Consider the following 41,997-nt stretch of genomic DNA (forward strand, 5'->3'; position numbering starts at 1 on the left):
ATGAAGTTATTGAAAAATCAAAGCAGGAATTCAAGGAACTATTGAGATCAGTTGGTATTAGTTATGACTGGAGTTTAGAATACCACACAATCAGCAAAGAAACTGTGACACTTTCTCAAATGTCGTTCATTGATCTATATAATAAGGGATATGCATATAGAAAGATGCAGCCTATTCTTTGGGATCCAGTTGATAAGACAGCAATTGCGCAAGCAGAAATAGAAGATAAAGTCTGTGAGTCATCTTTAAACACAATAACTTTTTCTACTGAAGAAAATGAGCAGATCGATATTGCAACTACGCGACCTGAGTTATTTCTGGCATGTGTTGCAGTTTTTTGCCATCCAGAGGACGCACGTTACGCTCATCTAATCGGAAAAACATCTGTAGTACCAATAATAGGAGTCAAAGTTCCAATAATAGCTGATGGTAGAGTTAAAATAGATAAAGGCACTGGGCTTGTTATGTGCTGTACATTCGGTGATGAGCTCGACATATATTGGCAACAAAAGCATAATTTGCCAATGAAAATTATCATCGATCAGGATGGGAAGATAAATCTAGATTCAATGTACGATAATAATAGATCTCAGTATCAAGGCATTGGGATGACAGGGGAAAGAAGTACTGGGGTGATAAAGGAAGGTGCCATTTCGCCACACTACGATGTTATTCCAGTGCGTAACACTAGAATCTACGATGAAATCAATGGACTAAAGGTTAAAGAAGCAAGAAAGAAAATAATTAAAATTCTAACTGAAAGAGGACTTTTGACAGGAAGCACTAACATTTCTCATTCTGTCAAGTGTGCAGAGAGGTCTGGTGTATCACTTGAAATATTACCTACTTATCAATGGTTTATTAAGACTTTAGATCAAAAAGCTCAGGTATTAGATAAAGTAAAAGAATGCAACTGGTATCCAAGTACCATGCGTAAGCGTATGGAAGTGTGGATAGAAGGGCTAAATTGGGACTGGTGTATCTCAAGGCAACGTTATTTTGGTGTACCGTTTCCAGTGTGGTATTCAAGACGTAAAGGCGAAGAAGGCAAAGTCATCCTAGCTGAAGTAGAGGATCTGCCTGTAGATCCATTGAAAGACTTGCCGAAAGGGTATAGTAAGGAAGAGGTGGTCCCAGATCAAGATGTAATGGATACTTGGGCGACAAGTGCGATCACTCCTCAACTGAGTGCGTTGGCAGTAAACAGTGAGTTTAGCTTGCCAGATCACCGTTATAATACGATATTTCCTGCAGACCTACGCAGCCAAAGTCATGAGATAATAAGAACTTGGGCTTTTTATACGATTTTGAAAGCATACTACCATGCAAATTCTTTACCCTGGAAAAATATCATGGTCAGTGGCTGGTGCCTGGCTGATGATAAGAAAAAGATGAGTAAATCAAAAGGTAATATAATAACTCCAAAATCGATACTTGATACATATGGTGCAGATGTAGTGCGTTATTGGACAGCAAACTCAAGGCTTGGAGTTGATACAGTCTACTCTGAAAACATACTCAAAATTGGCAAGCGCCTCGTTACAAAACTTTGGAATGCCAGCAAGTTTGTTTCTATATTCATGGAAAGATATCAAGCTGTAAGCATAAATTCTGTCAGTGAGACAATGGATCAGTGGATATTGTCTAAACTATATAAAGTTATAGAAAAAGCAACGAATAACTTATTACAATTCGAATACTGTGAAGCTTTGGGTGCAGTAGAAGGATTTTTTTGGAAAGACTTTTGTGACAATTACTTGGAATTAGCAAAAAAACGTGCATATGGAGATAAAGTAAGCAGCAAGGCAAACTTAAGTGCGAAACAAAGTTTGACATATGTATTAAATACTATTTTGCGGTTACTTGCACCTTTTCTGCCATATATTACTGAACAAATATATCACCAACTATATAGCGATAATTCTGTGCACAATCGAGGTAATTGGCCGAATAAGGAGGAGCTTATCTATGATAAGCATTCTGAAGAAATGGGGGATAAATTCATGCAGATATTAAACCTCGTGAGAAAAATAAAAGCGGACAATAATGTATCAGTTAAGCATTTGATAAAAAAGTTAATGATAAAAGCAAATGTAAAAGAGGATAAGTTGAATCAGTCTGCGCAGAATGATTTACAGACAGTCTGTAATGCTGAAATGATAGAATGGAGTGAAAACGCACAAGCAGGACTTATAACTGAAAATGGGAAGTTTATTGTAAGTATAGATTTATACTAATTATTATATAAATCTAACTTGATCCCCTTTAGCATTCATACTACTTTAGCAGTCGTTTTACTATGAAAGGACGATAGTGGGAGATTCATATAAAAAAACAATGTACCATATCTTATAGCTGGTGCTTTTGCTACTTTATCATTGATTGCATCCAGGATACTTGCTGTGGCCTTTTTCGTTGGATTCTTGTCTTTCAGTTACAGCCTTTTAACATATCTCTGCATATTGCCTTGATTTTACTTATATTTTCTGTTTTGGTGCTCGCACTTTCACGCAAAATGATTAGTAGTAATAAGAAATTAGAGGTTGAGAAAAATAAATTTGCTGAAAAAGAGCAAGAGTTAGAAAATAAAATAACTCTAGAAAAAAGAGCTAGATAAGCTACAGATAAAAAAGTGGAGTAATTAAATAATTAATTAAATAAATTAACTCGAAAGAAGTAAGATTTAAAAAGCAAAATTGAAGGGTTAAGTAGGGAAGTGAGTCAATTGATGGAACAAGAAGCTAATGCACAGCAAGAATCAGATGATACTCTAAAAAAATTAAGTGATAAGGATAGTGAAATCCAGGATCAAAAAGTCAAATAGATATTATTAATAGCGAGAAAAAGGAGTTATGCTGTAAAAATACAGAGTTGAGTATGCAAGTAGGTCAGTTAGAATGCGAAAAGAATAATTTTTTTCATTATACCGAAGAGCTATGTGATGAAAATAAGAAACTAAAAGAGGAAAAAGGTAATTTACAAGGCCAGTTACGTAAGATGTAACTATACAATTTAAGACATGAGTATGATAATTCACCCTGTAAATTACAAGAGAAGGTTTCTTCTCTGAATGATCAAGTAACTATGTTAGAAGAAGAAAAGAGACAATTAGAAATAGGTTAAAAACGAGAACATAAGAAGTAGAGTGGCTAGAGATACGGTTAAAATCAAAAGAAGAACTACATGATGCATTAGAAAAGCAAATAGCTGGCAGTAATGGTAAGAATAGGAAATTGGAGAAATTTTTAGTCAAGAAAAAAATAAAAATAAGGAATTAGAAAAAAAGTTAGAGGATCTAGAGACAAGCTACGATAATTTAAGAGATAAAAACCGCAATTTATTAAAAGAGAACGAAAAGTTGAATAAGAAATTACCGTTTTTAAAAGTAGAAAATGCAGATCTTCTTAACATATCAGAAATAGTGTAAAGTAGTCACAATAAAGGTCTGAACAAATTTGAAGAGCAAAGGAGAGAATGTACAAGGATAAGCAGTATTTACTGCACTCAGTGTAATAGTAACAGTGATAAAACGAGAAGCCACTAACTCGGTAGAATCACACACATACATGAATACTATGTGCAAGAAATAGTTAATTAGTTTACGTAGCCTATATGTAAAAAATGAAATATAGATGGTCTACAAAAACATGACCGTTATACTGCAGAGCACTTAAAACAGTCATAAAATCTTTTAAAGACTGATAGCCTCTTCCACAAAAATGAAAGATGAGTTAATTAATTTTACTTTAGGGATACAAAAAGCAGTGAACATTTATCAGAACTTGAAGTAATAGGTGAAGGTAAGTGTGCTAATGAACAACTCCAGAAACTAGACATATCCACTCCAAAAAAATTGCTATACAAAAAGCCAAATGAGGCTGCATGTACAGAAGAAGATCTTGGATATACCAGTAGATATTCTACTCCGATTAAACACACTGATGTTACTACGCATTGCACATTAGACTGGATACACGGAACTTAAATGAGCCTACTTAGTGCCTTATAGATCAAGAATTGCCGCGATCTTTTTGTAATAAAAGAAATTGCAAAATGCAATAGTTATTTTTATAGTCTACAAAAAGACGTAGAGGTATACAATGAATCCAATAATATGCGCACTAGACACGCAAGACTTAAATGAGGCCATATCCTTGGCTAATACTTTGCGTGACAAGGTTGGCATGATAAAGCTGGGGTTAGAATTTTTCGCCGCTCATGGTCCTTCTGGAGTGAGAGAAGTTGCAAAGTGCAATGTACCAACTTTTTTGGATCTGAAATTGCACGACATTCCAAACACTGTAGCTAAAACAGTTGAAGCGATAAAAGTTCTGAATATTGAAATATTAACATTACATATCAGCGGTGGAACAAAAATGCTTGAAGAGGCTCTAAGTATAGTGAAAGACACAAAAACGAAACTAATTGGAGTAACAGTATTAACCAGTATGAGCAATGAGGATTTGAGCGAACTTGGAATAGCAAGAGAGGTAAAATCACAGGTAATTCTGTTTGCAAAGCTTGCAAAGAAGGTTGGACTACACGGAATAGTCTGCTCGGCATTAGAAGCTCAAGAAGTGTATCAAGAATGTGGTAAAGACTTTAAAATTATTACTTCAGGAATTCGTGTAGGTTTTGGTCATGATGACCAAAAAAGGACAGCGACACCAAAAGAAGCAATAAATTCAGGAGCTGATTATATTGTAATTGGTAGACCTATTACAAAAAGTAATAGTCCTGCAAACAGTGCAGAATTAATATTGAAATCACTTAGTTAACGAAGGCTACGAAAAAAATTAAAAAAGTGCTTGACATGAAAAAGTAAACATTACATAGTAAAGTTATCTTTCATATTTTTCCTCACTTAACTTAGTTAAGTGTAATTATTTAATAACTTGCGGCACTATTTAAGTAGTGCCGTATTGTTTTCTTGTTTATATCTTTAACAGGTAAATAAGTGGTGTTGTCCTAACGGATAGTACTGGAACCTAAAGACTTGTTTAGTCTACGGAGACTAGATTTCGATACTTGGATAACACTAAAGATATAACCTGTATACCCCTAATGCAGTAGGAGCAAGCTAAAACCATATTTTCACCTCAAAGGAGGCTATTTTGTCACTTACTAATATTACTGATCGTGTTAGTGAATTAGCTTCATCATGGGAGCAATTTAAATTAACAAATGATCACAGACTAAAAGAAATCAAAAGCAAAGGATGCACTGACTCTGCAACAGTTGAGTAGTTATGCAAAATAAATAGTGATATCGATAATTGCAAAGAACGCTTTAATTTAATCAAAACTGCAGCATAGCGTCCAGAAGTAGGTGCAGACTTTAGTACAGGCAACAAACATTTTTCTGATTATGTCCTCAAGGGAATAGAAAGCTGTTTATCACACAAAACTCTCAGTGGTGATGATGATAATATTAGAAGATATCTAGTTATTCCGCATATTGTAAAAAGTACAAACAAGCATGTAATTGATTCGTCTCCAATGCGACAAATACGTTCCAGCCAAAGAATCTCTACTGAAATATTGGATTATATTATAGAAGATCACGACCATGCTGGTGCAGGTTGGAGTGGTAAAACAGTAGAGAGTGAGAATAGGAAAGAAAAACCCAAGATAATTTTACAGAAAATGCAGCTATACCTAAAACCCAAAAGATTTCCATCACAACTTACAAGTTATATGCCTAACCACAGATATCATACCGCGATTCATTTGCAGTATCTTATCCACTAACAAGCAGTAGAATGACGATTATTGGTATCACTTTAGCTATAAAATTTAAGAAAATATCTAAGAAATTTATTAAATAATCAAGAGAAAGGCAAAAGGAACACTTGATCATTATCTGTTTTCAGTATCGGCGTTTTTTCAGTCTTAAAAGTTGCAATTTAGCTGCTTTTTAAAGCAAATAACCTTAGCTTTAATGTTTAAGGAACTTACCAGGCAAAAAAAACTGGAGTAGCTAGTTACTAACTCTTTATTTTAAAAATTTGACGTTGGGTGACATCTTAAACGTTTTATAAGCGCACTTCAGCTTATATAGGTAAGAACCTAGATTTTAAAGGTATAAGGTGCAAATAGTGCGAAAAATTAAAACAGCAGCATACCAAATATAAGGTTTTCTTGCCATTTTAATCTGCACAGATCGAGAAGCTATAAATAGCTCCACTACTATGATGAAAAAGCTAGCAAAGTGTGTTAAGTAATTTTTTGCATTTTTGTAAGCTATTTGAGTGATACCGTAGGTTACTAAACGATAGAGAATTTTACAAAAATTCATTTCTAACTTACACTACAACTTTAAACCTACAACTTATGTGCAACAGGCTTATAATCAAATCCTTGTCAGTGTTATGCATCTTCTTGCTTGCCTTATACGTAATACTGCCAAACTTCTTTAATAATAAGTTTTTTATCTCAAAAAAGAGAATAAGCTTAGGGCTTGACTTAAAAGGTGGATCATCTTTACTTCTTAATGTAGATTTGGATTTCTATTTCAAAGAAAAGTTGGGTATGTTAGCCGATGAGATAAAAGAAAGCCTGCTGATAAAAAACATTGAATCCAGCGTACAAAGCGGTAAACAAGTAGTTGTGATTTTAAATAATATTGATGACTATAAAAAAGTTTCAGCATTAGTTTACAAAATAAACCCAAATTTAGAGCTGAATAGAAAAAGTACCTCGATTCTCATTTCATACAAGCCTTATTATAAGAATTCTCTAATCAATGAAGTAATTTCAGAGTCGATAAGTAATGTCCAAAGACGTTTAGATAAGCTTGGTACTAAGGAAGTAAGTGTGCAAAAACAAGGACAGAATAAGATATTAGTTCAAGTACCTGGAGTAGAAGACACGGAACAAATAAAATCTCTGCTTGGCAAAACTGCCAAGCTAGCTTTCCATTTAGTAAACACTAACGTAGCCAAAATGCAGGATGTAGACCATAAAACGATTGTCATACTCAAGGATTCTCTAGGCAATTCTTACCCAATATTCCGCAAGACTGAAATAGGCGGTGATTCTCTGGTTAACGCATCAGTTAGATCTGGTTCACTTGGTAAACCAACAGTACATTTTAAATTTGACAGCATAGCGAGTAAAAGATTCGCGAAAATCACTAAAGAAAACGTGGGAAAACCCTTTGCAATTGTTTTAGATAACACAGTTTTAACTGTGCCAACAATACGTGAACCAATTCTAAACGGAGAGGGAGAAATTAGTGGCAATTTCACTGAAAAACAAGCAAGTGAGCTTGCAATACTTTTAAAATCTGGCGCATTGCCAGCACCACTTAAAATAATAGAAGAAAAAAACATTGGTCCAAGTCTTGGAGAAGAGTCAATAAAAGCAGGAGAAATAGCAGTGATAATCTCTATCGTAGCCGTTGCTTTATTTATCATTATGATTTACGGCAAGTTAGGTTTATTGGCCTCTGTTGCACTGCTTTTTAATGTAATCTCTATACTATTAATTCTCACCTTACTTGAAGCAACTCTTACTCTACCTGGAATTGCCGGCATTGCGCTAACTGTTGGTATGTCGGTAGACGCAAATGTTTTGATATTTGAACGCATTCGTGAAGAAATAAGATCCGGAAAAAGAATAGTTCGCGCCATTGAAGAAGGATTTAAGAATGCAATAAAGACAATCCTTGATTCAAATATCACTACGTTAATTGCTGCTGGGATAATGTTCGTTATTGGCAGCGGAACAATCAGAGGCTTTTCTATTACCTTATCAATAGGAATCTTATGTTCGATGTTTTCTGCAATTACAGTCACAAAACTTCTAGTAGAATTATGTGTTGATCCAAAGAAATTGGTGCTTTAAGTCACTAAGTCCTTGTCTTTACCTTCAACGCTTTAAGGATCAGTTGATCCAAGAGTACTATTAGGTTGTAGTCCATCTTTATCAGATTCCCCTATAGGGTAAGTGTTCTTTTCCTGCGAGGTAAAATATTCCTTTATTTTTTTAACCGCAGGCATGATGATATATTCTGTTACAAGGAAACTTGCAATCAATGAACAACTTCTATTGATCCATCAAGTTCAGCAGCTAATTCTATATTTAATATTACACTAGGAGTAGCATTTACAGCTGCGCTAAGGCCAACTTCCATTACCATGCTAAAAATATACTCTACACTAAGAAAACTGCACCCTGATTGTTTTTTATCTGGCGGTTGATCAAACATTTAAAAAAAATCACATAGTAAACATATTAAATAGTACAAAAACGTTGTAGAAACAACAGCAGCAATATTACAATACAGCAAATGGTGATAAAGACATCAACCCTGGTATACAACCTAAAAACGCACCTATTACAATACCTAGACTACCTACTATAACTGCTGTATATGTTATATCCAATATTACGTCTATTTTATTCCTTGCCGTACTATTCACATCTTCAACACCTAATTAATAACAAAATGCTACTTAATTTTTTCTGATTTATCAAGTTATTCTACCCATCAATCTAATTCCAAAGCAGCGAAATTGTTGTATAATTTCACTTTCAAGTTTTGTTTCCAATGCATAAGTTCGCAATACTCTTTTCTATACTACTTGCAATAGTTGCTTACCATCTAAACAATGAAGTTGCATTTGAAGTAGCAAGGCTATTTAGTGGTATATTTATCAGTCTGTTAAAATTAATAAGCTTACCCTTGGTTTTTCTATCTATAGTATCCACAATTTCTGGGCTTAAAGATTCAATCGAAATTAAAACCTTAGTTAAGAAAACACTATTTTATACGCTGCTTACAACTATTATAGCTGCATTTGTTGCTTTATCATTTTATCTGCTAATAGATCCAGTAAGAAAAAACTTCATAAGTAACACGATAGAAAGTGCGAGCAATAGCAATTATAATTACTTTTCATATTTGAAATTACTCATTCCTTCAAATTTTATGCAAGTTTTTCTCAAAAATAACACTATTGGTAGCATATTGATCGCTTTTTTGATGGGTAGAGCCATTATTTCACTTCCAAAAGGAAAACAAGATATATTACACCAGGTATTCTCTGCACTGTTTGACACGCTACTTAAAATTGCTCAATGGTTATTAAAGTTTATCCCACTTGCTGTATGGTCTTTTATCACATGTTTTTTGCATGAATTAAAAGGTGGCAGCGAATTTTATAGTCTTTTGTGGTATTTTGCTTGCATAATGTCTGCAAATTCCGTGCAAGCGTTTCTGATTTTACCGCTACTTATGTGGTGTAAGGGCATATCACCAATTCAAACACTAAGGGGAGTCATGCCAGCATTGACGCTTGCGTTTTTCTCTAAATCATCCAGTGCAACACTGCCTACAACCATAGACTGCGTGCAAAATAAGCTAAAAGTGCCAAAAAAATTGTCGTCTTTTATTTTACCAATATGCACAACAATCAATATGAATGCATGTGCCACGTTTATTTTGATTACAGTAATGTTTGTTGCAGAGATGAATGGGTGCACATTTTCCTTGAGCGAAATATTCATATGGATTTTTTTAGCTACAGGCGCTGCAATTGGCAACGCTGGAGTACCGATGGGATGCTATTTTATGGCAACTAGTTATCTCGTATCGATGAACGTTCCTCTGTACATTATGGGACTAATTTTGCCTATTTACACGATCATCGATATGTTTGAAACTGCTATAAATGTCTGGTCTGATGTTTGTGTAACCCAGATAATTAATAAAGAATATAAGGGTGAAATCTAAAAATGATGTTAGACAAAGAGAACCCAATAATAAAAGAATTTGAGGAAGCCGGAGCAATTTTGCATGGGCATTTTGTGCTGTCATCAGGGCTGCACAGTGATACATACACACAATGCGCTAAGATTTTTGAGAATCCAAGTAGAGCAATGAAAGTCTGTGAGCTACTGGCAAATAAAATAAAAAAAGAGCTAAACAGCTCCATAGATTTAATACTCTCTCCTGCAATTGGTGGGATAATTGTTGGCTATGAAATTGGCAGGCAACTTAGAATGAAAACAATGTTTTGCGAGCGCGTTAATGGCAAGTTTGAACTGCGCCGTGGATTTGAGATTAAACGAGGTGAGAAAATATTACTAGTTGAAGATGTAATAACTACAGGCAAATCTTCACTTGAAGCTGTGAAATGTGCAGAAGATATGGGAGGTAAAGTCGTTGCTGAAGCTTCCCTAATAAAGAGAAATAGTGAAACAAAATTACCTTTTTCTATCATATCTTTACTTGAGCTCAGCATTAAAAATTACAGTGAAGCAGAGCTTCCTGAAGAATTGAAAAAACTGCCTATAATCAAACCAGGGAGCAGAGAATATTTAAGTAATTGTTCAAAGTAATCTTATTTTCAATATCATCTAAGTAACTCATAGAAATGCAAAAATTTGCTTGACAGGTTTAATAGTCTTCTTATCATAGTATTAAAGCTATTTATTTATCTTCATAATCTGTGCAGGTCAATGACAAAAAATTTAGGGTATTAGGTGTATTATATTTAATTTTTTGTACTATATGTACCTTATGTCTTTGTAAATCTGGGTTTTTATCTATATAAGCATGAAATATGCTTATATAGCGTTTAAGATAGTAGAAAATGTCAAATTGATAAGGGAATACTTGAATACTAGCTATCTTAGGGTTTTTTGCCTTTTTTCCTGCTTAGATAAGTTTCTTAACATTAGGTTAGATAAAAATAGCCGAATCACAGCGTTTAGAATAGAAAACGCCAATATTTGAGGTACATATGGATAACTAGCCAACCACAGGGGTTTCTTTTACCTTCTTTTCTATTTGTTAAATTTCTTAGTATTTGTAGCTGAAGCAATTTAGGAACAAACGAAAATAGTGTCACGCACTAGTATGACAAGAAGAGGGTACTGGAATGACAGGAGAAGGAAGCACTGAGGTAACAAATAAAGAGATATTAGAATTACACTCTTCCCCTTTAGACGGTTAAATCACGACATTTATGTAGTCATGTGTCAGCTATTTTCATGACAGGAAGAAAGTGCTGAATTACGTATCCATTCAGCGGAGTAGCAAAATAAGATAGACAAGGTAGTATAAAAGATAACGATAGAGCAAAAGTGAGGTAATATGGTAAATCTTTTAGAACTTTACAGAAGTCTGGAGCAGAAAATAGCAAAGTTAGAAACAAAAATAGAAAGATTGGAAAGAGAGAATGAAAGTCTAAAGGCAGAGAACAAGACTTTGAAGATAGAAAATGCTGAGTTAAAGGAAAAGCTCGGTTTAAATTCAAAAAATTCATTATGTGATAAACCATACATCCACCAAGTTGATCTTCCGAAGATCGAGTCTTATGTAATGGAATATCAACTTACCGGAAGGTGTTATACCAGACACATTTAGGCCAAGGGTTAAGTTGATAATTGCAGCATTCAGCAAGTTTTATAAAAATTCGAAATATGGAATAGCGAATATTATAATGACATTTTCAATGTGAACATAAGTGTTGGTAGCATATCAAACAGTGAACATAGAATAGCTTCAAAATGTGAAGAAATGTATTAGCAGATTAAACAAGAAGTAAGTACAAGCAAAGTTCTTTATATTGACGAAACCAGCCATTACAATAAAGGTAAGCTTAGTTAGTGCTGGATGTTTACAAGTAATACGGCAAGTTTTGTAAAGTTGACAGAGTTAAGAGGAATGAAAGTTTAAAAAAATAGTAAATTCTGCAATTGTCATAGCTTAGTAATAACTAACAGGTATGCAGCATACGGTTATTTTACTGATAAAAAGAGACAGATTTGTTGGACTCATTTATCAAGAGATTTTGAAAGATTAGCCTATAGTTGTAACAGAGAAGTCAAAGTTCTCGCCTGTTATTTAAGAAACGTTGCTGCTGAGTTATTTGCACTAAAAGAGCCTTACTAAAGAATGAGATAGATATTTTAAGATTTGTCAGGCGTACCAGAAAATTGTGAAAGTGCACAAGGTATTACTTGAAGGAGATATCCCAGTTACCTAAAACAATTGGAGCCTCTCGAGTTGCAAAAAATATTTTGAAGTTGAAAGGACGATGTGGAAATTTTTGGATGAACCAGGAAACATTCTGCTAACGAACAACCATACTGAACGGCAAACACTGCATTATATCGTTTATACAAAAATCCATATTTTACATAATCGGGACAAAGAAATGCATTTTTTGAATGGGTAATTTCATTATACTTAACATGGAAACAAAAGGAGCTAAATCCTTTCCATAATCTCCTATCTATCGTCTCTCACACCGCTTAGCTGAATGGATATAGAAAATAAATTTATTAATAATATACGTAAATATTTAACAAACCGTGGACTCAATGAAAAACTTGAACTAGAAGACTACCTTGATAAAGGTGATATTACCAAAAGTTTGATCGGAATAGAACTGAGGTCCACCAATGAAGAGTATATACAAGTTTAAGTTGATAGAGAAAGAAAAATTATTCTTGCTATACCGTAAGTACGTTCCAAGATTACACTAAAGTTTTTACTGCACTGAAAATCTTCGTTTTTTCTAACCTCTAAAATTATCAATGCATCGTCACTTAACCATCCTGAATTAGCCAATCCGTCTAAAGTTGAGTTAACTAGATTACTATAATAAGGCGGATCTATAAAAACTATGTCACATTTTGAAACAGGTTTTGGCAATGCGTTAGCACTGCAACAAATTAGTGTAATACTGTCTGTAATACCAAGATCTTTTGCTGTTTTTTCAGGTAATTGCAAATTGTAATAGTCTAAATCTACTATGAATGCATGTTTGGCACCGCGAGAAAGCGCTTCAAATGAAAAAGAACCACTTCCACAGAATAAATCAAGTATATTCAAGTTGTAAATAATTTTTTTCGAGGAGAGTATGTTAAATACTGCTTCTCGGACAATGCTCATAGTTGGTCGCGCAGCTAAATGCTTGCCTGTGGCTATTCTTCTTCCACGATACTTTCCTGCAATAATACGCAGCATACTAAATGAGCTCCAAAGTAACTAATTATTTAACAATACATAATTAATGTCAATACGACTTTAGCAGATTAATAAGAAGATACCACCAGAATTGCTTACATCAAACACAAGATCAATCAATCACTTTTTTTTGATTTATCAACTATATCGATTGCATGACCAATCTCATCCTGTAAGTCATCATGGTCATCCCTTTCATCATGGGTTAATCCTTCAATTCTGCTTTCTAACTCCAACTTAATCATAGTATTAATTTTGTCTATGTTATTGAGAAAGCTTTTACATTCTTCATCGCTATATTTCTCACCAGATGCCCTTTTTTCGATAAATAGACTTTTAAATTCTGCTAAATTAGAATTCTGATCATTATTGAGTACAACATTTCTCTCGATGAAGCTAAGATCTGACAGCAGTAAACTAACCTCTAATAGATCTTCGCTTTTAATGTCTACAAGATCATCAAGATTGTTTAAAACATCAAGCACCTTAAGCTCTTCCTGCACAATTTCTCGATCTTCCTGATCAAATTCAGACAACAATCCTCTATCATTTATGAGTTTCTCACTAAGGGCTTTATCTAGCTTTGAAAGATTAATGTCATTTTGTTTAGTGTTATCCAGCAATAAGTCCACTCTTGCTCTGCGCGCATTCAAAACGTCATTATAGTCATTTAACTTTATGTTACCATAATCGTCTTGTTGCAGTTTATAATAATCAAAGCCCTTGAAATTTTTTTTACTAGCTTTCATTGTTATCCTATTCACTATTTCTATCTTTTGTTAGCTTATTCGATACACCTCTTTTTATTAATTCATTCGATAGATTCCTGTCTTGTTTTAAACCTGGTGTATTAGGTTGACTGTTATCATCTTTATCTTTATACCTCTCCGGTTTCCTCTTGCGCCCTATGGTGTCATCATGAAGTTTTTCTAAGAACGCTTTCCTGTATTCTTTTATCCTATAAAGTAGATTATGGTTATAGCCATGCTTTCCTATAGAATCAAGACCATGTCTCCAAGTAAACTTCATGGCATCTTCTATTGTGTAGCCCAAATGTGATCCTACATATCTTTTGTAATAATCTAAATATCTACCAATCCTCCTGTGTGTGATATCTTCTTTATCAACTCCAAATGCTCTGTAAATTCTTTCTTCAAGCTTATCAACGTCATTTTCAGGTGATATTGTAAATTTTGTTGCCTCAACCGTAGTACCTACAAGCCTACGTGGTATATCAATAGCATGTTTCAATACACCTCCCACCTTTGGTATTCTGCCTAATAAATTAGCTGTACCTCCAGCCAATTGGTTAGGGAGCCCAGTAGCAAATTTACTGAGAGTATCTAACCTTCCACCAACTGCATCTTGCCACAAATGCTTAGGCATAGAAATAGCATGCATTAAGCTAATGTCTTGTCCACCTACTTTAAATGGCAAATTAATTTGGGGTAATATACCACCTCCTTCATACATTTTAGATATATTGTAAACGCTGTATCCACCACCAGTTATACTTGAGCCTATTTGTTGTACAAACTCGCGTAAGTAGAACATTAAAAATGAAAGTAAGAATAATATAAAGATCTCTCCTGCATTGATTAAATAACCTCTCTGTATGTCTTGTACCCTTTGGTAATCGCTATTTTCTTGATAGCCTTTGCAATCTTTGCATCTCTGACAGCATTCACTGTTGGAATCATGGATTTTCAGTATTCTACAACCTTGATTTTCTACCACACTCTGCACTAAAGACCTTATTTCACTTTTTAAATTTGGTCGAATGATGCCCTTTCTGTGGTCGCCTATTATTTCCTCATAATTTTTGCATTTTTCTTCATATTGTTGAGATTGACAATAACGCCTTTTTATCTCACCACCTATCTTTTTATCTATACTGTCAATCAACAATAGAATATCAGCCTTTTCTACTGCATGTAGCAAACTATTTGTTAAACGTACTAGGTCTTTTGCACTGCAACTATCATCAACTATAATGTCATTTTCTGCTATATAATGGTCCGCTGGATTATCTTTAGTGCCAGGAATTATTGGATTGAAGAAAGGATAATCTATATAACGAAAACCTTTTATATATTCACCGCTTTCATTTTTAGGGTAATCCGGTGGGAGAGGGATATATCCAGCACCTCCAGTAAATTTTATTGTACCACCTTCTCTGCTTAATTTTTCTACACCCTCTATGCTTTTGTCTACATTCAGTGGGGAAGCCTCTCCAATAGAGTAGGGCACAAAAATTTGCCCAGGAGTCCAACCAAAGTATTGCTTATCAATGATACAAAAACCACCAAATACCCATTTTGGAGCACATAACCTCACTTCAAACCACTTATTGTAGCATACAGTGAAACCTAACTGTCTGTAAAAGGTATTCATTATGATTGCAGCCAGCAATGACAGCAGGGTAAATATTATAATTGATTGCAAACAGAAACTAATACAAAATTTTATCCAACCTTCAAATAAGCTTTTTAGCGGTGAAAATAAAATAGAGATTAGAAACAGTGGCATTATAGCTATAAGAAAAGCTATACCTACAAAGCCCGAAAGAAATATTATGTAAGCATACAAACACAACAGAAAATATAAGACGATCCCTATGAAAATTGCTGGCACCATAAGAATGCTTGACCACATTTGGTAATGCAAAAACGCCGCAAACTTTTTCCAAACGGAGTAAGCAAAAAACTTGTTAAACATATCTTCCATAGAGCTAAACAACTTAACACGAGCTTCATCTCCTTGAGCAATGCTTGAATCACTTCCGGTGTTCATGTTGGGAGCAAAATTAGTAATTATACTTATCAATTGTTCAAGGCCTTTAACGAATAAAATAAGAAAATGATCATAGAAAAACTTGAAGCTTCCAGGAGATATAAGCACTATTACTAGAGTGATTTTCATCATCCTGATGAGCATATCATGCTTAGTTTCTCGTATCATACCAAAAAGATAAAGAAGCGATGAGACTACTATGAATAGAACAAGCAAAGAAAGAACAAAATTGTGAAAGCTCGTGCTTTTTTCCGCTATGTTTTGAAATATAGCTTGTGCAGCTGCAGGATCTTTACTGTCAAAATGCTTTTCACAATTTTCGTTAATCAATAATGCACATTTTAAATAGTTATAAACGTAATCAAAAAATCCAAAGGTACTTGGCTTCTGCACTCCACTCAAAAATTCAAAGGAGTAGCCACCTACATTATCTAAGTAATATCTGTCTAATATTTTTACATATATTTTCCATCCCTTTTTTAATTTCACTGTATCACAATTTTGGTCCTTTAATTTAGTGCTATTTCTTTCTAGAGTAAACAGTCCACTTCCGTCTTCTGCTGTAGAGTTGTAACCTAAATGTACAGTGGGAAATGAAGGATTACGCATTGATTGCAGACTTTCATTAGGGTTGCCATCACCTGATTTAAATAGAAGATAAGCGCCATAACCTTTGGTAAACCAACATGGAGCCCCACGTGACACTGTACTCTTGCTATCATCTTTATTAATGCAGTTACAACTCACAGTGCAACTTGCGTTAAGATTACTTGAAACGTTCTGTGGTGTACTAGGTTTATAATCATTACAAACCAAGTGAAAGTTAGGCAAATTATCATCACCTTGTTCGCCTTCAAATCTGGTTGCATATTTTAGCTGCTCTAAACTTTGCAAACTGTAACTACCTTGAGATTCTCTTTTGTTATTATTACTCCAAGATGTCCATGCACCATTAACTCGCACTATTAAATCATCTCCATTGGTTTCTAGTCCAGTATCTTTCCATTTCACCACTTGGTTATGGTGAAAACCATAATTAATTTCGCCAGTATCAGGGTCAATAATCTCTCCATCATCTGGAAAAAACGCATTATGACCGATTGGAAAATGAGCACCAACCGTAATAGGTTCAGGACCAAAATAGTCAGCAGATATACATCTTGGAAAAGGCATATCATGCTTATCACAACCTGTTATCAGCACATAAGCTGTAAGAAGTAGTAACCTAAACCAAAATTTGCTTAAGCATAACTGCATATCTAAACTTTTTCCAAATATAGAAATAAATTTCTAAAACTTTATTTAAAACATCTTTTTAATTAGTTACTACATGATAATCATATCCTCTCCTTCTAATTCTTTTTCTCATCCTCCTTAGATTGGTGATCATCACTAGAAGTGCTTGTTGCTTCACCAGAATCTTCTTGATTACTGCGTTTTTTTTTGCTCGGTGCTTTTAGTTGTTCCTCAGTTTGTTTTTGCTTTTTCTTTGCATCTTTCCCATCATCAGGTTTTTCTTTGTTTGATACGTCTGATAATTTCTCAGCTTGGCTTTCCTTGGGCGTTGGAAGCTGAGCTTTAATTTCTGCTGGATCTTTATGTATAGCTCCTCTAATCCGTTTAATATTTCCTTGAGTATCACGATCAAGGCCAACAGTTGACAATATAGATTGTGATGCACTACTGGCAACATTACTCACACCATTTATAATTCCATAACCGGCGCCAAATATCGCTTGCGCTACAGCTTCTGATGCACCAACAAAAACTTCCATTGTGCCAGCAATAATTAGGTATATAAATGCCTGGATTAGATCTATAGGCAATGCTGCAAAGTGTCCACCAGTTCTTTCTCCGGTGTTGAGTGCAACATCAACGCTAGTACCAGGATTGTATCCAAGAGGCAGTATTGATTTCATAATACAAAGATCGTACGATAAGAAATTTACGCTAATTAAGCATTGGTAGCATGCAGAAAAATTCGTGAGGTTATACAAGGCTGAATACATCAATTGGTTTAAAATAGATAAAGATGAAAATAAGACTACTGGTTGCACTACAACATGAGCCAGAGTTTTTATCCAGTTGTCAAACAGAGATTTAGTCTGTTGAAATAAAATAAATATAATAAATAAAGGTGTTAATGACAGCAAAAACGCTACTAGAATAGTAGATATTACATATTTAAATGTAGCACTAATAATACATTGTAAGAATGTAAAACTAGCATGGAGTATTATCAGGAAAGTTACGAAACCAAAAGGACCAGCGAGCATTAATGATAGAAACTTTAACCAAGTCTCCCCTGTGAATAATACTCCCGCTGTTAAGTCTAAGAATGCAAATCTTTCACTTCCCTCTCCTATGTAGCCAGAGAAACTATCAACTAGATAAGTGCTACCATCCATAAAAAGTTTAGATAAAGTCATGCCAAAGAGTTCCCAACTTCTGTCACTAAGGGCAAAAGCTATAAATGCTATCTTCATCATCCTTATAATAAAGTCAAATTTACTTAGCTGTATTGTTCCAAGCATATAGCCAACAACAGTAAATATAACGTATAGAGTAAGCAAAGCTCTTACTCCTTGAAGGAGACTTTTTGTATATCCTTCATACGAAACTTTAACGCTGTCGCCAATTACTTCTTTTTTTATAAAATTAAATATTTTGTTTATATTTGATGAAATAAAATCGTTAATCTTTCTTTTTATAAATAAGGTTACAATATACTTATTGTTTTCATAATATCTGCCATTTTTGTCTGTAATATCATCTTTCTCTGCACTTCTTACATCAATACCAAAATATATCTTTTTAGATTCTCCGTCCCGAAAATGCTCTCCACTTATTACATCTAATATAATGTATTCATCTTTTCCCTTTCTTACTCCTACTATTTGGAAATCACTGGTTCCTATACCGCGCAAATCTTTAGGTGGCTCATCACCTAAGTACATATATAGTTTTTGGCCATTAATATACTCACATGACCTAGTTACTTCAACATGGTAACCACCCCTATTATAGTAGTAATGACCATAATCTGCAATAGCAAGCATTACACTACTATTAGGTTTTACACCTTCCATATCTATTGCATAATCATGGTTTAATCTTAAAGAAAAATGCCTAAAATTATCGTTTAACTCTGAGCACACCAAGTTCTCATGTGCTCCTTTTCTTTTCGGAAGACATTGGGTACCTTTAGCAGTATCCTTCATATCATAACGTTCGCTTCCAGGAATGCTTGCACCACCTGGATCGCTTATCTTTGCAACAAGAGCCTCAGCTCTGGAAATATCCTTATCCTCTTCGTCATCTTCATCTCCGCTATCTTTATTATTTTTATTAACTTGCTCAGTATCTTGCTTATTTTGTTCAGTACTTTTCAGTCTCTTTTGAATTTCTTCAAGATAAGAATACATATCACACTTATTCCCTTTATCATATTTATTATACCTTATAGAAGAAACACAGTTCCGTTCTTTGTTTTCATGTGAACTATAATTCCATATACCCCTCTCAGTATAGCACACGTTTTGATAGTAACAATTAAGCTCATAAGAGCTGTACTTCTTTATTTCGTCAGAATCGCATTTTCCTCTTTTGCATAATTGATCTAACTCTATTTTAGTAGAGCTCTGCTTTTGTATCTTGTTGAAGTCGCAGTCTTTTCCGTCACATAATTCATTTAACCCTATTTTAGTGCGACGTAAATCGAGCAACGAACCGTGCATCCATGGGCTTTCATCTTGAATATAGCCTCTATTAAAATGCACTTTATTATCATATGGAGTGTAGCCATTTCCAACCAGCACTTCTCTTCTTTCCATATTTTCTTTGCTGAGCTGTGGAAATTTTTCTGCAATTCTTTTACCATTGTTCTCACAATAAAACGTTCCTCCATTGAGCATGTCTTTTATTGTAGCTTTATCATCTCCTTTTTCAGTTCTATAACAATTATCATCAAAACTGATGCCTTTCCCTCCTGGATTGCCATGATCAATTGTTATCTCTCTAGGAACTAGTCTGAATCTTAGCCTATCACCAAAATTTACTTTGATTCCAGTATCAACATAACGTCTCTTGCTGTAGGATTGGCTGTTTCCGAATCCTACGTTTTTACACACTTCTTGTTCGTTAAGGCCAGAATTATTAATTAATTCATCACTGTAACTTGGTATCGAACCATCAGCACAAAATACAGCAGGGACAAGTACTTTCCTTGGATTTTTGTCTTCTTTAAGAGGACAAAAATTGATTGATCCATCGAGAGTAAATTTGATTTCCTCACCTTTACTGATTACTTGACCGGAATCAACCCAATGAATTTCAGTACCTTCATCAGCTTTATGAACTGGAACATCCACATTAACACTAGTATTTCTGCTCTGCAACCCAGGTTCAACGCAATCTATGTTGCAACCAGTAATTGTGAAATATAGTATCAATAATAGCAATCTTTTGTTTATCATGACGGACCGCTGCCTCCTCCTGTAGGTATTCTAGGTACTGGAGCCCTTTGCGGTATTTGGGCTTTTTGGCTTGGTGCACCTGATTGTTGAGGAGCACCCCCTTCTTCGCTTCTTTCTCTTCTTTGAACGCTTTCCTCGTCTAACCCTACTGTTCTCATAAAACTCTGTTGATATTGTTTTCCAGGTTCACTCATTACATAAACACTAAATAATGAGTCGGATATTTTCGAAGAAGCTTCAACTAAGGCTTTCATAGCGTGACCCAGGATAACAAAAGCCATCATAGCAGTGATGTTAGGTGTATACTTGGAAGCATACCCGTAGAAAATACAAGATTCAAAAATTTTTAGGTTGATACTAAGTATACATGTAGAACAGACTTCAAAATCAAACACTGAATATATGATGTAATCCATAACTTGAGTTATTAATGATATAGAAATTAAAAGCACTACTGGATGAATCGCAAATCTTGCCAAGTGTTTGACCCAGTTGCGAAACATCTGCCTAGTGTACGCAAATAGAAGGCAAATAATAAAGAAAGGTGCTAAAGATAGTAATAGCACAACTATTGCTATGGATGTAATAAAAGAAAATAGGGCATTAAAAATAGATGAGCTCACTGTTATTAAACCCCAAATCACCAAACAGAAAGATACAATGCCCAAAGGGCCAGAAAATATAAGAGATACTATTAACAACACTGAATGTGATGATAAAAATCTATTTAATGGTAAATCAAGAAACTCAAAAACATTTGATGTTGTACCCCTGAAGTTTGCTATTTCTATTAAATGTTTTGGAATGTTAATAAAAATAGAAAATGCATTATTATAGAAAAAATTCCAACTATCATCCCGCAACAACTGGGTAATAATTCCTATCTTTACGCATATAATTAAAAATTCATATATAGAAATATGAGATAACCCAAAGAAGTAATAAAGGGTATATAAGATTATATACAATACTAACAGCGATACTATTGTAGATCTAATGGTTTTTGTCTTGCCCAATGATATGAAACTCTGGTAAAGAGCCTTGCCAAGGCTAGTATCAGAATGAATTGCGTCAGGGTCTTTGTAGTTAGAGCCAAAAAACGTAGTCTTTACTTTCTCATCAAAAAAATTATATATTGCACTGAAGGTTTTTATAGGTGGCTCTTTGATTGTCAAGTTGATGCTAAATTGACCTTCATTTTTCTTATAATCGCAACCTTGATCTCTTATTCCGTAATATATGATGCCGCTTTTGCCTTTTAATTTTCCTTTTAAGTCTTCCATATACTGAGTATCATGAACTCCACTAACATCCACAGGTATATCCTCCTGATTTTCACCAGGATTATGCTCAGGAAGTTTGTCAGAAATGCGTATATATAAGTTATTTTTTAGGCTATGTTTTTTTGTTACTCTTATGTTGAAACCACCCTTGCCACTGCTATCACCTAACCTAAAAGTTAATTTTGGTACTGGATGATCATTATCTATTTTGTAATCACAATTAGTACATATGCCACCTGTTGGAACGGGTTCAAATTTTTCACCATCCATATTAATACTTAATAATGCAATATCAGTTTTTATCTGCTTTTCCTTTAGTATTTTACTAATAGCTTCAACATCAATAGATTTACCACTAGTACTATTAATGGACTGGAATATCTTACCTTCTATACTATTGTATTCAACATACACACAACCTTTGTTTTCGTTGCCAGAAGCAAATTTACATATACGTCCGCAGAGTAAATTTAAAATGCGCGCATCTATCCCACCTTTCTGATCATTTGAAAGACTACTGCAGTCTATGTTTTCTCCTTGCCTTATAGAGTTGATAATATTTTTAATTTCCTCCTCATCTTGATCTAACTTCGAAAAATTTGGATTCCAGTACTCTTTTCCGCTTAACCATTGTAGGTTGCCTACAATATATTTATTAGGACATATTGTATACTGATATTTTTCACCCTGCCATATTGCCTGACATTCATTTTGATTTAAAACATGTGCAAAATATTCTGTTTCTTGCTCTCTACACTTTTCATCGATTTTTATATACCTGATTGTATCATCTTTTTTGTCTTTACACACTTTACTTCCAATGACACTGAAGCTTATCGAATCACCTGCTTTAAGCGCAAATGGTAATGTACGTGGGACTATACCATTATCTATTTCAGGACTAATTGCAAAATCTTCATACTGGGGACAAAAATTAACCTTGCTAGGCACTATACTAATTTCCGTTACTTTTATTCTATCTGAAATGTAAACACCAGAGTCGACCCACTTCTGTTGCGTCGAAACTATATCTAATTTTTCGCGCAAGCTTGATAAGCTCTCTGGTTTGATACAGCGATCTTCACAACCAGATAACAAAAAGAGTACTAATATCAACAAAAACTTATGCATAGCTTACCAAGTTCTGGTTACTTAAATATTTAAGCATTTGTTACCCATCTTTAACTTTCAGTAGAGTTAGCAGCTTCACTGGCAGCACTCTGTGCAGCGTCAGCAGTACCTCTAATAGCTTCTCCAGTAGCATTAGCAGCTTCAGAACCGACAGTTGCAGGGGATCGTCCACTTTTATCATCAGCATTTCCAGATGCAAGAGCTCTAGAGTCATCCCTTGCCTTCTGAGCTTCTTTAGCAGCTCCAGCAGCATCTCCGGAATGAGCTTTACCAACAGCTCCAGCAATAGCCTTAGCTACAGAGAAAGCTTTGGACATCATTTTTCCAGGTGTAGCACCAGAACCGAGTGCCGCCCTGTGATTACCAGAAAGTTCTGCAGCCATATCAGGAAGGATGTTTAAGAAGTGATAAAACAGGAACAGTATTAGAGCTAATTTTAATAATTCTCCGATGAGAGAATTACCAAACTCCATGTATGTAAAATCAAATAGACCAAGTATGTTGCTCTTCTCCCATTTGTAATTTTGCATCATGCATGCAAGAGTATTTTCATTTTTATCACATTCACCACTTTTCAACTTAAACCACTGTTTTTCGTTGCCTAATATTTTTATCTTTTCTTCTTTTTCAAAATGTAAATTTTTAAAATAGATTTTATCACATGCTATGAACATAAAGGACAAAAACGCAAAAAGCATAACTGGGTATAGGCTATAGGTAATCAATTCTCTTAGCCACCCATCGAAATACCCTTTAGTGTGTTGGAATAAAACCATAGGGATAAACAAGGGTGATAAAATGATGATTATGCTTAAAGCAATGAGGGATAGGATAAACACATAGCACATCCATAAAATAACCATCATCATCATAATAGCCATGAATATAGCGACAAGGGCTACTAAAATTTGTCCACCAGCGCAAATAATACCGATTACTGAACCTGCAACTAACAAGGCAGGAGCAGCACCTAGTAAGATAGCCAATATTCCTACATCTCCAGTACCAATTTTGCCAGCAATTCCATCCAAAGGTGCACCTAGATAAAATAAAATTCTACAATCAAGCCTATCCCAGGGTGCGAGATAACTGTAATTTGTTGTATCATTTTTGTAATCCTTCGCTTCATAATTACATATACCTTTACTTTCAGATGACGCTTTTAATACTATCTCTGATAAACCATTTGAAAGCTTTGTTAATTCTCCATAATAATGAGACATGGTATTGCCTGTTGTGAAGTAAATCACTAAAGCAAATTTAATGATCAACATATACATTTCTTGAGGACTATGAACTCCACCAGACATAGCTTTTATAGAGAACAATATTAAAGCTAAAACCAAAACAGCAGTGATGGTGTTCTTCAGCCTTTCCTGTGCTACAGATATAAAGCTTTCACCATTTGGTGTACCTTTACCTGCAACTAAATTATCTAACGATTCCTTAATGCATTGCACTATCATAGAAGTTATAGGAATAGGAGCTAATGATTTACTTCCGGCCTGATTGTGGCAAGCTTCAGAGACATACGAGCTGAAACAGCCTTTATTGTCGTAACCTACAAAAATTTCCTTTTTTTCTTCCCTTTCCCTTATTAGAGTTTTGTAATCTTTACTCTCATTTCCTTTAAGAAGGTCCTTAATAGGGTTTGGGTCTGTGATAATTATGCCACCCTTATTTTTAAATTTCATCTTAGATTCATCACACATAGGGGCAAGTGGGTCAGGTGGCAACTCTGTACATCCCATATCAACTCCTTGCGGCCAGGGAGTCATTGAGATGCCAAGCGTACTAATACTGGCTAACTCTACACACAACCTGCCCATCTTTCTTAGTGCTTTAAATGTTGACCCATGTATGGTTTTACTCTGTCCAGCTTTGAGGACTTTACAGTCTAGGTCGCCGTCAACTTTTGGAGACCATGATCCATCTACATATCCAGTATCTTTTTCCCTGACATCAAAGTTTATATACTTATCTTCCCCTCTGCGATCGAAATCTTCCTTTTTAAAAAGATTACCAAATGTTAAGGGGTTTCGATGACATACTTCTATATATTCACTATACTGCACACTATTTTTTGGCCAGTAATAATTTCCTGTATTGTTCTGAACATTGGGGTTCAAAGCTTCTCTTTCTGCTCTTTTTCTATCGTAGTCTTCTTTGTTTGCGTTTTTCCGAGTTTTATTTTGCAAACAAGAAAAATACTCATCTTCTTTTTGATAATTCTTATTAGTACAATCCGCATACCCTCCATCTAATAGTGCAAAGTCCTTATATTCCCCATCATGATCGCGCGCAACTGGATGTCTAACAAAACTATGCTCACAAACAACAAGTCCTCCTATCGCTTTCCAGACCCCAACAATTGCAGCTATCATTCCAACGATAACAAGAGCAGTAAATAAGCCAGAGGAAGAGAAGATCAAAACAATGCCAGTCCATACTGCACCAACGGCAATTGCTATTCCTGCAATAGCTGCAGCTGTTTTAAAAGCCCCACAGTCAGGGTTAGAGGCGCGACTAAAGCTGCCAGCAGAACTAAATCTGCTAACAAATTCCGTCTTGTCAGTACCACTTACTCCGTCTGCAAATACTGGACATGAGAGTAAAAAATCTATATTTAGTAAAAATACTGCAATTAATAGCAATGACAGCTTAGTCTTAAACATTTTTTACCTTCTGATAAAATATAGGCAACCATACTTTTGGGTCATCCCCGACTTCTTTTAATATATCATGTAACAGTATGACACTCTCTGCACGTCCAGATAATACGTTAACTATATCATCTAAACCTTTTAAGTCTATTCTAGCTACCACAGCATTAATCCCTTGTTTTACCAAAAAAAATCTAGTACTTGGATCTGTGTGCTTGATTAGTATGTACTCGCGTTCAGTTAACATAAAAACATTCCGATAGATACTAGTAGCTTTTAGATTTGGCAAAAAAATCTGTGTTGCCGTTTGCTGTACAAGTGTATCACTAATAGCACTTTTACTTGCATCTTCAACGCTCTGAGTAGCAAAAACCACAAAAGCATTTAATTTTCTCAGCACTTTCAACCAGTCCTTTATCTTAGGTGCAAAAACTGGATTATCTATTAATGCCCACGCCTCATCAAGGACGATAATAGATGGAGTGCCATCAAGAGATATACTAATCCTGTGAAATAAATAAATCAAGACCGGCCCAAGAGCAATGGGATCTTTGAGCAAGCTAGCCATTTCAAAGCCAAATACTCTTGCTTTTGAAAAATCTAGCAAATCTTCTTTATTATCAAATATTGCAGCATGAGAGCCATTACCATGCCACATAGATATCGCTCCAGCTAGAGTATCAGAACCTGCAAGCCCTAAAAATGGTACTAGGTTTCTTAAGAATCTGTCTTCTTTTCTTAATTTAAAATTTCCCTCAATTGCATCATTAACTCGTGTAATATCTTCAGAAGTGAATTTATCATTATATACTGAAATTAAAGACTTTATCCACTCCATTAAGAAGGTTCTATTGTCAGGAGTATCGTCAAGTTGTAGGGGATTAAAATTCGTCTTAGTTCTTGGTTCTATCAGAGTATAAATACCACCAAGTGCTCTTAGGAAAATCTCCGCACCGCGGTCTTTGTCAAAAAAGAATATTCTTGGAGAAAATTTCATTGCTTGGGCACATAGGAAATTCATTAAAACAGTTTTACCAGCACCAGTTGGACCAATTATCATAGTATGTCCAACGTCCCTTATGTGAAAGTTGAAGAAAAATGGAGTGCCAGATGTTGTGTCAAAGACTGTTACAGCATCTCCCCAGTGGTTATTGAATTTATTACCGGTAGGATAATTATGTTGGGATACAAAGCCAGCCAAATTAAGACTGCTTATCGTACCTTTTCTCACTATATAGTCAAAATTACCAGGAACTTGTGCCCAAAATGCCGGTTCAAGGTTAACTTTTTCACGGATAGGGTAAACACCGCAATTAGAAAGCTCAGACTCTACAAATGATAAAGCATTATCCAATGATTTGGGGCTTTTTTCTATACATAAGATAGTTAAGTGATGTTCACCGAATACAATTCTACCACTCATTGCATCATCAAGTGCATGAGAAATTTCTGCGATTTGAGAAATAGCTTTATCTGCAGATTGTATCATCCGATTTTGCTGTATCTGCATTTTGGCAATTGCCATTTGTCTATTTGTAAACTGGAAAGACTGTGTAATAATAAATTCATAAGGAAGCTGCAAAAAGTGGTCAAGCATTCCTGCAGAAGTATTATTTCCATATTCTTTGATACTAACTATTCCAGCGTATTTACTTTCATTATGAGTTACAACCTGTATCATCTTACGGCCAAAAAATAACCTATGTACCGGTAAGTATCTTGATATTTCAGTTTTTAGCGGAAGGAGTGTGTTTGTAATGAAGCCACAATTTACGATCCTAGATAGGAATTCCATTATTTCACAGAACAGACCATTTGGGGTTTCTTTTACTCCAAGAATTTTGGGCGAATAACTTCTAAGGTTTGTCATTACGCGGTTCGTTGTTTCTTCTAAATCTTCATAGGTAGCACGCATATCGCTTTCCCAAGCATGTTTTGAAGTTACATGTCCAAATTTCTTTAGTAGATGCGATAAAAATTCTACTCCTTTTGTGTCTGCTCTACGAATAATTGTAATATATAGATCATTAATAAATGACTGCCTTGTTGCGTGTTTCTCTCTCCATTTTAAATTTACGTGGTTAGCAAAAAAGTTTGGAAAATTTTGACTTGCAAACTCATCAGAAAAAATATTTTTTTTACGTCTGATAGTATGAAAATATAGACCAAACGCTGGAGATGAAATGCTTCTCAGCATCTGATTTCTGATATTGTTTTGTATTACCAGATCTTCGTCATCGGCTGTTTCAAATGCAAAGCCGCTTAACTTGATGAACTTAACTAACCAATCTTGTTTCGTTATCAAGGTTGTACTATTCCAATAGCAAGAATAAGGAATAAATTCAGCAGCGTGAACTTCCCTGCTTAGAATAGACTTATTCTTTGATTGAATGGCTCTGAATTTCAACATTGCATAACATTAAGTAATGTCGTAAGAATTGGCTCCATAGTAAAAACGATTCAAACATTTAGAGCATTTTCCTAATTTTACCATAAATAATTCAATAAACAACGGTTCTTTTGCAGAAGCTATATAACCAAGTCCATGTATCCCTGGTAACATCAAAAGAATTATTCTAAGATCGTTTGAGTTGATAAAAATTAACATACAAATTAGAACGTTTAGTATTGCAAACATGTAACTCACACCAAAAAGCATTGCAGGTCGTGTAAGACCTTTAAATAACTGATCTGTTTGTATGCTGCCTGTGGACATATATACCCTTCTCACTAATAGCTCTAACACTAATACTACATCATTAATTAAAAATCCATTGAAATGAGCGGTATTTTAGGTAAGATGATTAATTTAATCTTAATGATAAGCTGGCCGTTTCAGGAAGTAGAAAAGGTATTGCAAGAATTTCCTGATAAAAAAGAGATAATATTTGAGACTGGCTACGGGCCTTCGGGTTTGCCGCATATTGGTACTTTTGGAGAAGTCTTCCGTACTACAGTTGTTGCAAATGCACTGAAAAAAATAGCTCCTGAAATAAAAACCAAAATTATTGCAGTTTCCGACGATATGGACGGTTTGCGGAAAATACCAGATAATATACCAAATCAGGAAATGCTAAGAGAACATTTAAACAAGCCGTTGACTATGATACCTGACCCATTTGGCACTCATGAAAGTTATGGCCATCATATGAATTCGCTGTTGTGTAAGTTTCTTGATCTATTCGAGTTCGAATACGAATTTAGAAGTGCTACAGAGTGTTACAAGTCTGGTATTTACGATGAAAAACTTTTGCTCCTGCTGAAAAATTACGATAAAGTGATGGATATAATGCTTCCATCATTCCGAGAAGAAAGACAGCAGACATATAGTCCATTTTTGCCTATATGTCTGGAAACTTCTCAAGTTTTACAAGTTTCAGTAATTGAAAGGAATACAGATAAAGGAACAATCACATACAAGGACCAAAATGGAGAAAAAATAGAAATCCCGGTGACAAAAGGCAGATGTAAATTGCAATGGAAACCGGATTGGGGAATGAGATGGGCCGCATTTGGAGTCAATTATGAAGCTCATGGCAAAGATTTGACTCCATCTGCTGTGCTTTCAAGTCAAATATGTAAAATACTTGGAGAAAAGCCACCGCTTTTGTTTTGCTATGAGTTTTTCCTTGATAAAGAAGGAAAGAAGATATCAAAATCAAAAGGAAATGGCATTTCAATTGAGAAGTGGTTAACTTATGCACCAACAGAGAGCTTAGCGTTATACATTTTTCAGAGCCCTAAAAAAGCTAAACGTCTATATTTTGATGTAATACCAAAATCAACTGATGAATATTTAGAGTTTGTTAAGCGTTACAATGAAGGCAAAGAGAAGGATATAAATAATCCTGCCTGGCATATCCACCAGAGTAAAGTTCCAAACGTGGAAACTTCAGGTATAAATTTCTCATTGCTCTTAAACCTAGCAGCAGCTTGTAACGCTAAAAACAAAGAGATTCTTTGGGGTTTTATATCCACTTATACACCGAACGTTACACCAGAAAGTAATAAGATGCTAGACAGGCTTTCAGATTTTGCAGTTAGATATTATCACGACTTTGTTAAGCCAACAAAAGCATATAAAGCTCCAAATGAAAAAGAGAAAGAAGCGTTACTAGATCTAAAGAACATCCTGCATTCCCTGCCTATTACAGCCACTGCTGAAGAAATTCAATCTCAGATCTTTTCCATTGGGAAAAAACACAATTACAACAATTTACGTGATTGGTTTCAGTTGCTGTATGAAACGCTACTTGGCCAAAAAACCGGCCCAAGAATGGGATCTTTTATTAAACTTTATGGAGTAAATAATACAATTTCTCTTATAGACAGTGCTATTGGACGTACACTTTAGAGTTCTTTATTTTATTCTAGTTTTTTATTGAATATAAAAGACCATTTTACAGGCCTTAAGAACCCTTATATGGGGATGTTTTAGACCTAAAATTTATCCTTAATCTTTATTTAAGTGACAAAAGCACATTATTAAACTAGGTGTGTTATGTTTAATTTTTCTTATATAGACACTCCATGTCTTTATAAATTTTTATCTACGTTAGCTGAATCTCGCTTATTAAGTAATGTAATAAGCGCCAAGTTTTTGAGAGAACAGTAAACAACTCACATTGCATTGTTCTTTTTGTCTTTATTTAAGAATTAGTTCAAAAATCAACTAATCTTCTTTTTTTATAAAGAAATTATTTGAAAAACTTCTGCATTACCCTTATCGTGACGTTATGGATATTTATAATTCCAAGGTTGACTACTTACCAAGCATATAAGACATTAATGTCAAGTTCCTACAAGAGATATCACTAGGGTTTCTTTTGCTTTTTTTCCTGCTTGGTGAGTTCCTTAATATTTGTGGCTGCCAACATCCCAGCGCGTGATACTAGCTTCTCATACTGGAAAACCATAGAATGATAGAAAATAGTAAATAAATTTACTAAGATTCTAGTGTCACGCACTGGAATGACATCGTTTACCATTAAACATCGATGTTACAATATCCACATACTTGACACTGGAATCTAGTATGATTTAATTAACCAAGAAATAGAGATATTCACATGAAAAAATTATGTAGTGAAGCTGAACGCCAGTGTCAGCTACTTTTATGACAGGGAGAGGCTACTTGAATAACAGGTAGCTATGCAAGAAGCCTGATAACCGATAAATGTGTTTATACATTTTTATTGATTATTAAAGCTTTAACCAAAGCGTTTATAATGCCCATTAAGCACGATAGAGGAAATCATTTATAATTGCCATAGCAACCAGTGTTGAAACCTGGCGTGCCTTGTGATTGGATAAATGGAGGTTTTTATCCGACTTTACAACAAGGGCTTCTGGATGACTCTGAAAGTAAATATTACCATGCTTATCTTCAATAGCCTCTATTACCCCATCATTGGAAAACGCTGCAATTTTATATCCAAGCAATTCTAATTTCCTTCTGTTTTCTGGCCTATTGTTCACTGTCCCTGAATGAGCATCTGGAAAACATGTTGAAAACCAGCCATTTTTATCGGGTAATAAAAATTTAGCTACTACCTTTGCTAAATGACTATTTGGAACAATCTTTATCTGCTGGAAAGTTACATCCTCTTGCTGTGGATTAGGTGCAGATTTCAAATGAGATCTTCGCTGTTCTTCATCGCTTACAAAGTTTTCCACGTGCACTACTTCAATTCCTTTTGCACTCATAATTCCTTGTAAACCTCCACATATGCTAAGCAAATGAATTGTAGGGTTATCATCGACTATTTTCACAATCGCTTCAGTAACAAGCTGGCAACAAGGAGTAGGCGGAAAGGGTTCTGAATGTAAATTGTAATAGTTCTCCGGAATAAATATTCTATTTATTTTGTGCCCCTTAATGAATTGCCCAATTTCAATTTTTATTCGGTCTAATATCAACTTTTTTGCCAGCATCTCGTCTTGTTTTAAAAGGCTGAGTAATTCTTCTTGGATTTTTTTAAGGTTGATTATTTTATTACAGTCGATGAATACGGTTCTAACTCCAAAACTATTGAACATCTCGTAGATACTTTGAAACAAGCCAAGCTCATGCGGATATGTTTCTTTTTCTGTTTTCAACAAACCAACCACTATGTCGCTGCCTATTTGATGCATACTTTCACTAGCGTCAGCATAAGTGACATTACTTAATAATAGAACTATAATTAATAGAATATTAAATATTCTATTATAATATTGATACATTATGATTTACTTCTTTAAGATTTATATTAACATAATAACATATTATAGAACATTTTACAACAAAATAGTAATTTTGACAAGAAAGGGAAAGTGGCCTGAGCAGGAGTCGAACCAGCGACACAAGGATTTTCAGTCCTTTGCTCTACCAACTGAGCTATCAGGCCAACTGTATGCTTTCATTTTTAGATAAAAAATGTTATTATGTCTATTAAAAGTTTTTAAAGCAATTTATATAAAAATAAAGGATGAACATTAATAACAGAATAGGTATTTACCCAGGCACATTTGATCCTATCACTTTTGGACATATTGACATAATAAAAAGAGCATGTAAACTAGTAGATAGATTAATCATCGGCGTTGCAGAAAATATTAATAAGCATACTACTTTCGATGCAAAGCTACGCACAAGCATGGCCGAAAACGAAATTAAAAGATTAGAAATTGACGTAGATGTTGTATCTTTTAACGGGCTATTAGTGAAGTTTGCCAAAGAGCAGAACGCTTCTGTTATCATTAGAGGATTAAGAGCAGTATCGGATTTTGATTATGAGTTCCAAATGAGTTGGGTAAATTACAAGCTTCTTCCTGAAATTGAAACCATCTTTCTTCCTGCCTCTGAGGATACTCAGTTTATCTCATCAAGTTTTGTAAAAGAAATAGCAAGATTAGGAGAAAGTGTTAGCAAATTTGTGTCAGTGGGTGTTCAGAAAGAGTTGATTAATTTGAATAGGATAGGAAGTGAATAATAGTATTTATTTTCTATTCTCAAACGTATATATTCAATATATAAAATATTATAAACTAAAGGAGCAACATGGCAGAAGTGAGGGTTAACAAAAGAAAAGTTTGTTGTCATGGTGATGGAAACAATGAGGGTTCTGGTCACCCATTAATATACTTAGATATGGGAGAAGAGGAGGAAATAGCCTGTCCTTATTGTGAAAAAACGTTTGTCCATGACTGTACTGTAGAAGCAGTTAAGGAGGGAATAATGGCTAAGGATGAGTTTTAATAGTACTTCATTTTTTAAGTCAGTTAACTTATATAGATAGCAATAAGAGGAGAAGTGAAAATGAAACTGTCCATGCGGTCAAGTATCCCTCCATGGCCGGGTATTATACTTCCACTATCTTTAACATTGTAAACTCTTTTGATGAGTGATTCAGTAAAATCACCAAGTTGTGCTAGAAGAGCAATTGTAAATCCAATGATTGGAGAATATAAAATTGAAAATAGGCCAAAAAGTATTGATCCAAAAATTGTGCACACTATTCCAGCCAAGATTGCGCCAAGAAATCCTGACCAAGTCTTGCCAGGGCTAATAATTGGGCAAACTCTGGCCCCACCAAAATTCTTGCCAAACAGATAGGCAGTAATATCGATGCTCCAAATGGTTAAGATGAGCCATACTAACGCGTACTTTCCTTGCGGTAGGTTGTATAAATATATTAATGAGGCATTTGGTAGTGCAATCAATAACAATGCGAAAACATACAAGATTCTGTTTCCCTGAGTTAGGTTATACCATTCAAAGGAAGACAAAACCGCTATCGAAAAAATCAATAGGTAAAATGATAAATCACTGAAGTATGTCGAAAAAGAAAATATGAACAATATTACTACTGAAGATAGTATTCTAATTATAAAATTGTTATCTACCATACCTTTTCTCCCTTTTCGTATAATCCTCTAGTGCTTTGCTCAAATCTTGACAAGAAAAATCAGGCCATAAAGTATCACAAAAATACAATTCAGCGTAAGCTGCTTGCCACAACAAAAAATTACTTAACCTTTTCTCACCACCAGTGCGAATTAATAAATCCAACTTTGGTAGATCTTTAGTATATAGAAATTTCTCAAACTCGTCTTCTGATACACAATCAATATTTTTTCTCGTGATATTTCTCACAGCGTGTATAATTTCTTGTTTTGCTCCATAGCTGACTGCTACAGTAAGCAATAGACCATCGTTCTTACGTGTCATTTCTTCTGATTCTTTAATCTGGTTAAGTATTTTTCCAGGCAATAAACTTAAATTACCAACAAAATTCAATTTAATGTTATAGTTGTGAAAGAAATTAACTTTATCTCTATCAGTTAGAATAGAGTAAAATAAGTCAAATAGACAGTCAGTTTCTTCTTTAGGTCTAAGCCAATTCTCCATGGAAAACGCGTACAAAGTTAAATAGGGTATGGCTAGGGCTATACAATGCTTAGCAATATCATATGCAACTTCACTACCTTTTCTATAACCATCAATTTTTACCCTTCCTTGACTGTTTGCCCACCTACTGTTACCATCCATAATGATTGCTAAATGTTTCGGTAGAGATTCGAGGTTCAACATTTAGAGCTTACCTAGTTCTGATTTAAATGAAATTTTCTCGACCTCAGTTGGTACCTAGAAGACGTCATTTTAGTGCCCAGACACTGGGATCCAGAAAATTTGATTTTAAACGAGTACATCAAATAGTTGTGTGGTAAAGACTGGACTCCACTGTCAAGCACTGGAATGATATCATTCACTACCTTCATATTCACTTAATAATTCAGTATATCCTTTTCTTTGATAGATAATTCACCATCAATTTTTTTAATATTATCGTCAGTAATATTTTGTATTTCCTTTTTAGCGTTATGAAAATCATCTTCTGAGATTTTTTTATTTTCCTGCATTCTCTCTATTTCTTCCATAATATCTCTGCGTATATTCCTAATGGCAACCCGTGCGTTCTCAGCAAACTGGTGCAATAACTTTACTAATCTCTCACGGGTCTCTTGCGTTAGGTCTGGAAGAACTATACGTATGGTATTACCCTCAACAACAGGATTTAAATTTAGATTAGCATTTAATATAGCATTTTTTACTTCACCTATAACGCCAATGTCCCAAACTTTAATTAACAGGGTTTTATTGTCTGTAACTGAAACACCTGCAACTTGATTTAGTTTTTGATGTCCACCATAGATATTTACAACTATTCCATCAAGTAATGACGCGCTAGCTCTACCAGTACGTATACCTTTAATATCATTATAAAAAGATTGAATAGTTTTCAGCATCCTTTCTTTTGTTTTAGTTTTTATTTCTTTTAACATAAATTACCTATCATTCACAATCTGAAACTATGGTGTAAGTACCGTGACCTTTAACGATATTGACTATTTTTTCTTCTTTCAAAGAAAAAACTATAATTGGAATAGAATTCTCACGCGCAAGTGAGATTGCTGATGCATCCACGACTTTTAAATCACGAGTCAATAAATCCATATAAGAAAGTCTATCATACATTACAGCATCCTCATTTTTTTTCGGATCAGCAGAGTATACACCATTTACTTGTGTACCTTTTAGGATAGCATCACAATTTGTTTCAACAGCACGTAAAGCTGCGGCTGTATCTGTAGTAAAAAATGGATTACCTGTGCCTGCTGCAAAGATCACTACTCTACCCTTTTCTAAATGATGAATAGCTTTCCTCCTTATATAAGGTTCACATATAGTGACCATAGGTATTGCAGAGAGTACCTTAGAATTTACTGAATTTTTCTCTAAAAAATTTTGTAAAATTAAAGCATTTATTATAGTTGCAAGCATTCCAATATAATCACTACTCGCTCTTTCACAACCACTCAAAGATGCGGATGCACCACGAAAGATATTACCGCCACCAACAACAATACATACCTGAACTCCAAGCTTGTAAATATCAGATATATCTTTGCACAATTGATCTATGAGCTCCATATCATGGCCAAAAGGCCGAGATCCCATCAGAGCCTCACCAGAGATTTTAAATAACACCCTGGAGTACTTTATTTTACTTCCTTTACCCGTTGAGGCATGCATTTTTAACTACTTAATTTTTACTACCCAAAACAAGCAACTTGTAATCAGACAATTCAACTGGAGAATTCACACTAGACTCACTTAACCTCATAAAATCAGAAATTTTCATTTTATCATCCTTTATAAACTTTTGTTCTAGTAAAATAACTTCTTCATAGTACTTAGCCATTCGGCCATCTACTATTTTTTTCGTCACTTCTTCAGATTTATTTAAGCCTTTTACTTGCTCTTCAATTATAGAACGCTCATTGTTCATCTTTGTTTGATCTAAGTTATCTATAGAAAGAGCTTCAGGTTTCATAGCAACTACATGCATTGCTATTTGTTTCCCAACCTCTTGCAACTTTGACTTATCGCCAGATGATCGCAATGCAACCAAAGCACCAGTCTTACCTAAGCCACGCACATCACCATGAACATAACCAGCAATAACTCCGTCTTTAGCTTCTAGGTAACAAAGTCTACTTAGTTCCAATTTTTCACCAAGAACCGATGTACCATTCATGATAGCTTCCTGCACTGTGCCAACACCTTCATACTTAGCATTTTTTAACTTATCAATGCTAGTACAGCGTTCTTGGTAAGCAATCGACGCTAAATTTGAAATTAATTCTATAAATTTCTCATTTCTTGCAACAAAATCAGTTTCACAATTCAATTCAATTAACACACCGCAGCTTTCAGCCAAATGCATAGCAATTAGTCCATCTGAAGCTACCCTATCAATCTTTTTATCAGCTTTAGCAAGTCCTATTGCACGTAATTTGCCAATAGCTTCCTTAATATCACCACTACACTCCTCTAAAGCTTTTTTACAATCACTCAAACCAAGCCCTGTCCTGTCACGTAGTTCTCTTATATTATCTGGATTCATCTTCATTCGTTACTACCTCCTTTTCATCTTCTTTATAAACTTTACTACGCCCCTTTTTAGTTCGTATAATACTATCTCCTTTTTCTTGAATAAACTCTTCATCTTTTATATCACCAACTTTAACTCCAGATCTTGCCAAACTAGATTCCATTCCAGCTAATATAGAGTCAGCAGCCAGTCTACAATAGAGTTCTATTGATTTTCTTGAGTCATCATTTCCCGGTATAGGATAAGTAATACCATCTGGATCAGAATTAGTATCAAGTATTGCAACTACCGGAATTTCTAATTTTTCAGCCTCTTTGACTGCAATGTGCTCTTTATTAGTATCAATTATAAATAAAACATCTGGAACTGCTCCCATCTCTCTGATACCACCCAGCGCCTTATCAAGTTTCTGCCTTTTTTTTTCAATATTTCCTAATTCTTTCTTCGTTAAAATGCTATTTTCAGCATTCAGTACCTTCTCATATTGAACTAGTGTCTTTATCGAAGAAGAAATAGTTCCCCAGTTAGTAAGCATACCACCGAGCCATCGATAATTTACGTAATATTGACCACAACGAATCGCTTCACTTGCAATAATATCCAGAGCTTGAAATTTTGTACCAACAAACAGAATACGACCACCCTGAAATGCAACATTATACAAAACTTTCATGGCTGCCTGTAGCAATGGTAATGTTTTCCGCAGATCAATTATATGTATACGATTTTCTTGATGCACTCCATATATATATGGAGCCATTTTTGCATTCCAGCGACTAATTTTATGACCAAAATGCACACCAGACCTAGCTAAATCACGTACAGTAACTTCAGGCAAATTTGCCATATTCATCCCCCAAATAGTTTACCCTCCATGGCACAACCTTTAATTAGGACTACTTGCATGAGCCATGTGTGAAATTAAATCATTTACATGGTAATATAAAAGACAACAAAATGCAAACAAAAAATATTGACAAAAGGCAGCACATTTATTAACTTTAAAGTTAATAATACTAAAAGGAAGCAGGGGGTGTAGCTCAGTTGGTTAGAGCGCATGCCTGTCACGCATGAGGTCGTGAGTTCAAGTCTCATCACTCCCGCATATCGTTTTAGTACAGTTTTAAACCAGCTATATTAATTTTTTTTACCCTAATTTAAGTACATAATAGCACAGTGGAATAGACTTCTTACATGACCTAGAAAAAACAAATAGTTATTATTTTAAATATTAGTGTTTTATAATGCCACTGCTCTTAAGTTACTTTAATATTTAAGAAATTTACCAAATAGAAAAAAGGGCAAAAGAAACTCTGGTTAATATCTATTTAGAAACATTGCATTTTTTTATATCTTAAATACTTAATAACCGCGACTCAGCTGTTTTTTATCGCAACTAAGCTCTAGCCATAAACGTTTTAGAAATTTACGTATCCATTCAGCGGAGTAGCAAAATAAGATAGACAAGGTAGTATAAAAGATAACGATAGAGCAAAAGTGAGGTAATATGGTAAATCTTTTAGAACTTTACAGAAGTCTGGAGCAGAAAATAGCAAAGTTAGAAACAAAAATAGAAAGATTGGAAAGAGAGAATGAAAGTCTAAAGGCAGAGAACAAGACTTTGAAGATAGAAAATGCTGAGTTAAAGGAAAAGCTCGGTTTAAATTCAAAAAATTCATTATGTGATAAACCATACATCCACCAAGTTGATCTTCCGAAGATCGAGTCTTATGTAATGGAATATCAACTTACCGGAAGGTGTTATACCAGACACATTTAGGCCAAGGGTTAAGTTGATAATTGCAGCATTCAGCAAGTTTTATAAAAATTCGAAATATGGAATAGCGAATATTATAATGACATTTTCAATGTGAACATAAGTGTTGGTAGCATATCAAACAGTGAACATAGAATAGCTTCAAAATGTGAAGAAATGTATTAGCAGATTAAACAAGAAGTAAGTACAAGCAAAGTTCTTTATATTGACGAAACCAGCCATTACAATAAAGGTAAGCTTAGTTAGTGCTGGATGTTTACAAGTAATACGGCAAGTTTTGTAAAGTTGACAGAGTTAAGAGGAATGAAAGTTTAAAAAAATAGTAAATTCTGCAATTGTCATAGCTTAGTAATAACTAACAGGTATGCAGCATACGGTTATTTTACTGATAAAAAGAGACAGATTTGTTGGACTCATTTATCAAGAGATTTTGAAAGATTAGCCTATAGTTGTAACAGAGAAGTCAAAGTTCTCGCCTGTTATTTAAGAAACGTTGCTGCTGAGTTATTTGCACTAAAAGAGCCTTACTAAAGAATGAGATAGATATTTTAAGATTTGTCAGGCGTACCAGAAAATTGTGAAAGTGCACAAGGTATTACTTGAAGGAGATATCCCAGTTACCTAAAACAATTGGAGCCTCTCGAGTTGCAAAAAATATTTTGAAGTTGAAAGGACGATGTGGAAATTTTTGGATGAACCAGGAAACATTCTGCTAACGAACAACCATACTGAACGGCAAACACTGCATTATATCGTTTATACAAAAATCCATATTTTACATAATCGGGACAAAGAAATGCATTTTTTGAATGGGTAATTTCATTATACTTAACATGGAAACAAAAGGAGCTAAATCCTTTCCATAATCTCCTATCTATCGTCTCTCACACCGCTTAGCTGAATGGATACAGTTAAAAATATCGACAACATCTTTATGAATCTTTCTCCACGTTCTGACCAAGTGAAAAAGCTGTTCTTACAATAGATTACATAGCGCCTCATTTACCGTTCTGCAAGGTTATTGGTTGTATCTATCACTTCAAGTTTTCGTAAAAACTTCCATATCCTCAGATCTTAACATCTTGGCAGCCATCCTCAAAGTTTGAGTACCATTTATAACCCTAGTCATTTTACACAAAAGATGTTCTACCCTTTTTCAAAATTTTTACATTAGTTGATAAAATCGTAAATCATCTACCAAATTTTATTTTTTTGCTTTTGTACCACAAATACTCTGTTATTGAGTGACTTGAGCGCCTGGCCAATTTTGCTCACTTCAATATTTTTACTATACGCAAATCTTTGAAAATCTCTTGTCAAATGTGTCCAACATATCTATCTATTTTCAAACTAAAATAATTGTACGCAGCGTATTGTTGCTTACAACTATGCCATTGTATTCTGGCAGTAAACTTTGCAACACCTTCTTGCCACGAGACTCGGTCATCTTTAGAAGTGTCAGAGCGCTTTGTTGTTATTACCCAACCCAGCCTCTTTCTCCTTGATTTCTGTGCTATGTTTCATCTATATGCAGGTTTCTTTCAATTCTTCCTTCATTTTCTCATATTCAGATGCGCATCTTTTGATACTCTGTGCTCAGTCTTTGATACTAAACTAAGACTTATATTGAGGTTAAATATACTGCTTAAAATTTGTTGTACTTTTCTTTTCGAGTTAATAAAAAAGCCACTTAGGCTGCTAATTGTTGTTTTAGCATTGAACCCTAGAGGACCTCTTGAAACCCCCATGGTTAAACTAGCTGAACCCTTCCTATCACAAGCTCTGTAATAGTTTCTTTGCAACCTGTACTCAGTTACGATTGGTTTGATTTCTGGTAATTCTACCTTTTAATGGACAATTTCATCTTCTAAAACAACCTTATTTCCACACACACAAACCTGATAAAATTGTATAGTCTACTACTATATTTGCTACCATCAAATCTCACTTATATACCTTATGCCCTGGCTGACCTCCTGGTTTTTTATCACTTTTCTTTTTTGTTTTTTTGCGATATATATCTTGCGATGGTGGTAGAGATGAACTTTTTGAGTTCAGACCCAGTTTATCTTCTAGCTCAATTATTTTTGCTTTTAAGCCATCATTTTCTATAATCAGAGCCTTTATTTCTTCTTTGAGATTAGCGTTTTTTGATTTGTACGCCACAATCTTTTCTGCAGCCCTGTTATCATACCCACTCTATACTTAGCTTCTCATGTCTTTACACTTTTACAATCACTTTGTAAATCCCTTATCTCCGTGAACGGTTATAAGAAATTTAATAAGTAGAAAAAAGGTAAAAAAAACCTAGTGATATCTCTTGTAGGAACTTGACATTAATGTCTTATATGCTTGGTAAGTAGTCAACCTTGGAATTATAAATATCCATAACGTCACGATAAGGGTAATGCAGAAGTTTTTCAAATAATTTCTTTATAAAAAAAGAAGATTAGTTGATTTTTGAACTAATTCTTAAATAAAGACAAAAAGAACAATGCAATGTGAGTTGTTTACTGTTCTCTCAAAAACTTGGCGCTTATTACATTACTTAATAAGCGAGATTCAGCTAACGTAGATAAAAATTTATAAAGACATGGAGTGTCTATATAAGAAAAATTAAACATAACACACCTAGTTTAATAATGTGCTTTTGTCACTTAAATAAAGATTAAGGATAAATTTTAGGTCTAAAACATCCCCATATAAGGGTTCTTAAGGCCTGTAAAATGGGCTTTCCCAGCTACCTAAATATAGCTAGGCAAAGCTATATGGCTTGCAGAAGGGTTCACCTTAAGATCCAAGCCAGAGCATATTACATCTAGAATCTACCCTAACATTATATCCCTTGCAGGAAATATTGATCTAGCTCTCGTAATCACTCAAGTCCAATATTACCTTGTTGATATAGCGCTCATTTGCGTCTTTTATGACAAACTTCACGCCACTTTTGTATTCAATGATTTCATCTACAGAAGGCACTCTACCAGCGATCGAAAGAATTAGGCCACCAAGTGTAGCATAATCTTCTTCAGGATCACGTAATTCTATTTTCAAATTTTCTTCTATATCCTTTACAGGAGCCCTTGCTGATACTTCATATTTATTTTGGGATAATTTAACAATGACATGTTCAAAAGGCTCGTTTTCACTACTAATATTTGGTATTAATTCCTCCATAAGGTCAGTCATTGAAATTAAACCGTCAGTTCCACCATATTCATCCAATACAACAGCTAAGTATGACTTAGAGGATCTCATCCTAATAAAAAGACTAGTAGTCTTCATTGATGGTGGAACGAATATCACGTTTTGTATGAGGCTCCTTAGATTAAAATTCTTATTCTCACTAAAGAGAACGTCCTTTATATAAAAAAAACCTATTACGTTATCAAAATTATTCTTATAGATTAATATTTTGGTGAGGCAAGTACCTTTTACCTTTTTTATTATCTCATGTCTGCTTGACTCGATGTCTACTGCGCATATTTCCGTACGTGGAGTCATTATGTCAATTATATTGCAATCGTGGAACTTCAGCAGGCCATTAAATATACTAAGGTCCGGTAGATCTTTCATCAACGCTTCGGTTGCACACTTCTTTAACATGCGGACCCTTTTGAAAAAAAATAGGAAAGCCCCATATGCTATTTTTTCTATCAAAGTTCTTTTTTTACTCAGTCTGCTTCCTGTAATAGCCAAAACGTTCTTAGATCAGATTTATCAAGAAAACTGTTGTCAAATGTTTAATAAGCATGTGAATAATGTCAAACTAATTTGTGAATTACTTGTTGATACCAGATACTAACAATTAATTAACAGTTTCTTCACTGGCATATACACAACTATGCAATAGCCTACAATACAAAACCCTTTTCCATAAGAGAAGATTACTAACACTCTAAACATTCTACTTATACACACAAATTACAGTAGAAAATCAATGGCATGCAG

31 protein-coding genes, 2 tRNA genes and 2 pseudogenes (1 of these 35 only partly in view) are annotated in these 41,997 nt (G+C 34.5%); 15 read left to right on the forward strand and 20 right to left on the reverse strand.

Annotated features, from left to right (window positions below; translation table 11 throughout):
• From WBM_RS04810 to secD, 6 genes are all read left to right on the forward strand, one after another.
• On the forward strand, positions 1-2,237 hold the 3' portion of the coding sequence (locus WBM_RS04810; RefSeq protein WP_011256983.1) for a valine--tRNA ligase. It extends 331 nt beyond the left edge of the window; the window shows 2,237 of its 2,568 coding nt (coding positions 332-2,568); its start codon lies beyond the left edge, outside the window; its stop codon occupies positions 2,235-2,237.
• A 230-nt stretch (positions 2,238-2,467) separates the two neighbouring features.
• A complete protein-coding gene (locus tag WBM_RS05880; RefSeq protein ID WP_160119455.1) occupies positions 2,468-2,617 on the forward strand; it encodes a hypothetical protein in 150 nt (49 codons plus the stop codon).
• A gap of 260 nt (positions 2,618-2,877) precedes the next feature.
• Entirely contained in the window at positions 2,878-3,003 is a 126-nt protein-coding gene (locus WBM_RS06785; protein ID WP_255324088.1) for a hypothetical protein, read from the forward strand.
• A 1,097-nt stretch (positions 3,004-4,100) separates the two neighbouring features.
• Positions 4,101-4,778 (forward strand): orotidine-5'-phosphate decarboxylase, encoded by a 678-nt coding sequence (gene pyrF / locus WBM_RS04815; RefSeq protein WP_011256984.1) that lies wholly within the window; start codon positions 4,101-4,103, stop codon positions 4,776-4,778.
• 336 nt (positions 4,779-5,114) lie between these two features.
• Positions 5,115-5,246, forward strand: a complete 132-nt coding sequence (locus WBM_RS06790; protein WP_255324089.1) for a hypothetical protein — start codon at positions 5,115-5,117, stop codon at positions 5,244-5,246.
• Between the two features lie 1,086 nt (positions 5,247-6,332).
• Complete coding sequence (gene secD, locus WBM_RS04830) at positions 6,333-7,847, forward strand: protein translocase subunit SecD (protein ID WP_041571521.1); 1,515 nt, start codon at positions 6,333-6,335, stop codon at positions 7,845-7,847.
• Positions 7,848-8,034: 187 nt separating this feature from the next.
• Here secD and WBM_RS05885 read toward each other — a convergent pair whose 3' ends face one another.
• Positions 8,035-8,211: a hypothetical protein gene (locus WBM_RS05885; protein WP_158676312.1), complete on the reverse strand. Its 177-nt coding sequence runs from the start codon at positions 8,209-8,211 to the stop codon at positions 8,035-8,037.
• 67 nt (positions 8,212-8,278) lie between these two features.
• Positions 8,279-8,425, reverse strand: a complete 147-nt coding sequence (locus WBM_RS05890) for a hypothetical protein (protein WP_158676313.1) — start codon at positions 8,423-8,425, stop codon at positions 8,279-8,281.
• 128 nt (positions 8,426-8,553) lie between these two features.
• On the opposite strand from WBM_RS05890, the gene WBM_RS04835 reads away from it, so the two are divergent.
• From WBM_RS04835 to WBM_RS05895, 4 genes and pseudogenes are all read left to right on the forward strand, one after another.
• Positions 8,554-9,738, forward strand: coding sequence for a dicarboxylate/amino acid:cation symporter (locus WBM_RS04835; protein ID WP_011256986.1), 1,185 nt, complete (start codon positions 8,554-8,556; stop codon positions 9,736-9,738).
• 2 nt (positions 9,739-9,740) lie between these two features.
• Positions 9,741-10,346, forward strand: a complete 606-nt coding sequence (pyrE, locus tag WBM_RS04840; protein ID WP_011256987.1) for an orotate phosphoribosyltransferase — start codon at positions 9,741-9,743, stop codon at positions 10,344-10,346.
• Positions 10,347-11,103: 757 nt separating this feature from the next.
• Positions 11,104-12,270 (forward strand): annotated as a pseudogene (locus tag WBM_RS04845) (IS66 family transposase).
• Between the two features lie 4 nt (positions 12,271-12,274).
• The gene (locus WBM_RS05895; protein WP_158676314.1) at positions 12,275-12,439 is read left to right on the forward strand and encodes a hypothetical protein; all 165 of its coding nucleotides are present in this window, start codon (positions 12,275-12,277) and stop codon (positions 12,437-12,439) included.
• Here the strand turns inward: WBM_RS05895 and rsmD are convergent.
• The 8 genes from rsmD to WBM_RS04885 all read right to left on the reverse strand — a co-directional run bounded on the left by rsmD (position 12,436) and on the right by WBM_RS04885 (position 28,045).
• Complete coding sequence (gene rsmD / locus WBM_RS04850; protein WP_011256988.1) at positions 12,436-12,984, reverse strand: 16S rRNA (guanine(966)-N(2))-methyltransferase RsmD; 549 nt, start codon at positions 12,982-12,984, stop codon at positions 12,436-12,438. The genes WBM_RS05895 and rsmD overlap by 4 nt on opposite strands.
• Before the next feature lie 116 nt (positions 12,985-13,100).
• Positions 13,101-13,733, reverse strand: coding sequence for a WD_0853 family protein (locus WBM_RS04855; RefSeq protein WP_041571597.1), 633 nt, complete (start codon positions 13,731-13,733; stop codon positions 13,101-13,103).
• A 7-nt stretch (positions 13,734-13,740) separates the two neighbouring features.
• Entirely contained in the window at positions 13,741-17,034 is a 3,294-nt protein-coding gene (locus WBM_RS04860) for a type IV secretion system protein (protein ID WP_050707683.1), read from the reverse strand.
• Between the two features lie 95 nt (positions 17,035-17,129).
• On the reverse strand, positions 17,130-20,252 hold the full coding sequence (locus WBM_RS04865) for a type IV secretion system protein (RefSeq protein ID WP_011256991.1): 3,123 nt from the start codon (positions 20,250-20,252) through the stop codon (positions 17,130-17,132).
• Complete coding sequence (locus WBM_RS04870; protein ID WP_041571522.1) at positions 20,249-22,666, reverse strand: type IV secretion system protein; 2,418 nt, start codon at positions 22,664-22,666, stop codon at positions 20,249-20,251. The genes WBM_RS04865 and WBM_RS04870 overlap by 4 nt, the downstream gene beginning before the upstream one ends.
• Positions 22,667-22,716: 50 nt before the next feature.
• A complete protein-coding gene (locus tag WBM_RS04875; RefSeq protein ID WP_011256993.1) occupies positions 22,717-25,341 on the reverse strand; it encodes a type IV secretion system protein in 2,625 nt (874 codons plus the stop codon).
• Positions 25,334-27,739: a VirB4 family type IV secretion/conjugal transfer ATPase gene (locus WBM_RS04880; protein ID WP_011256994.1), complete on the reverse strand. Its 2,406-nt coding sequence runs from the start codon at positions 27,737-27,739 to the stop codon at positions 25,334-25,336. The genes WBM_RS04875 and WBM_RS04880 overlap by 8 nt, the downstream gene beginning before the upstream one ends.
• 9 nt (positions 27,740-27,748) lie before the next feature.
• Positions 27,749-28,045, reverse strand: a complete 297-nt coding sequence (locus WBM_RS04885; protein ID WP_011256995.1) for a type IV secretion system protein VirB3 — start codon at positions 28,043-28,045, stop codon at positions 27,749-27,751.
• A gap of 63 nt (positions 28,046-28,108) precedes the next feature.
• Here WBM_RS04885 and WBM_RS04890 point away from each other — a divergent pair, with 63 nt between their 5' ends.
• On the forward strand, positions 28,109-29,683 hold the full coding sequence (locus WBM_RS04890) for a lysine--tRNA ligase (protein WP_041571523.1): 1,575 nt from the start codon (positions 28,109-28,111) through the stop codon (positions 29,681-29,683).
• Positions 29,684-30,564: 881 nt separating this feature from the next.
• On the opposite strand, the gene WBM_RS04895 is transcribed toward WBM_RS04890, so the two are convergent.
• Both WBM_RS04895 and WBM_RS04900 read right to left on the reverse strand, forming a co-directional pair.
• Positions 30,565-31,554, reverse strand: a complete 990-nt coding sequence (locus WBM_RS04895) for a gamma-glutamyl-gamma-aminobutyrate hydrolase family protein (protein WP_011256997.1) — start codon at positions 31,552-31,554, stop codon at positions 30,565-30,567.
• A gap of 91 nt (positions 31,555-31,645) precedes the next feature.
• Positions 31,646-31,718, reverse strand: a tRNA-Phe gene (locus WBM_RS04900).
• 81 nt (positions 31,719-31,799) lie between these two features.
• Between WBM_RS04900 and coaD the strand changes: the two genes are divergently transcribed.
• Complete coding sequence (gene coaD / locus WBM_RS04905) at positions 31,800-32,303, forward strand: pantetheine-phosphate adenylyltransferase (protein ID WP_011256998.1); 504 nt, start codon at positions 31,800-31,802, stop codon at positions 32,301-32,303.
• Positions 32,304-32,371: 68 nt separating this feature from the next.
• Positions 32,372-32,569 (forward strand): zinc-finger domain-containing protein, encoded by a 198-nt coding sequence (locus tag WBM_RS04910; protein WP_011256999.1) that lies wholly within the window; start codon positions 32,372-32,374, stop codon positions 32,567-32,569.
• 23 nt (positions 32,570-32,592) lie between these two features.
• Here WBM_RS04910 and WBM_RS04915 read toward each other — a convergent pair whose 3' ends face one another.
• From WBM_RS04915 to rpsB, 6 genes are all read right to left on the reverse strand, one after another.
• Entirely contained in the window at positions 32,593-33,219 is a 627-nt protein-coding gene (locus WBM_RS04915; protein ID WP_011257000.1) for a phosphatidate cytidylyltransferase, read from the reverse strand.
• Positions 33,209-33,904 (reverse strand): polyprenyl diphosphate synthase, encoded by a 696-nt coding sequence (uppS, locus tag WBM_RS04920; protein WP_011257001.1) that lies wholly within the window; start codon positions 33,902-33,904, stop codon positions 33,209-33,211. Before uppS ends, WBM_RS04915 begins: the two co-directional genes overlap by 11 nt.
• Positions 33,905-34,098: 194 nt before the next feature.
• Positions 34,099-34,656 carry a ribosome recycling factor gene (gene frr / locus WBM_RS04925; protein WP_011257002.1) on the reverse strand — a complete coding sequence of 186 codons (558 nt, stop codon included), beginning with the start codon at positions 34,654-34,656 and terminating at the stop codon, positions 34,099-34,101.
• Positions 34,657-34,666: 10 nt separating this feature from the next.
• A complete protein-coding gene (pyrH, locus tag WBM_RS04930; RefSeq protein ID WP_011257003.1) occupies positions 34,667-35,407 on the reverse strand; it encodes a UMP kinase in 741 nt (246 codons plus the stop codon).
• A 10-nt stretch (positions 35,408-35,417) separates the two neighbouring features.
• Positions 35,418-36,287 carry a translation elongation factor Ts gene (gene tsf, locus WBM_RS04935; protein ID WP_011257004.1) on the reverse strand — a complete coding sequence of 290 codons (870 nt, stop codon included), beginning with the start codon at positions 36,285-36,287 and terminating at the stop codon, positions 35,418-35,420.
• A complete protein-coding gene (gene rpsB, locus WBM_RS04940) occupies positions 36,268-37,116 on the reverse strand; it encodes a 30S ribosomal protein S2 (protein ID WP_041571601.1) in 849 nt (282 codons plus the stop codon). The genes tsf and rpsB overlap by 20 nt, the downstream gene beginning before the upstream one ends.
• Positions 37,117-37,298: 182 nt before the next feature.
• Here rpsB and WBM_RS04945 point away from each other — a divergent pair.
• Positions 37,299-37,372: transfer RNA gene (locus WBM_RS04945), tRNA-Asp, on the forward strand.
• Between the two features lie 404 nt (positions 37,373-37,776).
• Positions 37,777-38,943, forward strand: a pseudogene (locus WBM_RS04950) (IS66 family transposase).
• Positions 38,944-39,990: 1,047 nt separating this feature from the next.
• Here the strand turns inward: WBM_RS04950 and WBM_RS06685 are convergent.
• Together WBM_RS06685 and WBM_RS04960 are read right to left on the reverse strand one after the other, a co-directional pair.
• The gene (locus WBM_RS06685) at positions 39,991-40,212 is read right to left on the reverse strand and encodes a DUF6444 domain-containing protein (RefSeq protein WP_083750408.1); all 222 of its coding nucleotides are present in this window, start codon (positions 40,210-40,212) and stop codon (positions 39,991-39,993) included.
• Positions 40,213-40,908: 696 nt separating this feature from the next.
• The gene (locus WBM_RS04960) at positions 40,909-41,724 is read right to left on the reverse strand and encodes a transporter associated domain-containing protein (RefSeq protein WP_041571602.1); all 816 of its coding nucleotides are present in this window, start codon (positions 41,722-41,724) and stop codon (positions 40,909-40,911) included.
• Positions 41,725-41,997: the final 273 nt, after the last annotated feature.

Origin of the sequence: Wolbachia endosymbiont strain TRS of Brugia malayi (assembly GCF_000008385.1) — a bacterium.
In the GTDB taxonomy this organism is placed as follows: domain Bacteria; phylum Pseudomonadota; class Alphaproteobacteria; order Rickettsiales; family Anaplasmataceae; genus Wolbachia.

Coding starts and splice junctions, on each gene's coding strand:
- tsf (WP_011257004.1), bottom strand. CDS start 36,287: ATGAAGATGAATCCAGATAATATAAGAGAACTACGTGACAGGACAGGG.
- pyrE (WP_011256987.1), top strand. CDS start 9,741: ATGATGTTAGACAAAGAGAACCCAATAATAAAAGAATTTGAGGAAGCC.
- WBM_RS04885 (WP_011256995.1), bottom strand. CDS start 28,045: ATGTCCACAGGCAGCATACAAACAGATCAGTTATTTAAAGGTCTTACA.
- WBM_RS04880 (WP_011256994.1), bottom strand. CDS start 27,739: ATGTTGAAATTCAGAGCCATTCAATCAAAGAATAAGTCTATTCTAAGC.
- WBM_RS04855 (WP_041571597.1), bottom strand. CDS start 13,733: ATGAAAGCTAGTAAAAAAAATTTCAAGGGCTTTGATTATTATAAACTG.
- rsmD (WP_011256988.1), bottom strand. CDS start 12,984: ATGCTGCGTATTATTGCAGGAAAGTATCGTGGAAGAAGAATAGCCACA.
- secD (WP_041571521.1), top strand. CDS start 6,333: ATGTGCAACAGGCTTATAATCAAATCCTTGTCAGTGTTATGCATCTTC.
- WBM_RS04865 (WP_011256991.1), bottom strand. CDS start 20,252: ATGATAAACAAAAGATTGCTATTATTGATACTATATTTCACAATTACT.
- WBM_RS04870 (WP_041571522.1), bottom strand. CDS start 22,666: ATGCATAAGTTTTTGTTGATATTAGTACTCTTTTTGTTATCTGGTTGT.
- frr (WP_011257002.1), bottom strand. CDS start 34,656: ATGTTAAAAGAAATAAAAACTAAAACAAAAGAAAGGATGCTGAAAACT.
- coaD (WP_011256998.1), top strand. CDS start 31,800: ATGAACATTAATAACAGAATAGGTATTTACCCAGGCACATTTGATCCT.
- pyrF (WP_011256984.1), top strand. CDS start 4,101: ATGAATCCAATAATATGCGCACTAGACACGCAAGACTTAAATGAGGCC.
- pyrH (WP_011257003.1), bottom strand. CDS start 35,407: ATGCATGCCTCAACGGGTAAAGGAAGTAAAATAAAGTACTCCAGGGTG.
- WBM_RS04895 (WP_011256997.1), bottom strand. CDS start 31,554: ATGTATCAATATTATAATAGAATATTTAATATTCTATTAATTATAGTT.
- WBM_RS04875 (WP_011256993.1), bottom strand. CDS start 25,341: ATGTTTAAGACTAAGCTGTCATTGCTATTAATTGCAGTATTTTTACTA.
- uppS (WP_011257001.1), bottom strand. CDS start 33,904: ATGTTGAACCTCGAATCTCTACCGAAACATTTAGCAATCATTATGGAT.
- WBM_RS04910 (WP_011256999.1), top strand. CDS start 32,372: ATGGCAGAAGTGAGGGTTAACAAAAGAAAAGTTTGTTGTCATGGTGAT.
- WBM_RS05885 (WP_158676312.1), bottom strand. CDS start 8,211: ATGTTTGATCAACCGCCAGATAAAAAACAATCAGGGTGCAGTTTTCTT.
- WBM_RS06785 (WP_255324088.1), top strand. CDS start 2,878: ATGCAAGTAGGTCAGTTAGAATGCGAAAAGAATAATTTTTTTCATTAT.
- rpsB (WP_041571601.1), bottom strand. CDS start 37,116: ATGGCAAATTTGCCTGAAGTTACTGTACGTGATTTAGCTAGGTCTGGT.
- WBM_RS05895 (WP_158676314.1), top strand. CDS start 12,275: ATGGATATAGAAAATAAATTTATTAATAATATACGTAAATATTTAACA.
- WBM_RS04915 (WP_011257000.1), bottom strand. CDS start 33,219: ATGGTAGATAACAATTTTATAATTAGAATACTATCTTCAGTAGTAATA.
- WBM_RS04860 (WP_050707683.1), bottom strand. CDS start 17,034: ATGCAGTTATGCTTAAGCAAATTTTGGTTTAGGTTACTACTTCTTACA.
- WBM_RS04835 (WP_011256986.1), top strand. CDS start 8,554: ATGCATAAGTTCGCAATACTCTTTTCTATACTACTTGCAATAGTTGCT.
- WBM_RS04890 (WP_041571523.1), top strand. CDS start 28,109: ATGAGCGGTATTTTAGGTAAGATGATTAATTTAATCTTAATGATAAGC.